General features: G+C 71.0%; 53 protein-coding genes, 1 tRNA gene, 2 pseudogenes and 1 riboswitch. Of the genes and pseudogenes, 31 read left to right on the top strand and 25 right to left on the bottom strand.

Annotated elements, in window-relative coordinates; genetic code table 11:
- Positions 1-36 precede the first annotated feature (36 nt).
- Together ABZY11_RS00280 and ABZY11_RS00275 are read left to right on the top strand one after the other, a co-directional pair.
- Positions 37-879: a helix-turn-helix transcriptional regulator gene (locus tag ABZY11_RS00280; RefSeq protein ID WP_356476934.1), complete on the top strand. Its 843-nt coding sequence runs from the start codon at positions 37-39 to the stop codon at positions 877-879.
- Complete coding sequence (locus ABZY11_RS00275; RefSeq protein ID WP_356476933.1) at positions 860-1,126, top strand: DUF397 domain-containing protein; 267 nt, start codon at positions 860-862, stop codon at positions 1,124-1,126. The genes ABZY11_RS00280 and ABZY11_RS00275 overlap by 20 nt, the downstream gene beginning before the upstream one ends.
- Positions 1,127-1,336: 210 nt before the next feature.
- On the opposite strand, the gene ABZY11_RS00270 is transcribed toward ABZY11_RS00275, so the two are convergent.
- On the bottom strand, positions 1,337-1,873 hold the full coding sequence (locus ABZY11_RS00270) for a M23 family metallopeptidase (RefSeq protein WP_356476932.1): 537 nt from the start codon (positions 1,871-1,873) through the stop codon (positions 1,337-1,339).
- A gap of 244 nt (positions 1,874-2,117) precedes the next feature.
- On the opposite strand from ABZY11_RS00270, the gene ABZY11_RS00265 reads away from it, so the two are divergent.
- Positions 2,118-3,728: an adenosine deaminase gene (locus ABZY11_RS00265; RefSeq protein WP_356476931.1), complete on the top strand. Its 1,611-nt coding sequence runs from the start codon at positions 2,118-2,120 to the stop codon at positions 3,726-3,728.
- A gap of 110 nt (positions 3,729-3,838) precedes the next feature.
- On the opposite strand, the gene ABZY11_RS00260 is transcribed toward ABZY11_RS00265, so the two are convergent.
- The gene (locus ABZY11_RS00260) at positions 3,839-4,438 is read right to left on the bottom strand and encodes a TetR family transcriptional regulator (protein ID WP_356476930.1); all 600 of its coding nucleotides are present in this window, start codon (positions 4,436-4,438) and stop codon (positions 3,839-3,841) included.
- Between the two features lie 113 nt (positions 4,439-4,551).
- Between ABZY11_RS00260 and ABZY11_RS00255 the strand changes: the two genes are divergently transcribed.
- A complete protein-coding gene (locus ABZY11_RS00255) occupies positions 4,552-5,742 on the top strand; it encodes a cytochrome P450 (protein ID WP_356476929.1) in 1,191 nt (396 codons plus the stop codon).
- Positions 5,743-5,747: 5 nt separating this feature from the next.
- The gene (locus tag ABZY11_RS00250; protein ID WP_356477071.1) at positions 5,748-5,966 is read left to right on the top strand and encodes a ferredoxin; all 219 of its coding nucleotides are present in this window, start codon (positions 5,748-5,750) and stop codon (positions 5,964-5,966) included.
- A gap of 164 nt (positions 5,967-6,130) precedes the next feature.
- Here the strand turns inward: ABZY11_RS00250 and ABZY11_RS00245 are convergent.
- Positions 6,131-6,478: pseudogene (locus ABZY11_RS00245) on the bottom strand (MerR family transcriptional regulator); the annotation flags it as partial.
- A 24-nt stretch (positions 6,479-6,502) separates the two neighbouring features.
- Between ABZY11_RS00245 and ABZY11_RS00240 the strand changes: the two are divergent.
- Positions 6,503-6,886: pseudogene (locus ABZY11_RS00240) on the top strand (MFS transporter); the annotation flags it as partial.
- Positions 6,887-7,189: 303 nt separating this feature from the next.
- On the opposite strand, the gene ABZY11_RS00235 reads toward ABZY11_RS00240, so the two are convergent.
- The 3 genes from ABZY11_RS00235 to ABZY11_RS00225 all read right to left on the bottom strand — a co-directional run bounded on the left by ABZY11_RS00235 (position 7,190) and on the right by ABZY11_RS00225 (position 9,180).
- Positions 7,190-7,912, bottom strand: coding sequence for a GNAT family N-acetyltransferase (locus ABZY11_RS00235; RefSeq protein ID WP_356476928.1), 723 nt, complete (start codon positions 7,910-7,912; stop codon positions 7,190-7,192).
- 42 nt (positions 7,913-7,954) lie between these two features.
- Entirely contained in the window at positions 7,955-8,344 is a 390-nt protein-coding gene (locus ABZY11_RS00230; protein ID WP_356477070.1) for an ATP-binding cassette domain-containing protein, read from the bottom strand.
- A gap of 374 nt (positions 8,345-8,718) precedes the next feature.
- Positions 8,719-9,180: a hypothetical protein gene (locus tag ABZY11_RS00225; RefSeq protein WP_356476927.1), complete on the bottom strand. Its 462-nt coding sequence runs from the start codon at positions 9,178-9,180 to the stop codon at positions 8,719-8,721.
- A gap of 528 nt (positions 9,181-9,708) precedes the next feature.
- Between ABZY11_RS00225 and ABZY11_RS00220 the strand changes: the two genes are divergently transcribed.
- The 3 genes from ABZY11_RS00220 to ABZY11_RS00210 all read left to right on the top strand — a co-directional run bounded on the left by ABZY11_RS00220 (position 9,709) and on the right by ABZY11_RS00210 (position 13,441).
- Positions 9,709-10,542 (top strand): hypothetical protein, encoded by an 834-nt coding sequence (locus tag ABZY11_RS00220; protein WP_356477069.1) that lies wholly within the window; start codon positions 9,709-9,711, stop codon positions 10,540-10,542.
- A gap of 185 nt (positions 10,543-10,727) precedes the next feature.
- Complete coding sequence (locus tag ABZY11_RS00215; RefSeq protein ID WP_356476926.1) at positions 10,728-11,969, top strand: hypothetical protein; 1,242 nt, start codon at positions 10,728-10,730, stop codon at positions 11,967-11,969.
- Between the two features lie 155 nt (positions 11,970-12,124).
- A complete protein-coding gene (locus ABZY11_RS00210) occupies positions 12,125-13,441 on the top strand; it encodes an esterase (RefSeq protein ID WP_356476925.1) in 1,317 nt (438 codons plus the stop codon).
- A 112-nt stretch (positions 13,442-13,553) separates the two neighbouring features.
- Here ABZY11_RS00210 and groL read toward each other — a convergent pair whose 3' ends face one another.
- The 4 genes from groL to thrC all read right to left on the bottom strand — a co-directional run bounded on the left by groL (position 13,554) and on the right by thrC (position 17,818).
- Positions 13,554-15,176, bottom strand: coding sequence for a chaperonin GroEL (gene groL / locus ABZY11_RS00205; protein WP_093540313.1), 1,623 nt, complete (start codon positions 15,174-15,176; stop codon positions 13,554-13,556).
- Between the two features lie 375 nt (positions 15,177-15,551).
- Entirely contained in the window at positions 15,552-15,758 is a 207-nt protein-coding gene (locus ABZY11_RS00200; protein ID WP_003967346.1) for a cold-shock protein, read from the bottom strand.
- A 422-nt stretch (positions 15,759-16,180) separates the two neighbouring features.
- Positions 16,181-16,459, bottom strand: a complete 279-nt coding sequence (locus ABZY11_RS00195; protein ID WP_072487929.1) for a MoaD/ThiS family protein — start codon at positions 16,457-16,459, stop codon at positions 16,181-16,183.
- A gap of 30 nt (positions 16,460-16,489) precedes the next feature.
- Positions 16,490-17,818 carry a threonine synthase gene (gene thrC / locus ABZY11_RS00190; RefSeq protein ID WP_356476924.1) on the bottom strand — a complete coding sequence of 443 codons (1,329 nt, stop codon included), beginning with the start codon at positions 17,816-17,818 and terminating at the stop codon, positions 16,490-16,492.
- A gap of 17 nt (positions 17,819-17,835) precedes the next feature.
- A riboswitch (SAM riboswitch) is annotated at positions 17,836-17,962 on the bottom strand.
- A gap of 153 nt (positions 17,963-18,115) precedes the next feature.
- Between thrC and ABZY11_RS00185 the strand changes: the two genes are divergently transcribed.
- Entirely contained in the window at positions 18,116-19,072 is a 957-nt protein-coding gene (locus ABZY11_RS00185) for a glucosyl-3-phosphoglycerate synthase (protein ID WP_356477068.1), read from the top strand.
- 44 nt (positions 19,073-19,116) lie between these two features.
- The gene (locus ABZY11_RS00180) at positions 19,117-20,520 is read left to right on the top strand and encodes a trehalose-6-phosphate synthase (RefSeq protein ID WP_356476923.1); all 1,404 of its coding nucleotides are present in this window, start codon (positions 19,117-19,119) and stop codon (positions 20,518-20,520) included.
- A 12-nt stretch (positions 20,521-20,532) separates the two neighbouring features.
- Here the strand turns inward: ABZY11_RS00180 and otsB are convergent, their stop codons facing one another.
- From otsB to ABZY11_RS00165, 3 genes are all read right to left on the bottom strand, one after another.
- Entirely contained in the window at positions 20,533-21,453 is a 921-nt protein-coding gene (gene otsB / locus ABZY11_RS00175; protein WP_356476922.1) for a trehalose-phosphatase, read from the bottom strand.
- Positions 21,454-21,557: 104 nt separating this feature from the next.
- Positions 21,558-21,815 carry a DUF3263 domain-containing protein gene (locus ABZY11_RS00170; RefSeq protein ID WP_356476921.1) on the bottom strand — a complete coding sequence of 86 codons (258 nt, stop codon included), beginning with the start codon at positions 21,813-21,815 and terminating at the stop codon, positions 21,558-21,560.
- 56 nt (positions 21,816-21,871) lie between these two features.
- The gene (locus tag ABZY11_RS00165; protein WP_356476920.1) at positions 21,872-23,155 is read right to left on the bottom strand and encodes an extracellular solute-binding protein; all 1,284 of its coding nucleotides are present in this window, start codon (positions 23,153-23,155) and stop codon (positions 21,872-21,874) included.
- Between the two features lie 278 nt (positions 23,156-23,433).
- Here ABZY11_RS00165 and ABZY11_RS00160 point away from each other — a divergent pair, with 278 nt between their 5' ends.
- The 5 genes from ABZY11_RS00160 (at position 23,434) to ABZY11_RS00140 (ending at position 28,611) form a co-directional block, all read left to right on the top strand.
- Positions 23,434-24,342 carry a sugar isomerase gene (locus ABZY11_RS00160; protein ID WP_356476919.1) on the top strand — a complete coding sequence of 303 codons (909 nt, stop codon included), beginning with the start codon at positions 23,434-23,436 and terminating at the stop codon, positions 24,340-24,342.
- A gap of 120 nt (positions 24,343-24,462) precedes the next feature.
- Positions 24,463-25,395, top strand: a complete 933-nt coding sequence (locus ABZY11_RS00155) for an ROK family protein (RefSeq protein ID WP_356476918.1) — start codon at positions 24,463-24,465, stop codon at positions 25,393-25,395.
- On the top strand, positions 25,395-26,549 hold the full coding sequence (nagA, locus tag ABZY11_RS00150; RefSeq protein WP_356476917.1) for an N-acetylglucosamine-6-phosphate deacetylase: 1,155 nt from the start codon (positions 25,395-25,397) through the stop codon (positions 26,547-26,549). Before ABZY11_RS00155 ends, nagA begins: the two co-directional genes overlap by 1 nt.
- Before the next feature lie 170 nt (positions 26,550-26,719).
- Complete coding sequence (locus tag ABZY11_RS00145) at positions 26,720-27,697, top strand: 1-phosphofructokinase family hexose kinase (protein ID WP_356476916.1); 978 nt, start codon at positions 26,720-26,722, stop codon at positions 27,695-27,697.
- A 62-nt stretch (positions 27,698-27,759) separates the two neighbouring features.
- The gene (locus ABZY11_RS00140; protein WP_356476915.1) at positions 27,760-28,611 is read left to right on the top strand and encodes a class II fructose-bisphosphate aldolase; all 852 of its coding nucleotides are present in this window, start codon (positions 27,760-27,762) and stop codon (positions 28,609-28,611) included.
- 77 nt (positions 28,612-28,688) lie between these two features.
- Here ABZY11_RS00140 and ABZY11_RS00135 read toward each other — a convergent pair whose 3' ends face one another.
- Together ABZY11_RS00135 and cdgB are read right to left on the bottom strand one after the other, a co-directional pair.
- Positions 28,689-29,642 (bottom strand): carbohydrate-binding protein, encoded by a 954-nt coding sequence (locus tag ABZY11_RS00135; RefSeq protein ID WP_356476914.1) that lies wholly within the window; start codon positions 29,640-29,642, stop codon positions 28,689-28,691.
- Between the two features lie 152 nt (positions 29,643-29,794).
- The gene (gene cdgB / locus ABZY11_RS00130; protein ID WP_356476913.1) at positions 29,795-31,438 is read right to left on the bottom strand and encodes a diguanylate cyclase CdgB; all 1,644 of its coding nucleotides are present in this window, start codon (positions 31,436-31,438) and stop codon (positions 29,795-29,797) included.
- Positions 31,439-31,805: 367 nt separating this feature from the next.
- On the opposite strand from cdgB, the gene ABZY11_RS00125 reads away from it, so the two are divergent.
- Positions 31,806-32,312 (top strand): flavin reductase family protein, encoded by a 507-nt coding sequence (locus ABZY11_RS00125; RefSeq protein WP_356476912.1) that lies wholly within the window; start codon positions 31,806-31,808, stop codon positions 32,310-32,312.
- Between the two features lie 48 nt (positions 32,313-32,360).
- Here the strand turns inward: ABZY11_RS00125 and arfB are convergent, their stop codons facing one another.
- Complete coding sequence (gene arfB / locus ABZY11_RS00120) at positions 32,361-32,795, bottom strand: alternative ribosome rescue aminoacyl-tRNA hydrolase ArfB (RefSeq protein ID WP_356476911.1); 435 nt, start codon at positions 32,793-32,795, stop codon at positions 32,361-32,363.
- 184 nt (positions 32,796-32,979) lie between these two features.
- Here arfB and ABZY11_RS00115 point away from each other — a divergent pair, with 184 nt between their 5' ends.
- Together ABZY11_RS00115 and ABZY11_RS00110 are read left to right on the top strand one after the other, a co-directional pair.
- Positions 32,980-33,555: a TerD family protein gene (locus ABZY11_RS00115; protein ID WP_072487943.1), complete on the top strand. Its 576-nt coding sequence runs from the start codon at positions 32,980-32,982 to the stop codon at positions 33,553-33,555.
- Between the two features lie 265 nt (positions 33,556-33,820).
- The gene (locus ABZY11_RS00110) at positions 33,821-35,401 is read left to right on the top strand and encodes a M4 family metallopeptidase (RefSeq protein WP_356476910.1); all 1,581 of its coding nucleotides are present in this window, start codon (positions 33,821-33,823) and stop codon (positions 35,399-35,401) included.
- A 27-nt stretch (positions 35,402-35,428) separates the two neighbouring features.
- On the opposite strand, the gene ABZY11_RS00105 is transcribed toward ABZY11_RS00110, so the two are convergent.
- The 4 genes from ABZY11_RS00105 to ABZY11_RS00090 form a co-directional block, all read right to left on the bottom strand.
- Positions 35,429-36,811, bottom strand: a complete 1,383-nt coding sequence (locus ABZY11_RS00105; RefSeq protein WP_356477067.1) for a M1 family metallopeptidase — start codon at positions 36,809-36,811, stop codon at positions 35,429-35,431.
- 177 nt (positions 36,812-36,988) lie between these two features.
- Positions 36,989-38,107 (bottom strand): YncE family protein, encoded by a 1,119-nt coding sequence (locus ABZY11_RS00100; RefSeq protein WP_356477066.1) that lies wholly within the window; start codon positions 38,105-38,107, stop codon positions 36,989-36,991.
- 2 nt (positions 38,108-38,109) lie between these two features.
- Complete coding sequence (locus ABZY11_RS00095) at positions 38,110-38,706, bottom strand: ankyrin repeat domain-containing protein (protein WP_356476909.1); 597 nt, start codon at positions 38,704-38,706, stop codon at positions 38,110-38,112.
- 34 nt (positions 38,707-38,740) lie between these two features.
- Positions 38,741-39,298 (bottom strand): heme-binding protein, encoded by a 558-nt coding sequence (locus tag ABZY11_RS00090; protein ID WP_356476908.1) that lies wholly within the window; start codon positions 39,296-39,298, stop codon positions 38,741-38,743.
- 223 nt (positions 39,299-39,521) lie between these two features.
- Here ABZY11_RS00090 and ABZY11_RS00085 point away from each other — a divergent pair, with 223 nt between their 5' ends.
- The 3 genes from ABZY11_RS00085 to ABZY11_RS00075 are packed head-to-tail and all read left to right on the top strand — an operon-like array spanning position 39,522 to position 42,053.
- Positions 39,522-40,877, top strand: a complete 1,356-nt coding sequence (locus ABZY11_RS00085) for a sensor histidine kinase (RefSeq protein ID WP_356476907.1) — start codon at positions 39,522-39,524, stop codon at positions 40,875-40,877.
- Positions 40,874-41,503, top strand: a complete 630-nt coding sequence (locus tag ABZY11_RS00080) for a response regulator transcription factor (protein ID WP_093540292.1) — start codon at positions 40,874-40,876, stop codon at positions 41,501-41,503. Before ABZY11_RS00085 ends, ABZY11_RS00080 begins: the two co-directional genes overlap by 4 nt.
- A 52-nt stretch (positions 41,504-41,555) precedes the next feature.
- The gene (locus tag ABZY11_RS00075; protein ID WP_329818334.1) at positions 41,556-42,053 is read left to right on the top strand and encodes a hypothetical protein; all 498 of its coding nucleotides are present in this window, start codon (positions 41,556-41,558) and stop codon (positions 42,051-42,053) included.
- 49 nt (positions 42,054-42,102) lie between these two features.
- On the opposite strand, the gene ABZY11_RS00070 is transcribed toward ABZY11_RS00075, so the two are convergent.
- Positions 42,103-42,792 (bottom strand): pentapeptide repeat-containing protein, encoded by a 690-nt coding sequence (locus ABZY11_RS00070; RefSeq protein ID WP_356477065.1) that lies wholly within the window; start codon positions 42,790-42,792, stop codon positions 42,103-42,105.
- Between the two features lie 103 nt (positions 42,793-42,895).
- Between ABZY11_RS00070 and ABZY11_RS00065 the strand changes: the two genes are divergently transcribed.
- Complete coding sequence (locus ABZY11_RS00065; RefSeq protein ID WP_356476906.1) at positions 42,896-44,101, top strand: NAD(P)-binding protein; 1,206 nt, start codon at positions 42,896-42,898, stop codon at positions 44,099-44,101.
- A 125-nt stretch (positions 44,102-44,226) separates the two neighbouring features.
- Here the strand turns inward: ABZY11_RS00065 and ABZY11_RS00060 are convergent, their stop codons facing one another.
- Entirely contained in the window at positions 44,227-44,703 is a 477-nt protein-coding gene (locus ABZY11_RS00060; RefSeq protein WP_356476905.1) for a GNAT family N-acetyltransferase, read from the bottom strand.
- Between the two features lie 133 nt (positions 44,704-44,836).
- Positions 44,837-45,739, bottom strand: a complete 903-nt coding sequence (locus ABZY11_RS00055; protein ID WP_356476904.1) for an aminoglycoside phosphotransferase family protein — start codon at positions 45,737-45,739, stop codon at positions 44,837-44,839.
- A 33-nt stretch (positions 45,740-45,772) separates the two neighbouring features.
- Between ABZY11_RS00055 and ABZY11_RS00050 the strand changes: the two genes are divergently transcribed.
- The 4 genes from ABZY11_RS00050 to ABZY11_RS00035 all read left to right on the top strand — a co-directional run bounded on the left by ABZY11_RS00050 (position 45,773) and on the right by ABZY11_RS00035 (position 51,059).
- A complete protein-coding gene (locus tag ABZY11_RS00050; protein ID WP_356477064.1) occupies positions 45,773-46,447 on the top strand; it encodes a rhomboid-like protein in 675 nt (224 codons plus the stop codon).
- A gap of 51 nt (positions 46,448-46,498) precedes the next feature.
- Entirely contained in the window at positions 46,499-47,899 is a 1,401-nt protein-coding gene (locus ABZY11_RS00045) for an FAD-dependent oxidoreductase (RefSeq protein WP_356476903.1), read from the top strand.
- A 323-nt stretch (positions 47,900-48,222) separates the two neighbouring features.
- Entirely contained in the window at positions 48,223-49,860 is a 1,638-nt protein-coding gene (locus ABZY11_RS00040; protein WP_356476902.1) for a 5-guanidino-2-oxopentanoate decarboxylase, read from the top strand.
- The gene (locus ABZY11_RS00035; RefSeq protein WP_356476901.1) at positions 49,857-51,059 is read left to right on the top strand and encodes a Glu/Leu/Phe/Val dehydrogenase dimerization domain-containing protein; all 1,203 of its coding nucleotides are present in this window, start codon (positions 49,857-49,859) and stop codon (positions 51,057-51,059) included. Before ABZY11_RS00040 ends, ABZY11_RS00035 begins: the two co-directional genes overlap by 4 nt.
- A gap of 166 nt (positions 51,060-51,225) precedes the next feature.
- On the opposite strand, the gene ABZY11_RS00030 is transcribed toward ABZY11_RS00035, so the two are convergent.
- Positions 51,226-51,606, bottom strand: coding sequence for a hypothetical protein (locus tag ABZY11_RS00030; protein ID WP_356476900.1), 381 nt, complete (start codon positions 51,604-51,606; stop codon positions 51,226-51,228).
- 165 nt (positions 51,607-51,771) lie between these two features.
- On the opposite strand from ABZY11_RS00030, the gene ABZY11_RS00025 reads away from it, so the two are divergent.
- Positions 51,772-52,740 carry a winged helix-turn-helix domain-containing protein gene (locus ABZY11_RS00025; protein ID WP_356476899.1) on the top strand — a complete coding sequence of 323 codons (969 nt, stop codon included), beginning with the start codon at positions 51,772-51,774 and terminating at the stop codon, positions 52,738-52,740.
- A 57-nt stretch (positions 52,741-52,797) separates the two neighbouring features.
- Here the strand turns inward: ABZY11_RS00025 and ABZY11_RS00020 are convergent.
- Positions 52,798-52,871 (bottom strand) — tRNA-Thr (locus ABZY11_RS00020).
- 179 nt (positions 52,872-53,050) lie between these two features.
- Here ABZY11_RS00020 and ugpC point away from each other — a divergent pair.
- The 3 genes from ugpC to ABZY11_RS00005 form a co-directional block, all read left to right on the top strand.
- Positions 53,051-54,187, top strand: a complete 1,137-nt coding sequence (gene ugpC, locus ABZY11_RS00015; protein ID WP_356476898.1) for a sn-glycerol-3-phosphate ABC transporter ATP-binding protein UgpC — start codon at positions 53,051-53,053, stop codon at positions 54,185-54,187.
- A gap of 224 nt (positions 54,188-54,411) precedes the next feature.
- Positions 54,412-54,825: a hypothetical protein gene (locus ABZY11_RS00010; protein ID WP_356476897.1), complete on the top strand. Its 414-nt coding sequence runs from the start codon at positions 54,412-54,414 to the stop codon at positions 54,823-54,825.
- A gap of 34 nt (positions 54,826-54,859) precedes the next feature.
- A partial coding sequence (locus ABZY11_RS00005; protein WP_356476896.1) for a nucleotidyltransferase family protein occupies positions 54,860-55,483 on the top strand: 624 nt, incomplete at its 3' end.

The raw sequence follows: 55,483 nt of genomic DNA, 5'->3' as shown, positions 1-55,483 counted from the left end.
GAACCAACAACCGCACATGTGTCACAGGGAGTTGTCATGCCGGGTCCCAAGAAGCTCGATCCCTCCGCCTCTCCTCGCGCCCTGCTCGGCGCGGAACTCCGCCACCGCAGGGAGAGGGCGGGCCTCTCCCAGGAGGAGTTGGGGCTCCCACTGTTCGTGAGCGGCTCATTCATCGGACAGCTGGAATCCGGTACGCGCCGGATGCAGTTGGACCAGGCCCGGAAGCTGGACGAGGTCCTGGGATCGGACGGGTTCTTCGAACGGAACTGCGCCGCGCTGAAGAAGTCGAAGTACCCGGACCACTTCGCGGAAGCTGCCGACGCGGAGGCCCTGGCGAAGGCGATCAGGGAGTACGCGCCGCTGCTGATTCCGGGGTTGTTGCAGACGGAGGCGTATGCGCGGGCGGTGTTCCGCGCGTATCAGCCGACCGCCCCGGAGGAGGAGATCGACGACCTGGTCGCGGCGCGGCTGGAGCGTGGCCAGCTCCTCGTCCATCCAACAACGCCGCAGTTGTGGACGGTTCTGGACGAGGCGGTACTTCGACGAAGCGTAGGCGGCCCGGCGGTGATGGCGGAGGCGCTGCGGCACTTGGCATCGCTGGCGCGCCGACACCGGATCATCGTGCAAGTACTGCCGTTCAGCCAGGGCGCACACGCCGCCATGGACGGTGGTCTGAAGCTGATGACGTTCCCCGACGCACCTCCGCTCGCCTACCTGGACGGCCTCGGGTCGGGCCAGTTGCTGGACGATCCGGCACCCGTCGCCCGCCACGAACTGACCTACGATCTGCTTGTGGCCAGCGCATTGTCACCGGAAGCGTCCCTGGCCCTTATCGAGTCGGTGGCGGAGGATTACGCCCATGAAGCTCAGCAGTTCTGACTACAACCTGTCCACCGCGACTTGGCACAAGTCCTCGCACAGCGGCGGTGAGGGCGGCAACTGCCTCGAAGTCGCCACCTGGCGGAAGTCCACGTACAGCGGTGGTGACGGCGGCAACTGTCTCGAAGTCGCCGACGGTCACCCCGGCATCGTCCCCGTGCGCGACTCCAAGGTGACCGAGGGGCCGACACTCGTGTTCCGGGCCGCTGCCTGGACGTCGTTCGTCGCGGACCTCAAGAACGCCTAGCCTCCGCCTCGGCCTCCGCGCCCGCCTTCCGGGCCGTGGCGGCGACGCCGTGTTCCGCACGACGACCACCGCCCGGGCGCCGAGCCCCAGGACAATGAACATCGCGACCCTGCCGACCGCCTGATCGGCCCCGAACTGCCGGGACAGTCCGTACATCGCGTCGGCCGCGGCGAGAAGGACCAGGAGGAGCGCCGCGGCCGGCCGCCGGGATCAGGCCCGTGTGTTGACGCTCACCGGCCAGGAGCCCTGAGGAGGCACCCAGCCCTGGATGGCGGCGGGGATGCCCACGCGCGTGCTGCAGTTGATGACCTGGAAGTGCAGATGCGCCCCGGCCGCCGCACCCGTGGCGCCCGACCAGCCGATGATCCGGCCCTGCGGGACCCAGTCACCCGTGTTGTAGATCGCCTTGTTGAGGTGCGCGTAGTGGGTGCACTGGCCGTTCGGGTGGCGGATGATCACCTCGATGCCGTTCTGCCAGTACGGCGACCAGTTGGAGACGAGGACCGTGCCGCCCTGCGCGGCGGAGACCTCGTAGTTCGCCGGGAGCCCGAAGTCCCAGGCGTACCGGTTGTACGCGTCGGTGTGCGAGTACCCGCCCCCGTTCCCCTGGGTGACCATGTACGCCTCGCCCGCCGGATAGGGAAGTTCGTAGTAGTAGTCGACGGCCGCGGCGGGCGAGGCCCCCACCAGTCCGACCCCTGCCACCATCAGCACCGCGCCCGCCATTGCGGCGATACGGCCAAGCACTCTCCTGGTGTTGCGCACTGCACGCCTCCCATTGGGTGTCCGATCCAGACCCGGAACACAGTTGCCCCAACTACCGCCCCGAACAAGCCAGTTGGCACACAGCTGCCAGCCGTGCGCATCCGTGGGCGATGTCCACCCACAGAACATGGAAAAGAAGGGCGGGAATCGCTCGATTGGGTGGAGGTTTCAGGCCATACATGCGGTTTGGGTGAGGAATGGCCCCTCCGAACGCGATCATTCGGCGGTGATCTCAACATTCCGGACGGCTCACCGTCCCAAGTCACTGCGCACGGCAGGGTTCGGCGCGCTCGCCGTACTGACTCTGCTTCCCGCGATCCCGGCCGCCGCCACCCCCGCGAAGGACCCGTCGCCGCGTCCCGCCGCGCATGCCCTGCCCCGCCCCGTCACCCCGGCCGAGGCCCGGACCTCCGCGCACCTCGCCTCGTTGCAGGACAGGCCGGACAGGCTGAAGTCCTTCTTCAAGGCACTGCCCAAGGGCGGTGACCTCCACAACCACCTGTCGGGCGCCGTCACAACGGAGTACCTGATCCAGCTCGCGGGCGAGAAGGGGCTGTGCATCGACGCGACGACGACGGCCGTGGCGCCGCCGTGCGGGGCGGGCACCAGGCCCGCGATCGACGCGCAGAACGACGCCGCGTTCCGGCAGCGGATCATCCGGGCCTGGTCCATGCAGGACTTCCCGGCCGACCAGTCCGGGCACGACCACTTCTTCGACACGTTCGGCAAGTTCGGCCTGGCCACCGCGTACACCCGCGGCAAGATGCTCGCCAATGTGGCCAACACCGTGGTCGAACAGAACCAGTTCTATCTGGAGACCCTGGTCACCCCCGCGTCGGACAGCGGCAGGAAGCTTGCCGACAAGGTGGGTTACGACGCCGACCTGGCCGCCCTCCACCGCAAGCTCGTGGCCGACGGTCAGCTCGACCGGGTGGTGGACGAGGCGGTCCAGGAGGCCGACGACACCGATGTGCAGTTCCGGGAGGCCGCACACTGCGACACGGCCCGCCCCGACCCGGGCTGCCGGCTCCCCGTCAGGTGGATCTCCCAGGTGTCCCGGGGCAGCTCCCCGGCACGGGTGTTCACGCAGATGGCGGTCGGCATGCGACTGGCCGAGCGCGACCCGAGGTTCCTCGCGGTCAACCTCGTACAGCCGGAGGACGGCGAGAGCGCGCTGACCAACTACAGCCTCCAGATGCGGATGCTGAAGTACCTGCGCGGCCAGTACCCGGACTCCCACCTCACCCTGCACGCCGGTGAGCTGGCCCCCGGCCTGGTCAAGCCCGAGGACCTGACCTTCCACATCCGCGAGGCCGTGCTCGTCGCCGGAGCCGAACGCATCGGCCACGGCGTGGACCTGGTCCACGAGGACGACTGGCGGCAGCTGGCCCGGACGATGGCGCAGCGCAAGGTGGCCGTCGAGGTGCCGTTCTCCAGCAACAAGCAGATCCTCGGCATCGCGGGCGACGACCACCCGTTCAACGCCTACCGCCGCTACGGCGTCCCGATCGTGCTGGCCACCGACGACCCGGGCGTCTCCCGGATCGACATCAGCCACGAGTACCAGTACGCGGCCAGGACCTACGGCCTCGGCTACGTCGAACTGAAGGACCTGGCCCGCGCCTCGCTGGAGTACGCGTTCCGGGAGGGCCGCAGCCTGTGGGCCACCGGTTCCGCCCCGTCCGGCTACCGTCCGGTCTCCGCCTGCCGGGGCAACCGGCCAGGCACCGACCACCCGAGCGCGCGCTGCGCCCGCTATCTCGCCGACAACCCGAAGGCGGCGACCGAGTGGCGCCAGGAGGCGGCCTTCGCCACCTTCGAACGCAACAACCGCTGAGGTCGCGACACCCGCTGAGCGCGACAGCTACTGCCCACGGCTGCCGCTGAGCGCGCGACAAGCACTGAGCCGGGCCCGGCGCTTGAGCCCCGGGCCCGGTCGTATCTCTGCTACTCGTCGCCGTCGCCCGGCTCCGCCGCCCACAGATGGCTGAGCGTGCCGAGCACCAGTCGGCAGACATCGTCCGGGTCGGCGCCGGCCAGGGGTTCCCAGGCAACGACCGTCCGCATCAGGCCGATTCCCAGCAGCCAGGCCATGGCGAGATCCGCCCGCAGCGCGCCGTCCGGAGCCCCGGAGAGCCCGGCCAGCACGCTCCGGTACTCCTCCCCCAGCTCCCGCAAGGTTCCGGCCGCCTCGTCGCCCCGCCCGACCGACCGCAGATAGACCTCCAGGGAACGGTCCTCCGCCCCCTCCGCGCTACGGGTCAGCATCGAACGCAGGGCAGTCTCGAAAAGCTCCTCGGGCGGCGTCGCCCGCAACTGCTCCAGCCCGCCCAGCGCGACAACCTCCGTCAGCAAACCCCTCTTCGAGCCGAAATACCGGAACAGCAGGGCCTGATTGGCCCCGGCTCGCGCCGCGATGTCCCGGACCGTCGCCCCCTCGTAGCCCCGCTCCGCGAACAGGTCGCGGGCCGCCTCCAGCAACCGGCGGCGGGTGGCAGCAGCGTCCCTGCGGCGCTCTTCGGACGGCGGGACGGCAGCGGGCTCCATGGCGGGCATTCCTCTCGGACGGCCCGTCAGGATAACGGCCGTAAAGCGTCGTTGACTGCCCGCGAGGGCCGCTCCTACCGTTGTAAGCAGCTGCTTACATCCGGGAGGCCGCAGTGACGACCGCAGACATCGCACCCCTTGCCTACCCCTTCAACACCCCCGACGGACTCCAGCTCGCCGAGGCCTACGAGCGCGTCCGCGAACGGCCGGGCCTCTTACGGGTCCAGATGCCGTACGGCGAACCGGCCTGGCTCGTCACCCGCTACACCGACGCCCGGCTCGTCCTCGGCGATCAGCGCTTCAGCCGGGCCGCGGCCGCCGCGCACGACGAGCCCCGGCAGTCCGAGGGACAGCGTGACGGCGGCATCCTCGGCATGGACCCGCCCGACCACACCCGGCTGCGCTCCTTGGTCGCCAAGGCGTTCACCGTCCGCCAGGTCGAGAAGCTGCGCCCCCAGGTCCGGGAACTGACCGCCGGTCTCCTCGACGAGATGGAAACGGCCGGACCGCCCGCCGACCTGGTCGACCTGTTCGCGCTGCCACTGCCGGTCGCCGTGATCTGCCGCATGCTCGGCGTACCCACCGAGGACCGGCCGCGCTTCCGCGTATGGAGCGACGACGCGCTGTCGACCAGCTCCCTCACCGCCGAGGAGTTCGAGGCGAGCCGCGAGGAACTGCGTGCCTACATGGCCGGGTTGATCGACCAGCACCGTCGCTCACCGCAGGACGACCTGATGACGGCGCTGATCGAGGCCCGCGACGGCGGCGACCGGCTCTCGGAGCTCGAACTCATCGATCTGTGCGTGGGCATCCTGGTCGCGGGCCACGAGACCACCGCGTCGCAGATCCCCAACTTCGTCCTCACCCTGCTGGACCACCCGGACCAGCTCGCCCGGCTCAGGGCCCAGCCCGAACTCGTCCCGAACGCGGTGGAGGAGCTTCTCCGCTTCGTTCCCCTGGGCAGCGGCGCCGGTCAGCCCCGGTACGCCACCGAGGACATCGAGGTCGGCGGGACCCTCGTCCGCGCCGGCAGCCCGGTCCTGGTCGCAGTCGGCGCCGCCAACCGCGACGCGCTGCGGTTCGCCGCGCCGGGCGTGCTCGACATCGCTCGCGAGGGCAACCAGCACCTCGGATTCGGCCACGGGGTCCACCACTGCCTGGGCGCCCCGCTGGCCCGGCTGGAACTCCAGGAGGCGCTGGCCGCCCTCATCGCCCGTTTCCCGGACCTGCGCCTGGCAGGCGACGTGACCTGGAAGTCCGAGATGCTGGTGCGCGGCCCGCGCGTCATGCCGGTGGAGTGGTGACCGCCATGACCTGGAACGTACGTGTCGACCCCCAGCTCTGCCAGGGCTCGGGCATGTGTGCCGGGACCGTCCCCGAGGTGTTCGCCCTGGACGGTGAGCACGCCCGCGCCCGGACCGACGCGGTCGAGCCGGACGAACTGGTCCTGGACGCCGCCGACATCTGCCCCGCCCTGGCGATCACCGTGCACGACGGGAACACCGTCATCGGACCCCGCCGCGACTGACGCCGCGACGACTGATGGCCGATGGCCGATGGCCGATTCCTTCGGGCCCGGAGGGGTTGCTCAGCGGTCGGCCGGTGTGCGGGTACCCACAGCTGGTCGGCGTCGCCGGCGGCGAGTCTGCCCCGGTAGACGTCGACCTTGTGGGCGATGAGCTTCAGGTTCTCCTGGAGTTCGGCGATCTTGTCGAGCACCTGGTCATGGTGCGATTCGAGCAGGTCCAATCGCTGGTCCTCGTTGCCTCGGCCCGCCGCGACGAGTTCGGCGTAGCGGCGGATTCCCTTGATCGGCATGCCGGTCGCCCGGAGCCTGGTGCAGATGTTGATCCACTCCAGGTCGAACGCGCGGTGGCGGCGCCGGCCGCCGTGGGTTCGGTCTACGGGGGTGACGACCAGGCCGGCGCGTTCGTAGTAGCGCAGGGTGTGTGCGCTCACCCCGGTACGGCGAGCGGCCTCGGCGATACTCAGCCCCGACTCGGGTACGGGCTCGGGAAGTTGTTGGTTGACTTCGACCACGCTCTAAAACCTGGCGTCCCGGACATGCCCGAATCCGAGCCCGTACTCAGTCCTCGCCGTCGGCTCCTGGTGCTCGCGATCTGCTGCGCGAGCGTGATCGTCGTGGTGATGGACATCTCTGTCGTCAACGTCGCCCTGCCGTCGATCCGTCACGACCTGCGGGCCTCGGTGTCCGGCTTGCAGTGGACGATCGACGCGTACACCCTGGTGCTGGCCGGCTTCCTGGTGCTGGCCGGGTCCACCGCGGACCGGGTCGGCCGTCGGCGCGTCTTCCAGATCGGCCTCGCCGCCTTCGGGCTCGGCTCGCTGCTGTGCGGCCTGGCGCCGAGCATCGGCTGGCTGGTCGCGGCGCGTGTGCTGCAGGCTGTCGGCGGCACGATGCTCAATCCGGTGGCGATGGCGATAGTCGCCACCGCGTTCCCCGAACCGGCCGCGCGGTGCTCGGGCTGGGCCTCGGCATTGCGGCCCTGGGGCTGCTCAGCACCGGGCGCTGGGCCATGGGCACCGCCGCGCGAACAGCGGCGCTGTTCGCGGAGGTGGACCGTGGCACGGGTCTTCGAACCACCCCTGACGGCCGCCGGTAATCGGCAGAGCGGCACAGCACCTACAAGACCGTCCCGGCCGACGCGCCGATACCGATGCCGCCGACGCCAGTGGCGTCCGAGCACCAGGAGATGCCGTGGGCCCCTTTCCTCGCCGTACATCCGGCGATCAGACCAACCGGATGCTGAGCTGGGAGCCGAGCTCGCTGAACCCCAGCGCGATCGCCGCCTTCCTCGACGCAGGGACACGGGCCCGCCACTGCGGCAGAAGGTCCTGTGCGAGCGCATGCCGAACCGAGGCGGATCCGGTCACCCGGGCAAAGCCCTTCCCGCGCCAGGCGGGCGAGGTCAGCACGCTCACGTGAGCCGTCGAGCCCGGCCATTCGCGATATCCGGAGGCAGCGACAACCTCACCGTCGACCCGGAGCACGAACGCGGGTGAGGTGATCTCGGCGAGGGATGCCTCGCCGGCGTCCTCCACCCCGGCAACCTGTTCAAGGGCCTCCAGGTCCGCATGGCCGGCCGGCAGTTCCTCCACACGTAGCTCTGCGGATGCCGCCGGCCGGAAGCCATCGGCCACTGCATAGGCGAGTGCGGCGGGCCCGAGAACCTCGCCGATCGGGAGGACCTTCCCCACCGCCTCCGGGTCCGTCAGCTTCGCGGCAGGCAGCTCAGCCACGGCCTGACGGATCCGGGCAGCGGACTTCTCGCTCGGAGCGGTCACGATGACCGCTCCACCCAGGAGCACGATGCCCACCCACCCGGGTGGGCAGATCCTCGAACCGGGAGAGGCGACGACGCCGACCTCGCCCGCCGCCCCGAACGAAGCCGCCGACGACGCCAGCTCCTGCCACAAGCCTTGGACCCTGATCAGCAACGAATCGTTGGACATGAACCGATCCTTCCAGGGCCGCGGGCTCGCACGCACTCGGAATCAATGCGGTCGGACCGGCATCGAAGACCCCGAGCCGACCGAAACATCCCGGCCCAGCAACCCGGGCCCCTCACCCCGGATCAGTCCCGCCGAATCAGCTCGGGGTTCACCCGCCGCCCCACCAACGGCAATGCCCCGAGCGCCGCGACCACCACACCCAACGCCGAGAACAGCAACAACGGAATGCCCTCCCCGTCCCAGAGACTGCCCCTCGAAGCGGACCTCTCCACGGCTGACCGGTAGAACTCCCGCGAGGCAATACAGCAGGGACGACTTCCCCGAACCGCTCTGCCCGGTGATCGCTACGACCTCGCCCCGACTGAAGGAGATCTGCGCACCTCTGACCGCGAGCGTGCTGCCGCAGGAGAGGTCCACTTCTCGGGCAGACATAACTTCTGCATCACTTGCCTGCTTCATCCGAACCCCCTTGAGAGAGCGGGCCCGCGCGCCGCCGCACGCGGCCCCCAACGACAGCGAGTGATTACAGACCGTAGTCGACCCGAACCTACGGAAACCATTACTCTCCGTGATGTTCACCGCATCGAGTGGTCCCGGGGCACAGGCGGAGCACACATCCGCGTCGCCGTGCGCCGCCGTGCTCCGCCGTGCTCCGCCACAACAGATCGGGCCCGGAGCTTGAGCTCCGGGCCCGATTCCGTTTCAGGTGGGTCGGTGTCGACGTCGGCGCCAGCCAATCGTCACCCATCGGGGCACCCGTTCCCCGCGCCCGGGACAGCGAGCCCGGCGCGAGGCGGTTGCGTGTACTAGCCGACGCGCTCCAGGACCCACTGGGGGCCGCCGTCGTGGGTGACGACCACGCGGCTACCCTGCGTGGCCAGGGAGCCGAACTCGCCCCGGTCGAGAGCAATGGCGACCCGCCCTTCGTATTCCCGGCCCTGGATCGACCACAGGTCGGGGCTGTTGCCGCACTCGTCCACCCACACCACCGGCGGATAGATCCGGAGCGGCGAGAGCGCCAGGCAGCGGCCCTCGGCCTGCGGCTCGACGATCCGGACCAGGCCGTCGCCCTGATTGCGGATGCCCCACACGGTGTCGGGGCTGCACAGCTCGATGTGGCCCCCGAGCAGGCCTTCGCCCGCGAGACACGCGCCGGTGCGCGCGTCACGGATGAGGTACGAGCCGTCGTCGGCGGCCTGGGCCGGGGTGGCCAGTGCCACTGCCGCGACGGCGGACACGGCGAGAGAAAGGATCGAACGGATACGCACGGGACTCCTCGTACGAGAGAGAGGAACTGGGAATCGGGCCGACACGACAGCCCGCAGGGGCAAGATCACAAACATTTGTGTCCGACCGCGCGTTCCCCGGCCCTCCAACCCCTTTTCTCCACTCCAACAGCGGCAGCGCTCGCGCAGTACGCACGGCGCACTCCCACCACCGACGCGCCCCTGCCGACATGCCGCTTTCTCCCGGAGCTCAAGCCGCGAAGTCCGAGCGCTCTTTCCGAGGAAGGGGAGGAGGGCCACTTCCCACCCACCCACCCCGAGCGGTGAGTTGACTTTTCGTGACCGACTTGCCACGGATGGTGGCGACGCTCTAGCGTGCCGAATGCAGAACGACGAACGCAGAACAACACAAGACGCAGAACGGCCCCTGCGGTGCGGGAACACCAAAACAGGGGCCTGACCACTTCGATCGTCAGGAGCGATCTCATGGCTGACAACCAGCTTAGTGCCGCCCCGTGTGCGCCGCACGTATCTCTGCCCACGCCCCCGCCCCCGCCTCCCCCGCACCCGATGGCCAATCCGGGGTACGGCAAGCGGTCCGCGCCCGATCAACGTCCGCGTGACAAACACGACTTCGCCCACCTCCCGGCCCGCGAAGCATCCATCGCCGCGTACATCGACCGGCTGCCCGAGGGCGCCGACATCTCCGTGAAGACGCTGGCCAAGGTGCTCCCGTACGGGCAGTGCGCGCTGCGTACCGCCCTCAACCGACTCCAGGACGCCGGGCATCTGCGGCGCGGCAGCGAGTGCGTCGCAAACGACGAGGTCCTGCTCTGGGTGACCCGGACGTTCTTCTCCCGGACCGCGCGGGACGACGAGTGGTGGGCGGCGTTCACCCGGGGCGACGCACCCCCAGAGCGACCCCAACATCCCACCCGCTCACGTGCGTTCATGCTCCTCGCGGCGCTCGGGCGCACCACGCCCTCGCTCACCCTGTCGGCGGCGGACTGCACTGCGCTCGAACCGCAGGTCGGCGAATGGTTCGAGCGCGGCGCCACCGAGACGGAACTGCTGCACGCCCTCACCGACGGGCTCCCCACGCCCGTCCACCACGCGGCGGCCCTGGTCCGCAGGCGGCTCACCGACAAGATGCCACCCGAACGAGTCGCTCCGGCACAACAGCGAACGGTGTTGCGCACCCTCGAATGCAGCGAATGCCGTTCACCGGGCAGCGCGGAGGCCCTGATCGGCGGCCGGTGCAGGCCGTGCCGGGGCGAACCGGTCGCCGCGCCCACCGGACCCAACGGAGCCGTACCGGCAAACGGCGTACGCGACCGGATGAACGACGTACGGGCCGGGCTGGCCCGACGGTCCGTGAGGCCAGGCCGGTCCAACGGCCGGTGAGGCCGGGTCGGGCCGACGGTCCGTGATGCCGCGCCGCCACCGACGGTCCGTGACGCCGGGTCGCCCCGCGCCCGAAACCGGCTCCCACCTTGGGGTGGTTTGATCCATTTCCTCTACCCCGACCACTACGTTGCGTGCTCCTCTTGGCGCGCATCGTAATCAACCGGCCCAAAGGGGAACGAACCGTGTCCGAACCGTCCCACGAGCAGATCGTCTCCGAACTCCGCGACAAGCCCCCCATCGCCCTGGCGCCCGGCCCCCGTCTGGACGCCCAGAGGCCCGCTTCCCTCCCACTGCCGACCAGCGAAGAGTGGGACCTGCCGGGCGGTACCGCCTGGGTCTACTACGGCGAGGGGAACTCCGGTCTCGTACGGCCGGTCATCTTCGCCGACGGCTTCAACACGGGGCCGAGCGAGCTGGAATTCTCCTGGGAGATCATGGAGTTCGGCGACTACGCGCTCATCAGTGAGCTGCGCCGCCGTGGCCGCGACGTCATCCTTCTCGGCTTCCATGAGCGCAGTGCGTCGATTCTGGACAACTCCCGCACCGCACAGGCCGCGATCACCCGGGCCGTCGCGGAGCGACAGGGCAACGCACCGCTGGCCGTCGGCGGGTTCAGCATGGGCGGGCTCGTCACCCGGCACGCGCTGGCCAGGATGGAGCACGAGAGCATCGACCACCAGACCGCTCTGTACTTCTCGTACGACAGCCCGCACCGGGGCGCCTCGATCCCGATCGCGCTCCAGGCGTTCGCGCACTACATCAAGGACCTCGACAGCCGGTTCTCCGACCAGATCAACAGTCCGGCCGCCCGTCAGCTGCTGTGGCGGCACATCGAGAAGTGGGACAGCGCACCGGACCAGAGCGACGAGCGCGCCGCGTTCCTGGCCGAGATGGCGGCCGTCGGCGAATGGCCGCGCCGGCCCCGGCTGATCGGTGTCGCCAACGGCGTGGCCGACGGCACCGGCACCGATGTGCGGGCGGGCGAACTGGCCCTGGAGGGCAAGGGCCTGTCGGTCGTGGGAACCAAGCTCTACACCCAGGCGTCGGGCCCCGACGAACTCGTTGCGAAACTGCGGGTGGTGACGCTGAAGACCAACGAGGTGCGTACGAACGGACTGCCGTCGATCGACGGCGCACCCGGCGGCTCGCTGGAAGGCTTCGGCATCCTCGCCGACGCCTTCAACGCTCTGAACCCGTTCCTCGGCTTCAAGACCGACGTGCGTATCCGGTCGCACTGCTTCGTACCGGCGGTCAGCGCGGTCGACATCCGCGATCTGGACACGGACGAGGAGCTGTACACGGACATCTCCTCGCTCCCGGCGGAGGACAGCGGCCTGGACGAGTTCAAGCTCGCCTCCCGGAACGAGGCACACACCCTCGTGACGGAGGAACTCTGCACCTGGCTGCTCGACCGCCTGCCGTAGGGCGGCTCACGGGGCGGAGCCTCGCGGCGTCCGACACCCCGTCATACCGGGGAGCCAGGCGCCCATGACGAAATGGGGACCGCGGTATCACGCGCTCACGATGCTCCGGCGGGCATCGTGGGCACGTCCGCCGCAGACCCACGGGGAGCCTCGAAGTGACAGCCGTCCCGCACCACCACAGCCACAGCCGTAGCCACAGCCGTCGTCAGGTGCTCGTCACCGGGCTGGCGGCTTCGGCGTTGCTGGCCACGGGTGCCATTCCGTCCCCCGCCCTCGCGGCCGGACGGGCCCGTCGGACCTCGCTGCCGAAGGCCGGGCTGCCGCGCCCCACCGGTCCGTTCGCCGTCGGGACCGTCGCGCTCCACCTCGTCGACCACTCACGGACCGAGCCCTGGGTGCCGGGCACCGCCGCCCACCGGGAACTGATGGTGAGCCTCTGGTACCCGGCCCGGCCGGGCGGGGCGGCGCGGGCCGTGCCGCAGATGACGGCGGGAGCCGCGGCCCACTTCGGGAGTGGGGAGGGGGCCGCGGCCCTGAACCTGAGGATGGCGCCCGGCAGCGTCGACTGGGGCGCGACGCTCACCCACGCGCACGAGGACGCGCCCCTCGACCGCCGGGCCGGACAGCTTCCCGTGGTGCTGTACTCCCCCGGGCTCGGCGATCCACGCACCTGGAACACCGCGCTCGTGGAGGACCTGGCGAGCCGGGGGTACGCCGTCGTCACGATCGACCACACCCACGAGGCGACCGAGGTCGACTTCCCCGACGGCCGGCTGGCCACCATGCGGATCTTCGACGGGGCGCCGCCGACCGACCCGGAGGCGATCAGCGCCCTGCTGGAGAAGGTCGTGGCGGTACGGGTCGCCGACAGCCGGTTCGTGCTCGACGAGCTGGCGCGGCTGAACCGGACGCGGTTCGGCGGCGCGATCGATCTGCGTCGGGTCGGCATGTTCGGCCAGTCCGCGGGCGGGTTCACCGCGGCGCAGACGATGCATGACGACCGGCGCGTCCGGGCGGGCATCAACATGGACGGCGAGATGGACTACGCCGGTGGGCGGGAACCGGACGGCACCCATCTGAGCAGCGTGGCGCTGGACGGGCTCGACCGGCCGTTGCTGCTGATGGGGAGCGAGGGCTCGGGCGACTACCGGCAACAGCCGTCGTGGGCGGCTTTCTGGGCGAACACCCGCGGCTGGAAGGCCGATGTGACGCTGACCGGTTCACGGCATGCCTCGTACACCGATGCCGAGGTACTGCTGCCTCAACTGGCCCGGCAGGGCGCGGTGCCGGAGGGCGGGCCGGCCGGAGCGGTCGGGACGGTGCCGCCGCACCGCGCACTGACCGCGAACCGGGCGTACGTGACGTCGTTCTTCGACCGGTGGCTGCGCGGGCGCGACGACCATCTGCTGGACGGACCCTCGGAACGCTTCCCGGAGATGGTGTTCGCGCCGGAGACGGCGTTCGCGCGGTAGCACTGCCCCGCCCCGCAAACGACATCGGCCCCCGGGACCAGTTGGTCCCGGGGGCCGATGCGGCAAAGCTGCGAGGCAGCGAGGCTGCGCAGGAACTACCGATCCGTCAGGATCAGAAGTCCATGTCACCGCCCGGCATGCCGCCCGGAGCGGCCGCGGAGGCCTTCTCCGGCTTGTCGGCGATGACGGCCTCGGTGGTGAGGAACAGCGCGGCGATGGACGCGGCGTTCTGCAGGGCGGAACGCGTGACCTTCGCCGGGTCGAGGATGCCCTCGGCGATCATGTCGACGTACTCGCCGGTCGCGGCGTTCAGACCGTGGCCGACGGCCAGGTTGCGCACCTTCTCGACGACGACGCCGCCCTCAAGACCACCGTTGACGGCGATCTGCTTGAGCGGGGCCTCCAGCGCCAGCTTGACGGCGTTGGCGCCGGTCGCCTCGTCACCCGAGAGCTCCAGCTTCTCGAAGACGGCCGAGGCCTGGAGCAGAGCCACGCCACCACCGGCGACGATGCCCTCCTCGACGGCGGCCTTGGCGTTGCGCACCGCGTCCTCGATGCGGTGCTTGCGCTCCTTGAGCTCGACCTCGGTCGCGGCACCGGCCTTGATGACGGCCACGCCGCCGGCCAGCTTCGCGAGGCGCTCCTGGAGCTTCTCGCGGTCGTAGTCCGAGTCGGAGTTCTCGATCTCGGCGCGGATCTGGTTGACGCGGCCCTGGACCTGGTCGCTGTCACCGGCACCGTCGACGATCGTCGTCTCGTCCTTGGTGATGACGACCTTGCGGGCGCGGCCGAGCAGGTCGAGACCGGCGTTCTCCAGCTTGAGGCCGACCTCCTCGGAGATGACGGTGCCACCGGTGAGGATGGCGATGTCGCCGAGCATGGCCTTGCGGCGGTCACCGAAGCCCGGGGCCTTGACGGCGACGGACTTGAAGGTGCCACGGATCTTGTTGACGACCAGGGTCGACAGGGCCTCGCCCTCGACGTCCTCGGCGATGATCAGCAGCGGCTTGCCGGACTGCATGACCTTCTCCAGCAGCGGAAGGAGGTCCTTCACGTTGCTGACCTTGGAGTTGACGATCAGGATGTACGGGTCGTCGAGGGACGACTCCATGCGCTCCATGTCGGTGGCGAAGTACGCCGAGATGTAGCCCTTGTCGAAGCGCATACCCTCGGTGAGCTCCAGCTCCAGACCGAAGGTCTGGGACTCCTCGACGGTGATGACGCCTTCCTTGCCGACCTTGTCCATGGCCTCGGCGATGAGCTCGCCGATCTGGGTGTCGGCGGCGGAGATGGAGGCCGTCGAAGCGATCTGCTCCTTGGTCTCCACGTCCTTGGCCTGCTCCAGGAGGGCGGCGGAGACGGCCTCGACGGCCTTCTCGATACCCCGCTTGAGGGCCATCGGGTTGGCACCCGCGGCGACGTTGCGCAGGCCCTCGCGGACGAGAGCCTGGGCGAGAACGGTGGCGGTGGTCGTACCGTCGCCGGCGACGTCGTCCGTCTTCTTGGCGACCTCCTTGACCAGCTCCGCACCGATCTTCTCGTACGGGTCCTCCAGCTCGATCTCCTTGGCGATGGAAACACCATCGTTGGTGATCGTGGGGGCGCCCCACTTCTTCTCAAGGACGACGTTGCGACCCTTGGGGCCAAGGGTGACCTTGACGGCGTCGGCGAGCTGGTTCATGCCGCGCTCGAGACCGCGCCGGGCCTCCTCGTCGAACGCGATGATCTTGGCCATGTGAAGTGGTCCTCCCGGACAGGGGTGGATTTCTCCGGACCGAGTGGCGCCCGCGACGGACGGCCTGCGTGACCGGTGGTTCCTTGCCCCACCGACCTGCGGGCCTCACCGGCCCGGTCCAAGTTCTGTCACTCTCACCTGGAGAGTGCTAACGCCAATGATTAGCACTCGACCCCCGGGAGTGCAAGCGTCCCCCTCCGGATGTGGGCAACGACGGACGGCTGTGGACAACGGCGCGCGGCACGCCGAGACGCACACCGAGACGAACGCCGGAACGCACACCGGGCCCCGCACGCCAGGACGCGCTGAGGGCCCGTACCCCCGGGGTACGGGCCCTCAGTGCGTGAGTGGTGTCGTTGGCCGACCGCGCCGAACTCAGCCGACGGCGAGCTTGACCATGTCTGCCTGCGGCCCCTTCTGGCCCTGCGAGATCTCGAATTCAACTCGCTGACCCTCTTCGAGGGTGCGGTACCCGTCCATCTGGATCGCGCTGTAGTGGACGAAAACATCCGCACCACCGTCGACCGCGATGAAGCCGTACCCCTTCTCCGCGTTGAACCACTTGACGGTGCCCTGAGCCATGCCTAACTCCCCTATTACTGGCCCTTGCGCAGGACCGCACTTCGCGGACCCGGGTCAGAACTCACCCTCCGACAGGAGAGGGTGTGTGCGCCGGAACGCGTCGACCGCGGCTGAATGTATCTGCCCAACTGCCCTCTGCAACAGGTCAATCGGACGAGAATTCTCGGCAGCACCGAACGCCCGGATATGCGGAATTCATGAGATTCCTGGGCAAGTCGGGCCAGGCAAAGGCGACTTATGCCGCAAGCACAACGCACACTTTGGCTGCTTCTTGTCGTGGCCGGGCGCATTCTCATATGCGGGGGGCACGGGGCAGCTGGGGGGACTTCCCACACTGTACCGCGCTCAACCATGCAGAATTGCCCCCTCCGCTTCAATCGCGGAGAGGGCAATTCGATAACGCGGTGCGGTCGGACGGGGCGTCAGCAGCCGCCCGCCACCGCCGGAATGATCGAGATGCCGGCGCCGTCCGGCGTCGCCGTCTCCAGGCCGCCCTCGAAGCGCACGTCGTCGTCGTTGACGTACACGTTCACGAAGCGGCGCAGCTTGCCCTGGTCGTCCAGGACGCGGGCGGCGATGCCCGGGTGGTTCTGCTCCAGGGACTCGATGACCTGGGAGAGGGTCGAGCCCTCGGCCGGGACCTCTGCCTGGCCGCCCGTGTAGGTGCGGAGGATGGTGGGGATGCGGACCTTGACGCTCATGGTGGGTGCCCTTCCTGGAGTCTCGGGTGGTCAGCTGGTGGCGAGGCCCGCGGCGCGGAACGCGTCCAGGCTGGGGCGGATCGTCGCGGTCGCCTGCGAGGTGTCGGCCACCGCGTCCAGGGTCTTCAGGCCGTCACCCGTGTTGAGTACGACGGTGGTCAGCGCCGGGTCGATCAGACCGGCCTCGATGAGCTTCTTCGTCACGCCGACCGTCACACCGCCCGCCGTCTCCGCGAAGATGCCCTCGGTGCGCGCCAGCAGCTTGATCGCGTCGACGACCTGCTCGTCGTCGACGTCCTCGACCGCGCCGCCGGTGCGGCGGGCGATGTCCAGGACGTACGGGCCGTCGGCCGGGTTGCCGATGGCGAGGGACTTGGCGATCGTGTTCGGCTTCTGCGGCCGGACGACGTCGTGGCCGCCCTTGTACGCGACCGAGACCGGCGAGCAGCCCTCGGCCTGGGCGCCGAAGAGCTTGTACGGCTTGTCCTCGACGAGGCCGAGCTTGATCAGCTCCTGGAGACCCTTGTCGATCTTCGTGAACTGCGAGCCGGACGCGATCGGAATGACCAGCTGGTCCGGGAGCTGCCAGCCGAGCTGCTCGCAGATCTCGTACGCCAGGGTCTTGGATCCCTCGCCGTAGTACGGACGCAGGTTGACGTTGACGAAGCCCCAGCCCTCGCCGAGCGGGTCGCCGATGAGTTCGGAGCAGAAGCGGTTGACGTCGTCGTAGTTGCCCTCGATGCCGACCAGTTCGCCGCCGTAGACCGCGGCCATGACGACCTTGCCCTGCTCCAGGTCGTGCGGGATGAACACGCAGGAGCGGAAGCCGGCGCGGGCCGCGGCGGCGCCCACGGCGCCGGCGAGATTGCCGGTGGAGGAGCAGGAGAGGGTGGTGAAGCCGAAGGCGCGGGCGGCCTCGATGGCCTGGGCGACGACGCGGTCCTTGAAGGAGTGCGTGGGGTTGCCGGAGTCGTCCTTGACGAACAGCTTGCCCTGCTCGACGCCGAGCTCACGGGCGAGGTTGTCGGCCTGGACGAGCTTGGTCCAGCCGGGGTTCAGGTTCGGCTTCTCCGCGACATCGGCGGGGACCGGCAGCAGCGGCGCGTAGCGCCAGATGTTGTCCGGTCCGGCCTCGATGCGCTTCTTCAGCTCTTCGGGGGAGCCGCTCGGCAGGTCGTACGCGACTTCGAGCGGCCCGAAACAGGACGCGCAGGCGAAAATGGGACCGAGGTCGAAACGCTCGCCGCACTCGCGGCAGGAAAGCCCCGCGGCAGGACCGAGGTCGACGGCTTTGACGTCTGTGACGGCGTCGGCGTCGGCGGAAGAATTGGTGCTTACTGCAACGGTCTGCGCAGCCATGGAGGCGAGGCCCTTTCTCCTCATCTTCCTCGCGGCGCGTTTCGCCACGAGACGGAATTGGCACCTTCCCCACCTGACCTCGCGGTCGGCGGGAGGGTTGCCGGGACTTCAACGGGCCGTTCCCTCAGTCCCTCTGGATGAGCGCTGTGGCACCGGATCTTCGATCCGGGCATTTATCGGCGGACGGACCCCGGCATGCGATGGTCGTCCGCGTTGTTCAAGACTGTAACCGAAGCATCGGACTGTTGAGATAGTCGTCCGAACCGCGAGATGGATCACATACAGGGAGTATCGACCGTGCTGGAAGAGGTCGAATGCTGGCTGACCAGGCGCTCCTGGTCAGCCGCCGACCGCCCGCTGGACAGTCTGCTGGCCGCCAGGGCCAGGGCCGGTGAAGCGGGCCGCGGGAGCGTCAGTGTCGTGCTGCCCGCGTTGAACGAGGAGGCGACGGTCGGCGAGATCGTCGCCACGGTCCGGCGCGAGCTGATGGAGAAGGTCCGGCTGGTCGACGAACTCGTGGTGATCGATTCCGGTTCCACGGACGCCACCGCGAAGGTGGCCCGGGAGGCCGGCGCCCGGGTGGTGCACCGCGACGCGATACTCCCCCGGATACCGGCCGTGCCCGGCAAGGGCGAGGTGCTGTGGCGGTCGCTCCTGGTGACCGGCGGCGACATCGTGTGCTTCATCGACGCCGATCTGAAGGAGTTCTCGGCGGATTTCGTCTCGGGCATCGTCGGACCGCTGCTGACCGATCCGGATGTGCAGTTCGTGAAGGCGATGTACGACCGCCCCTTCGGTGACACCGCCGGTCAGGGCGGTCGCGTGACCGAGCTGGTGGCCCGTCCGCTGCTCAATCTGCACTGGCCGCAGCTGGCCGGTTTCGTCCAGCCGCTGGGCGGCGAGTACGCCGTACGCCGCTCCCTGCTCGAACGGCTGCCCTTCCCCGTCGGCTACGGCGTCGAGCTGGGCCTCCTGGTCGACGCGCTGCACACGGTGGGGCTGGACGCGCTGGCCCAGGTCGACGTGGGGGTGCGCAAGCACCGGCACCAGGACGGGCAGGCGCTCGGCCGGATGGCGGCGGCGATCTACCGGACCGCACAACTGCGGCTGTCCCGCGGCCACCTGGTGCGTCCGGCGCTCACCCAGTTCGAGCGCGGCACGAACGGCTTCGTACCGCGCACCCATGCCGTGGACACCGAGGAGCGGCCCCCGATGTGCGAGATCGAGGAGTACATTTCGCGCCGCGCGGCCTGACTTCGCACGTTTGGGCGGTTCGTGATCGGGCTAGATTCCGCAACATGGTCTCCGCGCACGATGCCCAGCCCGCTGCCCGGTCCGATGCCCAGGTCCTCGTCGCGTCCAACCGCGGCCCGGTCTCGTACACCCTGGAGACGGACGGATCGCTCGACGCGAAACGGGGCGGCGGCGGTCTCGTCTCCGGGCTGAGCGCCATCGACGACAAGCTGTGGGTGTGCGCCGCGCTCGGTGACGGCGACCGGGAGGCGGTCCGGCGCGGGGTCGCCGAGCCGGGCGTACGGATGCTCGACATCGACGCGGGGGTCCACGCCGACGCGTACAACGGCATCGCGAACTCGGTGCTCTGGTTCGTCCACCACATGCTGTACCAGACGCCGCTGGAGCCGGTCTTCGACGCGGAGTTCCGGCGGCAGTGGGCGTCGTTCGAGACGTACAACCGGGCCTTCGCCGAGGCGCTCGCCGAGGAGGCGGGGCAGGGCGCCGCGGTACTGGTGCAGGACTACCACCTGGCCCTGGTGCCGGGCATGCTCCGCGAGCTCCGCCCCGACCTGCGGATCGGCCACTTCTCGCACACCCCGTGGGCGCCCGTCGACTACTTCCGGCTGCTCCCCGACGACATCGCCGAGCAGCTGCTGCACGGCATCCTGGGCGCGGACCGGGCGGCGTTCCTGACCCGGCGCTGGGCGGACGCGTTCATCGGCTGCTGCACCCAGATCCTCGGCGGTACCGGGCGGACCAGGATCGGGGTGCACGGGCTCGGCGCGGACGCCGACTTCCTGCGCCGCCGCGCGCACGAGGCGGATGTGGACGAGCGGATGGCGACGCTGCGCGAGCAGGCCGGCCCCGGCCGGAGAACGATCGTACGGGTGGACCGAACGGAACTGTCCAAGAACATCGTGCGCGGCCTGCTCGCGTACCGCACGCTCCTGGACGAGCGGCCCGAATGGCGCGAACGCGTCGTCCATGTCGCCTTCGCGTACCCCTCGCGGCAGGACCTCGCGGTGTACCGGGACTACACGGCCGAGGTGCAGCGGGTCGCCGACGACATCAACGCCGCGTACGGCACGTCCGGCTGGACGCCGGTCGTGCTGCACGTCAAGGACGACTTCGCCCGCTCGCTGGCCGCGTACCGGCTGGCCGACGTGGCGCTCGTCAACCCGATCCGCGACGGCATGAACCTGGTCGCCAAGGAGATCCCGGTCGTCTCCGACCACGGCTGCGCGCTGGTGCTGTCGCGGGAGGCGGGGGCGTACGAGGAGCTGGGCAGCGACGCGGTCGTGGTGAACCCGTACGACGTCTCCGAGACGGCGGCGGCGCTGCACGAGGCGCTGACGATGGCGGAGGACGAGCGGGCCGAGCGCACGGCACGACTGGCCGCGGCGGCGGTCGCGCTGCCGCCGCAGCAGTGGTTCCTGGACCAGTTGGACGCACTGCGGCAGGACTGAGCCGCCGGGCCGTCAGATCCGCCGGGCCAGCGCGGCCAGGAAGGCGGCGACGTCGCCCGGTCCGCCGAGGAGCAGGTCGGCCCGCTCGGCCAGCTCGGGCACCTCCGCGCTGCCGCTGCAGACCAGCAGGCCGGGGATGCCGTCGGGGCCCTCGGAGCGGAGCTTCTCCACTGCGGCGTACGCGGCGAGGTCGCCGAGGTCGTCGCCCGCGTACAGCACGGATTCGGCGTCCGTCTCCCGTACGTACTGGGCGAGCGCGACGCCCTTGTCCATGCCCGGCGGGCGCAGCTCCAGGACCAGCCGGCCCGGTTCGACGATCAGTCCGTGCCGGGCGGCGAGTTCGCCGAGCGGTCCGCTCAGCGCCTCGAACGCGGCCTGGGGGTCGGTGGCCCGGCGGGTGTGGACGGCGATCGCCCGGCCCTTCTCCTCGATCCAGGTGCCGTGCCACGAGCCGGCCCGGTCCAGCACGCCGGGGAGTTCGGCGCGGACCGCGGCGATGCCGGGGTGCGGGGCGGGGGCGTGGACGGTGCCGGACACGGAGTCCCAGCGTTCGGCTCCGTAGTGGCCGAGGACGACGAGGTGGTCGAGGCCCGGCACTCCGGCGAAGCCGCCGTGCCGGACCGCGACGCCGGCCGGGCGGCCGGTGATCACGGCGATGGAGGCCACTTTCGGGGCGAGCGCGACGAGGGCGTCGACGGCGCCGGGGTGGGCGCGGGCCTGTTCCGGGTCCGGGACGATGTCGGCGAGGGTGCCGTCGAAATCGAGCGCGATGACGGCGCGGTCGGGGCGCGCGAGGATCGCGGCGAGGGCCTCTCGGCCGGGTGGGGTGGTGGGGGTCGGGAACTCGGGCGGGGTTTCGCTCGGCGCGGGTGCGGAGGCAGGTGCCGATGCGGGTGCGGATGCGGGTCTGGGTGCTTCCGGGTTGCTGCCCATGGGGCGAGCCTATAGCGGGGGCGGGAGGTTGGGGCGGGTGCGGGCATTCCCGGGGGCGCTGCCCCCGGACCCCCGCTCCTCAATCGCCGGAGGGGCTCGATCGCTCAGCGTCGTCCGCGTCTCGCGTCTCTCACCCGGCGCAGGCGGTTCACCGTCACCGGGTCCTCCGCCAGTGCGCGGCGGTCGTCGAGGAGGGCGTTCAGGAGCTGGTAGTAGCGCGTGGGCGAGATGCCCAGCTGTTCGCGGATCGCCCGTTCCTTCGTCCCGGGACCGGGCCACGACTGCCGTTCGACGGCGAGCACGGCGCGGTCCCTGTCGGAGAGGCCGTCCGGGTCGTCGGGGCCATTCGTGGGGGCGGTCATATCAGCCAACATATCGCCCGCCCGGAGGGCCGCCACCCGCTGCTCCGCGTCCGCCACTACTTCGTGTGTTCCGCCGCCGACGCATCGCGCGCGATCCGCCCCAGCACCCTCTCGGGGCTGCCGTTCGGCTCGACCGCCTTGCCGATGTTCTCCTTGATCGACTCGCTGGACCGGGCCCAGGACGTCTTGCCGTACGGATAGAACTGCGAGTCCGGCAGCGCGGCCAGGAACTTCCACAGCGGCTTGTACCTGGCGTCGGACTCCATGGCCGCGGAGGCGCTGTCGGTGACCGGCAGCAGGTCGTACTCGTCGGCGAAGTCGATGACGTTCTTGTCGGTGAACAGGTAGTCGAAGAACTTGCCCAGCTGTACGCGGTGGCCCTGCTGCTTGAAGCCCATGATCCAGTCGGCCACGCCCAGCGAGCCCTTGCTGGGGCCGTCGGTGCCGGGCAGCGGCACCATGCCGACGGAGACGCCCTTCCGCTCGGCCTCCTGCATCAGCGTCGGGTGGCCGTTCAGCATGCCGACCTGTCCGTCGGTGAACGCGTCGAACGCCTTCTGGCGGTCGAGCTTCCCAGGGGCGACGGGGCCGACGAGGCCCTTGTCGACCAGGTTCGCCTTCAGCCAGTCGAACGTCCTGATGTTCTCGGCCGAGTCGATGTCGTACGAGCCGCTGTCGTCGATGTAGCCGCCGCCCCCGCCGAGCAGCCACATCATGGTCTCGGCCTGGGGCTCCTCCGGACCGAGCGGCAGCGCGAACGGGTAGGCGACGCCGCGCTGCCTGAGCACCAAGGCGTCGTCGCGGATGTCGTCCCAGGTCTGCGGGGCGTCGAGACCCGCCTGCGCGAAGAACTTCTTGTTGTAGAAGAGCAGCCGGGTGCTGGCGACGAACGGCAGTCCGTACTGGGTGCGGTCCAGGCTGCCCGCGTCGGCGAGGGACGGCAGGAAGTTGGCCTGGGTTCGGATGGACAGCATCTGGTCGGCCCGGTAGAGCTTGCCGGCCTTGGCGTAGTCGGCGTACGCGCCGATCTGGGCGATGTCGGGGGCCTGCCCCTTCTTCACCATCGCGGCGACCTCGCGGTCGATGTCCTTCCACGAATGGACGCTGACGTCGACCTTGATGCCGGGGTGGGAGGCCTCGAAGCCCTTGGCCAGCCGGTCCCAGTACTTCTCGGAGCTGTTGGCCGGGCCGTTGCCGTAGTCGGCCGCCACGAGCTTGAGGGTGACCTCCCCCGAGCCGCTCCGGCCGCCGCAACCCGACAGTGTCGCCGTCATGCCCAGTGCGGTCACTGCCGCGGCCAGTACCCGGTAGCGCAGCTGCACAGCCCAGACCGTCCTCATCCATTGCGTCGTCCGTGCCGGCCACGCCGTCGTGGGGCTCTGCGAACGAGGTGCGATCCTCCCCCAGGCCATTGTCGTTGGTCTACACCACAGCGGGTCTCGCTTTCGCAACGCACCCGGGACGGCACCCGGCACCGCCGCAGCTGAGAGCATTGCCCTCGCCCTGCGCCTACTGATAAGTAGGTTTCGGTGCAGGACCCTTCGGGGTCCGGACCCGCCCCACCGCTGTGCCGTACCGCCCGCATCGTTACGTTCCACGCCGCAAGGAGCCGCCCAGCATGTCGCGTACCGCAACGGAAATTGCCACCCAGCCCGGCTGCTGGCGGCGTGCCGCGGAGGCGGCGACGGCGTTCGACGGGCTGCCGCGGCCGGGCGAGCGGGTCGCCGTCACCGGGTGCGGCACCTCCTGGTTCATGGCCATCGCGTACGCGGCGCTGCGCGAGGCGGCCGGGCAGGGCGAGACGGACGCGTACCCCTCCTCGGAGTTCCCGGCCGGGCGCCCGTACGACCGGGTGGTGGCGATCACCCGGTCCGGCACGACGACCGAGGTGCTGGAGCTGCTCGGCGAGCTGCGCGGCAAGGTCGCCACGGTCGCGCTGACCGCCGACCCGAGGACCCCGGTCATGGACGCCGCCGACGCGGTGGCCGTACTGGACTGGGCGGACGAGGAGTCGGTCGTCCAGACCCGGTTCGCCACCACCGCGCTGGCCTTCCTGCGGGCCGGCCTGGAGGCGTCGGGTCCGCTGCCGGCCGGGGTGAAGACGGTGGCCGCCGCCGCGGTGGACGCGGAGCTCGCGGTGACGGAGCCGCTGGACGAGGCGGTGGTCTCGGCCGAGCAGTGGACGTTCCTGGGGCGCGGCTGGACGTACGGGCTGGCGCAGGAGGCCGGGCTGAAGATGCGCGAGGCGGCGGGCGCCTGGACCGAGTCGTACCCGGCGATGGAGTACCGCCACGGCCCGATCTCGATCACCGGGCCGCACCGGGTGGCGTGGGTGTTCGGCCGGCTGCCGGAGGGGCTCGCGGGCGATGTGGCGCGGGTGGGCGGCACACTGGTCGTGCATGCCACGGCGGACCCGATGGCGGATCTGATCAGGGCGCAGCGCCTCGCGGTCGAGCTGGCGGAGTCGAAGGGGTACGACCCGGACCATCCGCGCAACCTCTCGCGCAGCGTGATCCTTTCGCCCTGAGCTGTCCCGGGACGGCCCGGTTCCCGTACCGCGGATTCCTGGTCGCGATTTTGTATGCATCCGCAACAAACCGGGATAGTGGACTAGACCTTTTTGCCCACTCGGGCGAAACTGTTTCCCGTGAAACACGTCATCGCCCTCGATGTGGGCGGCACCGGAATGAAGGCCGCACTGGTCGGGGCCGACGGCGCCCTGCTGTACGAGGCGCGGCGGGCGACCGGCAGAGAGCGCGGCCCCGAAGCCGTCGTCGAGTCGGTCCTCGGCTTCGCCGCCGATCTGCGGGCATACGGCGAGGAGCACCTGGGCGAGGGCGCCGTCGCGGCCGGCGTCGCCGTGCCCGGCATCGTCGACGCCGAGAACGGGATCGCGGTCTACGCCGCGAACCTGGGCTGGCGCGACGTGCCCATGCGGCAACTGCTCGGCAAGCGGCTCGGCGGTGTCCCCGTCGCGCTCGGCCACGACGTACGCACCGGCGGGCTCGCCGAGGGCCGGATCGGCGCGGGCAAGGGCGCCGACCGCTTCTTCTTCGTACCGCTGGGCACCGGCATCGCCGGGGCCATCGGGATCGCGGGCACGATAGAGGCGGGCGCGCACGGGTACGCGGGCGAGATCGGCCACATCGTGGTCCGGCCGGACGGCCCGGACTGCGCCTGCGGGCAGCGCGGCTGTCTGGAGACCCTGGCGTCCGCGTCCGCGGTGACCCGGGCCTGGGCCGCCGCGTCCGGCGACCCGGAGGCGGACGCGGCGGACTGCGCGAAGGCCGTCGAGTCCGGCGACCCCGCGGCCGTGCGGGTCTGGCAGAACGCGGTGGACGCGCTCGCCGCCGGGCTGGTCACCGCGCTGACGCTGCTCGACCCGCGCACGATCATCATCGGTGGCGGGCTCGCCGAGGCCGGGGAAACCTTGTTCACACCACTCCGTGCGGCCGTCGAGGAACGCGTCACGTTCCAGATGCCGCCCCACATCGTCCCGGCGGCCCTCGGGGACACCGCCGGATGCCTGGGCGCAGGGCTGCTCGCCTGGGATCTTCTCTCCACGGAGGTATCCGCCTGATGGCCGGACGCGCAGACAGCACAGTTCTCGCAGGCGCCCGGGTGGTGCTTCCCACCGGGACGGTCGAGAACGGCCGGGTGATCGTCGAGGGCACCCGGATCGCCGGTTCCGCGGCGGAGGGCGCACCGACCATCGACCTGAGCGGCCACTGGGTGGTCCCGGGCTTCGTCGACATGCACAACCACGGCGGCGGCGGCGCGTCCTTCACCTCCGGCACCGTGGACGAGGTCCTGACCGGCATCCGCACCCACCGCGAGCACGGCACCACGACGCTGGTCGCCTCCACGGTCACCGGCGAGATGGACTTCCTCGCCCACCGGGCCGGTGTCCTGTCCGAGCTGGTGGAGCAGGGCGACCTGGCCGGTATCCACTTCGAGGGGCCGTTCATCTCGCCGTGCCGCAAGGGCGCGCACAGCGAGGACCTGCTGCGCCATCCGGACCCGGCCGAGGTCCGCAAGCTGATGGACGCGGCGCGCGGCACCGCGAAGATGTTCACCCTCGCCACCGAACTGCCGGGCGGCATCGACTCGGTGCGGCTGCTCGCCGAGCACGGCGTCATCGCCGCGATCGGGCACACCGACGCCACGTACGAGCAGACCGTCGAGGCGATCGACGCGGGCGCCACCGTCGCCACCCACCTCTTCAACGCGATGCCGCCGCTCGCCCACCGCGAGCCCGGCCCGATCGCCGCGCTGCTGGAGGACGAGCGGATCACCGTCGAACTGATCAACGACGGCACGCATCTGCACCCCGCGGCCCTGGAGCTGGCCTACCACCACGCGGGCGCCCACCGCGTCGCGCTGATCACCGACGCCATGGACGCGGCCGGCTTCGGCGACGGGCTGTACCAGCTCGGCCCGCTCGCGGTCGAGGTCAAGGACGGCGTCGCGCGGCTGGTCGAGGGCAACTCGATCGCGGGCTCCACGCTCACCCTGGACACCGCGTTCCACCGGGCCGTGACGATCGACCGGATCCCGGTCGGCGACGTCGTGCAGTCCATCTCCGCCAATCCGGCACGGCTGCTCGGGGTGTACGACCGGGTCGGCTCGCTGGAGCCGGGCAAGGACGCGGACCTGGTGGTCCTGGACGCGGACTTCGGGCTCAAGGGCGTCATGCGCAAGGGTGAATGGATCAAAGAGCCGCAAATCGGCTGATCTGCCCCGGCATTGACGGCGGGTCGAATACGTAACGAAGAGACGGCGGTTGGTCCGGGGGTCTGGGCCGACCGCCACCTCTTTGGCATGATCGCCTGGAAAACAGCCAGAGAAAGCGCATTCCGTCCACGGTCTCGCGCTTCCGAGCAGGGATCGAGGGAGCGGCCGCGGTGATCCTCACGGTCACACTGAATACGGCACTCGACCTGACGTACGGCGTCCCGGAACTCGTCCCGCACGCCAGCCACCGCGTCAGCGACATGTCCGAGCGCCCCGGCGGCAAGGGACTCAACGTGGCCCGGGTGCTCTCCGCGCTCGGCCACGAAACGGTGGTCACCGGCTTCGCCGGAGGCTCCACCGGAACCGTGCTCCGTGAGCTGCTGGCCGACCTGCCGCCGCACGGGACCGGCACGGACGCCGCCGCTCCGGGAACGGCCCCCGCACCGATCACCGACGCCCTCGTCACCGTGGCCGGGAACACCCGCCGCACCATCGCGGTCGTCGACCGGGCCACCGGCGACACCACCCAGCTCAACGAACCCGGCCCGCTCGTCACCGCCGCCGAGTGGACCGCCCTCCTCGGCCGGTACGAGGAGCTACTCGCCGGGGCCGACGCCGTCGCGCTCTGCGGCAGCCTGCCGCCGGGCATACACGTCGGCGCCTACGCCGAACTGGTCCGGTCGGCCCGCGCCGCCGGTGTCCCCGTGCTCCTGGACACCAGCGGCGAACCGTTGCGCCGCGGCATCGCCGCCCGCCCCGACCTGATCAAGCCGAACGCCGACGAGCTCGCCCAGCTCACCGGCTCCCGCGAACCCATGCGCGCCGCCCGCGACGCCCGCCGCCGCGGCGCCCACGGAGTCGTCGCCTCGCTGGGACCCGACGGCATGCTGGCGGTCACTCCCGACGGAATCTGGCAGGCAGCGCCGCCCGCCAAGGTCCTGGGCAATCCGACCGGCGCGGGCGACTCCGCGGTGGCCGGGCTGCTGTCCGGCCTCGTCGAGGGGCTGCGCTGGCCGGACCGGCTGCGGCGGGCGGTGGCACTGTCGACGGCGACCGTGCTCTCCCCGACGGCCGGTGACTTCGACCGCGCGGCGTACGAAGAGCTGCTGCCGCGCGTCGGCATCGAGGAACACGCACCGGCGGCCTGAGAGGCCGCGTCCGTCCCGAACCCGCCCGATCGCTGGTTCGAAAGAAGTAGCAAGAGGTCAGCATGCCGCTCGTCAGCACCGGTGAACTCGTCTCCGCCGCCCAGGCCCGGGGACGCGGGATCGCCGCCTTCAATGTCATCACGCTGGAGCATGCGGAGGCCATCGCGGCCGGCGCGGAGCGCGCCGGAGCGCCCGCCATCCTGCAGATCTCCGAGAACGCCGTGAAGTTCCACGGCGGACGGCTCTCCGCGATCGCCGCCGCGGCCGCCGCCGTCGCCCGCGCCTCCGGCGCCCCGCTCGCCCTCCACCTCGACCACGTCGAGTCCGTGGAGCTGCTGCACCAGGCGCACACGGAGGGCTTCGGCTCCGTCATGTTCGACGCGTCCAAGCTGCCGTACGAGGAGAACGTGCGGGCCACGGCCGAGGCGGTGGCCTGGGGTCATGAGCGCGGCATCTGGATCGAGGCCGAACTCGGCAAGGTCGGTGGCAAGGAGGGCGAGGCCCCGCTCGACGCCCATGCCCCCGGCGTCCGTACGGACCCGGCCGAGGCCGCCGCGTACGTCCGCGACACCGGGGTGGACGCACTGGCCGTCGCGGTCGGTTCCTCGCACGCGATGACCGAGCGCACCGCCGCCCTGGACCACGAGCTGATCGGCCGGCTCCGCGACGCCGTCCCGGTCCCGCTGGTGCTGCACGGCTCCAGCGGCGTCCCGGACGAGGAGATCCGCCGGGCCGTCGCCTCCTCCGGCATGGTCAAGATCAACGTGGGCACGGCCCTGAACACAGCGTTCACCGGCGCGGTGCGGGCGTACCTGGCGGAGAACACCACGGGCGTGGACCCGCGCAAGTACATCGCCCCTGGGCGCGAGGCAATGGCCGCGACGGTGGCCGGCTTCCTGGCCCTGATGGGCTGACCAGGCGCGCAACAAAAAACGGTCCGGCCCCCTCGCCTCGCTCGGGCGATGGGGGCCGGACCGTTTTCGTCACACACTCAGCGCTTCACGTGACCGGCCTTCAGCGACAGCTGGTCCAGATTGGCATCGCACTGGTCGCCCTCGTTGCAGGAGATCATCAGGGTGTTCGCACCCTTGTTGAGATTGACGTAGGCGAACGTCGTCGTCCAGCCCTTCTCCAGATCGCCCTCGGGCGCCTCCGCGAAGTTCTTCATCCTGATCTCGCGGGGAGCCTCGGAGTTGACCGTGAGCGAGGTCCTGGCGTCCTTGCCCGGCACTCCGTACGTCACGAACAGCGTGTACGGACCGGCCTTCGGCACCTCGACCGACCAGGTCGCGGACCTGCCGACCTCGTTGAGGTTGATGTACTGGCCGTTGGAACTCTTGGCGCCCTTGGTCGTGTTGTCCAGCTGGGCCGTACCGCCGAGCTTCAGCGTCGCCGCGTCCTGCTTGGGCAGCTCGGCCGGGGCCTCGGAGCTCGCGGACTGCTGGGGCTTCGGGGACTCCTCGACCTGGCTGCCGGGACCGGCGGACGAGGTGACCTCGTCCTTCTTCTTGTCCTTGTCGTCGTCACCGGTGATCAGCGCGGCGCCGATACCGATGAGCACGACCAGGACCACCGCGACCGCGGCGATCAGCAGGCCCTTGGTGTTCGGGCCGCCGCTGCCGGAGGAGCCGCCGGACCGGCCGCGGCCGCCCTGCTGCGGGACCTGCGCGGTGGGGGCACCGGGGTACGTCTCCGGGGCGGCGTACTGCGCGTTCGGCTGGTGGTACGCCTGCTGCTGCGGCACCTGCTGGCCGTACTGGCGCTCGCCTACGGCGCGTACCTGGTTGTACGAGGTCCGGGGCACGCCGGGCTGCGGTGCCGCCGGCGGGTAGCCGTAGCCGCCCTGCCGCGGCGACTGGGCGCCCGCTGCCTGTCCGTCCTCGTACAGGTAGCCGAACGGATCGTCGTCCTCGGGCGTGTTTGCGCCGTTGTTCCCGGCCGTCATCCCTGGGTCACTCCTCACCATGTCGCCAGCCGTCGCCGAATAGTGCCAGCCGTGGCCGACCGGCCGAGCCTACCCCGAACGGACCGCACCAAGAATTGCCGTCGCAGGTAGCGGAACCGCGGCGGAGCACAGCGGCGGGGGCGCCGTGAACGTCAGCCGGCCCTGCGGTGAACCTTCGACCGGGACCGCTTCTCCACGTACATCCGCTGGTCGGCGGAGCGCAGCACCTCTTCGGCAGTCATCCCGCAGGCGGCCCAGCCGATGCCGAAGCTCGCCCCCACCCGCACCGCCCTGCCGTCGACCCGGATGGGCGGAATGATGGCGTTACGGAGGCGTACGGCCAGGTCCGCGGCGTCCGCGTCGCCGAGTCCGTCGGCGAGGACGACGAACTCGTCACCCCCGAGCCGGGCCACGGTGTCGCCGTCACGGACACAGGTGGTGAGCCGGCGGGCGACCTCGATCAGCACGGCGTCACCGGTGTGGTGGCCGAAGCGGTCGTTGATCGACTTGAAGCCGTCGAGGTCGCAGAAGAGGACCGCGAGCCCCTTCGCCCCGTCGTCGTGCTCGGTGTCGGGTGCGACGGCGTGCACATGGTGGTCGTACGGGCCGCCGGGTGCCGAGTCCACCTCGTAGCCGTGTGTCCGCGCGTCCGGATCGTCGAGGTCGCCGTAGGCCGCGTCCAGCGCCTCCACCGCGGTGGAGGCCGTCTCGTGCGGGCGCTCGCAGAGCCGGGCGCTCAGCCGGGAGCGCAGTTCGGCGCTGTTGGGCAGGCCGGTGAGCGCGTCGTGCGAGGCACGGTGCGCGAGATGCAGCTCGTGGCGCTTGCGCTCCTCGATGTCCTCGACGTGGGTGAGCAGGAAGCGGGGGCCGTCCGCGGTGTCGGCGACGACGGAGTTGCGCAGCGAGACCCAGAGGTAGGTGCCGTCCCGCCGCCCGAGCCGCAGCTCGGCGCGACCGCCCTCGGCGGAGGTGCGCAGCAGGGTGCCGATGTCCTCGGGGTGGACGAGGTCGGCGAAGGAGTAGCGGCGCAGCACGGACGCGGGGCGGCCGAGCAGCCGGCACAGGGCGTCGTTGGTGCGCAGCAGCCGGCCGTGCTGGTCGCCGCCCATCTCGGCGATGGCCATGCCGCTGGGGGCGTACTCGAAGGCCTGGCGGAAGGACTCCTCGCTGGCGCGCAGCGCCTGCTGTTCCCGTTCGAGGCGGACCAGTGCCCGCTGCATGTTTGCTCTCAGCCGGGCGTTGCTGATCGCAATGGCCGCCTGCGACGCGTACATCTGGAGGGCTTCACGGCCCCAGGCGCCGGGGCGGCGGCCGTTGCGCGGGCGGTCCACGGAAATGACGCCCAGCAGATCGAGACCGCCGCCGGACGCGTACATCGGGGCGTAGAGGCGGTCCTGGGGGTGCCACTCGTCCTCGAAACGGGGGTCCGGCCCGTCGGTGTGCCACTGCGGTACGTCGTCGTCGAGGAGGACCCAGCCGTCGGTGTGCGGTATGAAACGGAGCTCGTCCCAGGCCTGCCCCATCGTCAGCCGGCGCTCCCAGGAGGCGCGCGAGCCGACCCGGCCGGTGATCAGGGCTTCCGCGGCGCTGTTGCCCGCGAAGGCGGCGACGACGAGATCACCGTCGGGGCGGACCAGGTTCACACAGGCCAGCTCGTAGCCGAGACCGGTGACGATTCCGTCGGCCACGGTCTGCAGTGTGTCGGCCAGGCTCCGCGCCGTATTGAGATCGGCCACGGCCTGGTGCAGCTGCCGCATCGTCGCAAGACGGACGTACGGCTCCGACTCGGCCTCCATTGCTCGCACTCCCCGAGACCTCGACAGCACTCCAGGTTCATATCGACGTACTTACTTCAGTGTCACGGCAACTGAATCACAGTGAGCTGTGCAGCCGGTACACAGGGTCAACAAATATTGCACTCTGTGACTCAAGTCACAACAGATGGTAAAGGGGCGCGAGTGCCTGACGGAATCGTTGCGTCCTTTTCTTGAACGCAAATCCGTACGTTGCAGCGCCGCCGCGCCCGTCATGGGCCACGGGTCCTAGGACCTGGCTGGTCCCCTGGCCCGATGCGGGAGCACGCGCTCCGCGGCTAGCGTGCCCGATGTGTTGCAGACGAAGACCCCCGCCCCCCGCTCCCGGCCCATCCCCCATGCTGAGGGGGTGAGCAACGATGAGTTCCGAGGCGCCCTCGCCAGGCTGGCCGCCGGCGTCGTGCTGATCACCGCCCAGGAGCCGCCGCTGGACGAGAACGGACGCGGCGAGGACGTCGGCATGACGGCGACCGCCTTCATGTCGGTGTCGCTGGACCCGCCGCTGGTGATGGTCAGCCTGCGCAACGACTCCCGGATGGACGACCTGCTGTCGGAGCAGCCGCTGTGGGCGGTGTCCGTGCTCGCCGAGAGCCAGCGGCACATCGCCGGACGGTTCGCGATGAAGGGCCGGATCAGCGACCGGCTGCTGTTCGAGGACATCCCCTACATCCGGGGCGAGGTCACCGCCGCGCCGCTGGTCGGCGGTGCGCTGGCCACGCTGGAGTGCCGTACCGAGCAGCGGGTCGTGGCGGGCGACCACACGCTGGTGATCGGCCGGGTGCTGAGCGCCGCCCTGCCCAGCGAGGACGGGTCGCCGCTGACCTACTTCCGGGGACGGTACCGGCAGCTGAGGTGAGAACGGCGGCGGATCCGACCCGGGGGCTCTTTCGAGAGCCCCGGTCCGTCACCAGTCGCGGCCGGAGCGGCCCCGCTTGGTCTCGCCCCGCTGCTTCTTCTCGCGCAGCCGGCGTTCGTTGATGCCCCGCGGAATCCTGGTCCTGCGGCGCGGCCTCGGGGGCGGCGCCGTCGCCTCGGCGAGCAGGGAGGCGAGCCGTACGAGAGCCGTCTCGCGGTTGCGCCACTGGGAGCGGTGCTCGGAGGCCCGGACCGCGATCACCCCGCCCACGAGCCTGCCCTCCAGACGCTGGAGCGCCCGCTCCTTCCACACCTCGGGGAGCGATTCGGTCGCCGCGAGGTCGAAGCGCAGCTCCACCTGGGAGTCGCTGGTGTTGACGTGCTGCCCGCCGGGCCCCGAGGACCGCGAGAAACGCCACATGAGCTCGGCCTCCGGCAGGGAGACCGAACCGCGGATGACATAGGGCCCGGACATGACACCCATGTTCCCCGTACCGCAGGGGGTTCGTCACCTTCTTTTGCCGTACCGGCCGTCGGGGCCGACCGGGGGACTTCGGTAAAGAAAGTAAAGGGAGCAGGAACCTCCCGGTCCCTTGCTCGCGTTATGACCTGTGACGGTAGCTTCGTGATGGCATGAAGCCCGCAATCGACGATGAAAGGGACTTCCCATGGCTGTAAGCCTGTCCAAGGGCGGCAACGTCTCCCTCACCAAGGAGGCCCCGGGCCTGACCGCCGTCACGGTCGGCCTCGGCTGGGACGTCCGCACCACCACCGGCACCGACTTCGACCTCGACGCCTCGGCGATCGCGGTCAACCCGGCCGGGAAGGTCGTCTCCGACGGCCACTTCGTCTTCTTCAACAACAAGTCGACGCCCGACCAGACCATCGTCCACACCGGTGACAACGTCACGGGCCAGGGCGAGGGCGACGACGAGCAGATCAACGTCAACCTGGCGGGTCTGCCGGCCGACGTCGACAAGATCGTCTTCCCGGTCTCGATCTACGACGCCGAGACCCGCAGCCAGAACTTCGGCCAGGTGCGCAACGCGTTCATCCGCATCATCAACCAGGCCGGCGGCACCGAGATCGCCCGCTACGACCTGAGCGAGGACGCCGCCACCGAGACCGCCATGGTCTTCGGCGAGCTGTACCGCAACGGCGCGGAGTGGAAGTTCCGCGCCGTCGGCCAGGGTTACGCCTCCGGCCTGCGCGGCATCGCCCAGGACTTCGGCGTCAACCTCTGACGCACCAGCACGCCCCCGAAAGCCCCCGGCCGTTGGCCCGGGGGCTTTCTCGTGCCCGCCGCCGGAACATGCGCGCGGCGTCCGGTATGCGGTGCCATCGGGCATCCATGCCCAACTCCCGCCGATTAACGGACACATGTGTATTCCATTCGGACAAGAAGTGGTCAAAAAAATGTGAGGTATTTGTTAGTGCTCAGTCAATGTCGTTCATTTGGTGGCACGCTCTCGGCTCGTAACCCCCCACGGAACGAGCAACGGAGAACGCATGACCCCCCACATGAACACCCGTCGCGCCGCAGCCCTGGCCGCCGTGGCCGCGATGGTCGTCGTCGGCATGCAGACCGGTGCGGCAAACGCCGTGCCGGACAACGGAAATGACGGTCCCTCCGCCACTCGCAGCGTCGTCCCCTTCGGCGCGAACAAGGCCTCGCAGCGCACCGCCGCCATCAAGTCGGCGCAGAGCGACGCCTCCTCGACCGCCGACTCGCTCGGGCTCGGCGGCAAGGAGAAGCTGATCGTCCGTGATGTGATCAAGGACGCCGACGGCACCGTCCACACCCGCTACGAGCGCACCTACGACGGGCTGCCCGTGCTCGGCGGCGACCTCGTCACCCACACCGCCCGCAACGGAAAGCTCAAGGGCGTCACCAAGGCGACCAAGGCCCGGATATCCGTGCCGTCCACGACGCCGAAGATCAAGACCGCGGCCGCCGCCCGCAAGGTGATCTGGGCGGGCTCCGGCAAGCCCGTCCTCGCCCTGGAGACGGTGAAGACCGGGGTGCAGAAGGACGGCACGCCGAGCAGGGTGCACACCATCACCGACGCGATCACCGGCAAGAAGCTCCAGAGCTACGAGGCGGTCGAGACCGGTGTCGGCAACAGCCAGTACAGCGGCGAGGTCGAGCTGACCACCACCGCGGCCGGTTCCGGCTTCGAGCTGACCGACGGCGACCGCGGCGGCCACAAGACGTACGACCTCAACCAGGGCGAGAGCGGCACCGGTGACCTCGTCACGGACGACGACGACACCTGGGGCGACGGCACCGGCAACGACCGCCAGACCGCGGCCGTCGACGCCGCCTACGGCGCCGCGCAGACCTGGGACTTCTACAAGTCGGCGTTCGGCCGCGACGGCATCGCCGGTGACGGCAAGGCCGCGTACTCGCGGGTCCACTACGGCGACGCGTACGTCAACGCCTTCTGGGACGACAGCTGCTTCTGCATGACGTACGGCGACGGCGCCGACAACAAGAGCGCGCTGACCGCCCTCGACGTCGCGGGCCACGAGATGAGCCACGGCCTGACCGCGTCCACCGCCAACCTCGACTACGTCGGTGAGTCCGGCGGGCTGAACGAGGCGACCAGCGACATCCTCGGCACCTCGGTCGAGTTCGCCGCCGACAACAGCACGGACGTCGGCGACTACCTCATCGGCGAGAAGATCGACATCAACGGCGACGGCAGCCCGCTGCGCTACATGGACAAGCCGAGCAAGGACGGCAGCTCGGCCGACTACTGGGACAGCAACGTCGGCGACCTCGACGTGCACTACTCCTCCGGCGTCGCCAACCACTTCTTCTACCTGCTGTCGGAGGGCAGCGGCGCGAAGACCATCAACGGGGTCGACTACGACTCCCCGACCATCGACGGCTCCACGGTCACCGGCATCGGCCGGGACAAGGCCGTCCAGATCTGGTACAAGGCCCTCGCCGAGTACATGACGTCGACCACCGACTACGCGGGCGCCCGCGCGGCGACCGAGAAGGCGGCGACCGACCTGTACGGGGCGGACAGCGCCGAGCTCGCGGCCGTCGACGCCGCCTGGAGCGGCGTCAACGTGAAGTAGTCCGGACAGCGGTACTCCGGGAGCCGGTCAGTCCTTCGAGGCGGGCCGGCTCCTGCCGTACAGCCAGGTGTCCCACAGCTCCGTCAGGTCCTGACCGGTCGTCTTCTCCACATAGGCGGTGAAGTCGGCGGTCGACGCGTTGCCGTGCCGGTGGGCCTTCGTCCAGCCCCTGACGAGTGCGAAGAATCGCCTGTCGTCGTCCACAGCCTGCCGGATCCTGTGGACGACCATCGCCCCGCGCCCGTACACCGGTGCCTGCGAGATGTCCGCGGCGGTCGGTGGATCGGCCGGCGGGAAGGCCCAGTTGGCGTCGTCCTCGAAAGCGGCGTCGAACCGGTCCTGGACCGGGCTGCCGTCCTTGTCGGCCTCCCACAGCCACTCCGCGTAGGTCGCGAAGCCCTCGTTGAGCCACATGTCGCGCCAGCTCTCGGGCGTGACGGAGTCCCCGAACCACTGGTGGGCCATCTCGTGGACGAGCAGCCCGGCGTCCGGCGGCCCGGCGAAGAAGGGCCGGTTCTGGGTCTCCAGGGCGTAGCCGGCGTCCCTGGGGCGCTCGATGATCGCGCCCGTGGCGGAGAAGGGGTACGGGCCGAACCGCTGCGCCTCCCACTTCACGACCTCGGGGATCCGGGCGAGAATCCGCGCGCTGTCCGCCGTCACCGTCGGGTCCGTGGCGGTGAACACCTTGATGCCGTCCGGGGTCGTCGACGCCTTCGTGTCGAAGCGTCCGACGGCGACGGTCGCGAGATAGCTCGCCATCGGTTCGGCGGTGTGCCAGCGGTACGTGGTGGTACCCCCCGAGGTGCTGCGGGAGGTCAGCTCGCCGTTGGACACCGCCGTCAGCCCCTCGGGGACGGTGACGGCGATGTCGTACGACGCCTTGTCGCTCGGGTAGTTGTTGCCGGGGAACCAGGCCATCGAGCCGGTCGGTTCGCCCAGCGCCACCGATCCGTCCGCCGTCCTCAGCCAGCCCTCCTTCGACCCGTCGGGATCGGTGAGGGTCTGCGGGGAGCCCGAGTAGCGGACGACCGTGCGGAAGGTCCGGCCCTTGCGCAGGTGGCTCCTCACCCCGGCGTCGGGACGCAGCGTCAGCTCGTGGCCCGCCCGGTTGACGGCGGCGGGGCGGCCCTCGACGGTCGCGGAGCGCACGGTGAGCCCGGCGAGGTCCAGGTTGAAGGCGCTGAGGTCCTGGGTGGCGCGCGCGGTGATCGTGGCGGTGCCGCGCAGCCGGTGGGCGGCCGGGTCGACGTCGAGCGCGAGGTCGTAGTGCGTGACGTCGTAGCCGCCGTTGCCGAGCTTCGGGAAGTACGGGTCGCGCAGGCCGGCGGCACCGGGCCTGCCCTCGACGCCGCCGGTGCAGCCGGTGGACGTCGTCAGCACCAGCAGGACGAGAGCGGCGGCGCGGGCCATGCGGCGTACGGGGGTTCGCTGATCGACACCGCCTGTCAGCTGATCCACACCAGGTGTCCGCTGATCCGCGTCGGCTGTTCGCTGATCCGCACCAGGTGTCCGCTGATCCGCAACGGCTGTTCGCTGATCCACATCGGCGATCCTAGGCGCGGAATGTCTGATTGGCGGGATATCGACTCACAGGACCGCGATCCCCAGGGGACGGGCGCCCGCGGCCACCTCGAACGGCCGCTTCCCGCCCGTCAGATCGACGACGGTGATGCCGTTGCCGTACCCGTCGCGGGTGAAGCCCTCGGTGACGTACGCCGTACGGCCGTCGCCGGACACCGCCACGTCCTCGTGCGGCCCGTCCAGCGGCACGACGCGCTCGGCGCCCGTGGGGGTGCGGATGGTCAGCGACGGGCCCTCGTCGTCGGAGAGGATCGGGCCGGTGCCGACGACGAGCAGGGTGCCGTCGGGGGCGAGCGTCGCGCCGTGCTGGTGGGTGTTTGCGGTCATCGGCTCGATGGTGGTCCGCCCGGTGCGCGGATCGAGGACGACGAGCCGTTCGCCCTCGAACGGCAGCAGCAGCTTGCCGTCGGCGGGGCGTACGACGGCGTAGTGCGGCTTCAGCCAGGAGCCGAGGCTGCCCTCGGTGCCGTACGGGGCGACTTCGAACCGCCGTGTCGTGCGGCTGGACGGGTCCACCGCCGTGACGTCGAAGGAGTCGTGGCCGGTGGCGTACACCTCGGTGCCGTCCGGTGAGACGTCCACGTCGAAGGGGCGGCGGCCCACCGGAACCGTGCCGGTCACCTCGCGGGCCGCGGTGTCGACGATCTCCAGCACACCGTCGCGGCCGGGCACATTGACGCCGACGTAGACGTGCCGGCCGTCGGGGGCCAGCGCGATCCCCATGCCGCCGCCCCGGTACTCGCCGGTCGTGACGGGGCCGGTCCGCGTCCGGTACGGGATCCGGCCGAGGCGGGTGCGGGTCGCCGTGTCGACGACCGCGACCCCTTCGGCGGTCGCCACCCAGGCCAGCCCCTCGTCGTCGACGACGAGGCCGTAGGGGGCGGTGCCGACCTCGACGGAGCCGAGGGTGTGCCGGTCGTGGCCGGGGTCCGGGTCGACGAACGTCACGGTGTCGCCGCCGAAGTCGGCGACGAGGAGCGTGCCGTGCGGGGTGGCCGCGGCGGAGGACTGCGACGGGGCCGGGGCAGTCGGTGCGCCGCCCGGCGTACGGGGAGTGGCCGGGGCACCGCTCGTACAACCCGCGAGGACCGTCGCCGCGGCGAGTACCACCACCGCGTGACGCACCTTCACCGGGCGTCCCGCAGCCGTGCGGCGATCTCCGCGAAGCCGCGGCGCTCCGCGTGCTCCAGCGCGGTCGTGCCGTCGCCGTCCGGGAGGTCCGCGTTCGCGCCGGCCGCCAGCAGGAGCTCGATGACCTCCTGGTGCGCCCGGCCGCCGTCGCCGAGGATCACGGCCTCCAGCAGGGCCGTCCAGCCGAGCCGGTTGACGTGGTCGACGTCGATGTCGGTGACCCGGAGCAGCTCCCGTACGTAGGCGGCGTGGCCGCGCTCGCTCGCCGGGATGAGCGCGATGCCGCCGAAGCGGTTGCGGAGCGTCAGATCGGGGCCGGCCGGCAGGAGGACGTGCAGCATCGGGACACTGCCGGTGACCCCGGTCGCCAGCCAGGGGCTCTCCTCGCGCCGGTCCTGTGCGTCGGGATCAGCGCCGGCCGCGACCAGAAGCCGGGCGGCCTCGACGTGGTCGCCGTGGACGGCGAGGAGGAGCGGGGTGCGCAGCTCCTCGTCGCGGCAGTCCACCCGGGCGCCGCCCTCGATCGCGGTCCGCACCCGGTAGGTGTCGCCGGTGCGTGCGGCGTCGAGCAGTTGTCGATCGAGGGCGTTCATGTCGTACTCCTGATTGCCGGCCGGACGGGGCTGCCTACTTGGCGAGGGAGGCGACGCCCGCCTGGGCGAACTTCTCGTCGAGGTCGCCGCTCGGGGCGCCGGCCACGCCGATGCCCGCCACCGGGGCACCCTTGACCTGCACCGGGGCGCCGCCCGCGAGGAACAGGGTGCCGGGGATGTCCTTCAGGGTGGGGGCGTTCGTCAGGCGCTTGACGAGCTCGGAGGTGGGCGCGTTCCAGGAGACGGCGGTGTACGCCTTCTTCACGGCGGACTCGTACGCCTGCGGGCCGGCGCCGTCGCCGCGCAGGGTGACGACGGTGTTGCCGTTGCGGTCGACGACGGCGACGGAGACGCGCTGGTTCTCCTTCTTCGCGGCGTCGAGGGCCGCCTGGGCGGCCTTGGTGGCGGCGGCCACGGTCAGGTGGGTGGTCTGCTGAAGGTTGTCGTTCGCGGCGTCGGCCCTGATGGCGGCGGCGGGGGCGGCGGCCGGGGTGGAGGCGCTGGCGGACATGGCGCCGAAGGTCCCGGCGCCGAGGGCGGCGACGGCAACGGCACCGGTCAGGACGCGGGTGCGCAGCGACAGCTTCTTCATGGTGGACTCCTCAGCAGCGGTGGATGAGCGTGTTCGGCTCTGTCATCGATCCTCCGGCCGCCCGGGGCACCGCACGGTCGACGGACCGGCTCGACGCCGCACGCGGGACGGTCGACGGCCCCATCGGCCGATCGGTTGATGCGGGGGTGGCCGTCCGGGGTGACCATGAGGGTGTCCGTGCAGCTCGGCGGGGCCGCTGACGGTGAGGAGCGAGAGGTACGAGGTGAAGCACCGAACCCGATCGGTACCCGGCACCGGCACGGGGAGGACGGCCGACGGCTCCCGCACGGGAAGCACGGCGAGCGCCTCCGCCGCGGGACGGCCGGCCGGCGCCGCGGCCCCGGACCGGACCGGTGACCCGGACGCCGGGTGGCTCACGTTCCTGATGCACGCCGCGTTCTTCCTGCTGCTCGGTGCTTCGCTCACCCGCTTCCTGCTGCGCCACCCCGGCGAGGCCCGCACCCCGTGGATCATCGCGCTCTCCGTCGCCCTCGCCGTGCTGTACGTGCTCGGGCCGGTGCTCGGCTCGCGGCCGACGCCGCGCTCCCTGGTGTGGCTGGGGGCGCTGGTCGCCGTGTGGATGGTGCTGGTCGTCCTCGCACCGAGCTTCGCGTGGTGCGCGGTGCCGCTCTTCTTCACCGGGCTGCGCATCCTCCCGCCGCGCGCCGCGCTCGCGCTCGTCGCCCTGCTCACGCTGTTCGTCGTCGCCGCGCAACTGCGGCTGGCCGAGGGCTTCGACCCGAATCTGGTGCTCGCCCCGCCCGCCGTGGCGGCGGTCGCCACGGCGGTCTTCGTCCATATGCGGCGTCAGGCCGAGCGGCAGCGCGAACTGTCCGAGCGGCAGGGCGAACTCATCGACGACCTGCTGCGCACCCGCCGCGAACTGGCCGCCACCGAACGCCGCGAGGGAACCCTCGCCGAACGCCAGCGGCTCTCCATGGAGATCCACGACACCCTCGCGCAGGGCCTCTCCAGCCAGCAGATGCTGTTGCAGGCCGCCGACCGCACCTGGGACGCCGACCCGGCGACCGCCCGCCGCCACGTCCGTACGGCCACCGGCATCGCGGAACGCAACCTCGCCGAGGCCCGCCGCTTCGTCCAAGACCTGGCGCCGGCCGATCTCGCGGAGGGCGGCGGCCTGGAGGCGGCCCTGCGCGCACTGGCCACCCGCGAGACGGCACAGGGGCAGGGGCGGCTCACCGTCCGCTGCCATGTGGAGGGCGAGCGGCACACCGCACTGCCCGACCGGGTGCAGTCCGCGCTGCTGCGCATCGCGCAGGGCGCGCTGGCCAATGTGAAGGAGCACGCGAACGCGACGGAGGCGGCACTGACGCTGACCCACCTCGACGACCGGGTCGTCCTGGACATCGCCGACAACGGGCAGGGCTTCACACCCTCCGAACACACCAGGGCCACCGGCAGCGTGCGCGGTCACGGGCTGCCCGCGATCCGGGCCCGGCTGCACCAGCTCGGCGGCACGCTGACGATCGAGTCGGTGCCGGGCGAGGGTACGGTGCTGTCCGCCGCCGTCCCCCTCACCCCCGCCGCCCCGCCGACCAGCCCGGAGGATCTCGCATGACCGCGACGCCGCCCGTACGCATCCTGCTCTGCGACGACCACGTCGTCGTGCGCGCCGGTCTGCTCGCGCTCCTCGGCAGCGAACCGGACATCGAGGTCGTCGGCGAGGCCGGCAGCGGCGAGGAGGCGGTCGCCCTGGCCGCCAAGCTCACCCCGGACGTCGTCCTGATGGACCTCCAGCTCGGCGAGGGCATCGACGGCGTCGAGGCCACCCGTCGCATCGCCGCCACCGGTGTCCATGTGCTGGTCCTCACCACGTACGACACGGACGCCGACATCACCCGGGCCATCGAGGCGGGCGCCACCGGCTATCTGCTGAAGGCCGAACGCCCGGAGGAACTCTTCGCCGCGATCCGCTCGGCCGCCCAGGGCCGTACGACGCTCTCCCCGCCGGTGGCCAGCCGTGTCATGGCCCGGATGCGCAAGCCGCTGCCCACCCTCACCGACCGGGAGCTCGACATCCTGGCCCAGCTCTCCCAGGGCCTGGGCAACCGCGACATCGCCCGCGCCCTGTTCATCAGCGAGGCCACGGTCAAGACCCACCTCGGCCGGATCTACGACAAGCTCGGCGTCGACACCCGCGCGGGCGCCGTCGCCGTCGCGAAGGAGCAGCGGCTGCTGCCGTAGGCCCCGAAGCCTCCCGGCGCCGGCGCGCCTTCGGGCATGACACCATCGAAGCGTGCTCGACATCGGCTACTCCCTCTCCCGACGCTTCCCCGATCCCCCGCAGACCGACTACCGCCGCGCGGACGTCCACGCCCTGCGGCACGATCTGTTCTCCGGGGACGTCTACCTCGCGGACACCAAGGAGGACCGCGAGGTATCCACGGCCTGGGGATGGGTGCCGGTGCTCGACTTCGCGTGGGCGCTGTGCGACATCGTCGAGCAGATCGACCAGGACCCGCGCGGCAACCGCTCGCACCGGCGGCAGTTCGCCGAGCTGGACTTCACCGAATCGTCCGACCGGATGCTCTTCGAGCGCCGCTTCGGCTGGGTCGACGTCGAGGCCGACTGGATGCCCGGCGAGGAGCCCCCGCTCACCTTCAGCCACTCGCTGCTGCGCCGCGAAGCCCGCGACTTCCTGCACGACCTGATCGCCGACCTCGCCGACATGCACGAGGGCCTCGCCGACAACCCCGTCATCTGGGACCTCCAGGCCCGCTTCCCCCGGGTCTGAACCCGGCCCGGACCAGGGACCGCCAGCCCCCTGATCCGCCGGACACGGCCTACGCCTCCACCCGCACCCCGATCTGCGCCGCGAACGCCGGGGCCAGCTCCATCAGCTGCGCCGGGCTGATCACCGCACCCGCCAGCCGCTCCACCCCACGCGCGATGTCCAGCTCCGCGACCGTGCGCAGGTCCACCGACTCCATCCGTACGGAGCTGAAGTCGGCCCGCTTCAGCACACAGTCGCGGAACTCCACCCGCACCAGCTGCGCGTCCCCGAAATCCGGCTCGGAGAGCACACAGCCCTCGAACACCACGTCCTTGAGCCGGGCCTTGCGCAGATTCAGGTAGTCGATCTTCCCGCCGCGCACCAGCACCCGCTCCAGCACCGCGCCGTGCAGCTGCACCCCGCCCAGCCGGGCGTCCACCACCTCCACATCACGCAGCGACGCCCCGGCGAGATCGGTGCCCACGCCCCGTACGCCCGTCAGCACCGAGTCGATGAAGCGGGCCCTGACCAGCTCCGTGCGGTCCAGCGCGCAGCCGTCCAGCGCGCAGTCCATGAACCGGGCTCCCGGACCCGACTCGTCCGCGAGATCCGCCCCTTCGAACCGCACTCCGTCGTAGTCCCCGTCCGGCTCCAGCCCCTCGCCGTCGTACGGAACGAGCCGTGGGAGCCGCACCTCCGGCCGCCGGGCCGTCGCGATGGTCTCCGTCTTCCTGCCGTTGCCGCGTGCCATGCCCCCCATCGTGACCCATGCCACTGACAACGCCCCCTCGCCGATGTCACGGACGCGGCCCCGCGAACCGTCCCGTACACAACAGCGCCCGTCAGCGAAGGAGACCGGGACCATGCAGCGCATCCACATCATCGGCGGCGGCCTCGCCGGGTTCACCGCGGCGATCACCGCCGCCGAGTCCGGCGCCCTGGTGACCCTCCACGAGGCCCACCACACCCTCGGCGGTCGGGCCAGGACCGCCGAGGGCCCGTACCGCACCAACGAAGGACCGCACGCCCTCTACCGCCGCGGCCCGCACCGGGCCTGGCTCGCCCGGCGCAATCTGCTGGGCCCGGTCGCGGCCGTGCCGCCGCTCGAAGGCACCCGGCTCCGCTTCCGCCTCCACGGCACCCTGCACCGCACCCCGCCCCTCAGCCTCCTCCGGCTCAGCCGTCGCCGCGCCGAACACGCCCCCGTCGGCACCGACTTCCGCACCTGGGCCACCGGACGGGCCGGCGAGGCGGGCGCCCGCGCGGCCGCGTACTACGCCGCCGTGGCGCTCTACCACCACGACCCCGGCGCGCTCTCCGCCGCGTTCGTCCAGGAACGGCTGCGCCGCGCCGCCGCACTGCCGCCCGAGGCCCGCTACCCCGTCGGCGGCTGGGCCCAGGTCATCGACCGGATGGCGGCCCGCGCCTGGAATCTCGGCGTCCGGATCGAGACGGCGGCTCGCGTGGACGCCGACACCCTCGGCACCCTGACCCGGCAGGGCCCGGTGGTCGTCGCCACCTCTCTCGACGCGGCCCGCACCCTGCTCCGCGACCCCTCGCTGACCTGGGACAGCGGCCGGACCGCCCTGATCGACCTGGCCCTGCGCACCCGGCGCGGGGACGCGTTCGCCGTGTCCGACCTCGACGCCCCCGGCTGGATCGAGCGCTTCAGCGCCCAGGACCGCACCCTCGCACCCGCCGGGCAGCAGCTCATCCAGGGGCAGTTCCCGCTCGCCCCCGGCGAGCCCAGGGCCGCAGGCATCGCCCGCGCCGAGGAACTGCTCGACCTCGGATACCCGGGCTGGCGCGAGCGCACCGAATGGCGGCGGGAGGCAGTCTCCTCCGGCCGCACCGGCGCGGTCGACCTGCCGGGCACCACCTGGCGCGACCGGCCCGCGATCGACCGGGGCAACGGCGTCTACCTCGCGGGCGACCAGGTCGCGGCGCCCGGACTGCTCAGCGAGGTGTCGTTCAACAGCGGTCTGGAGGCGGCCGTGCTCGCCCTCAGGGCGTCGGAGCCCCGGACCGGCCGCACGACGACGAAGGGGCTCGACCTCAAGCGGGCTTGAGCCCGGCGGCCGGCAGCCGGACCACCGGGCCGCGGGCGGGCGCCCCGACTGCGGGTGGACCACCCGGCCGCGGGTGACCCCCTGCCGGCCACCCGCCGACGCCCCGCCCGCCCACCGCTGCCCGCCTACCGCCCTCCGCCGAGCTCCGCCAGCGCCCCGTCCGTCAGCCGGTACACCGTCCACTCGTCCTGCGGCCGCGCGCCCAGCGACTCGTAGAACGCGATGGACGGGGCGTTCCAGTTGAGCACCGACCACTCCAGCCGCTCGTAGCCGCGCTCCACACAGATCCGCGCCAGCTCCGCCAGCAGCGCCTTCCCGTGCCCGCCGCCGCGCCGCTCCGGGCGTACGTACAGGTCCTCCAGGTAGATGCCGTGCACCCCGCGCCAGGTGGAGAAGTTCAGGAACCACAGCGCGAAGCCGACCGCCTCGCCGTCGTCCGACTCGGCGATGTGCGCGTACGCGGCGGGCCGCTCACCGAACAGCGCCTCGTGCAGCTGCTCCTCGGTGGCGTTCGCCTCGTGCAGGGCCTTCTCGTATTCGGCCAGCTCACGGACCATGGCGTGGATGACGGGGACATCGGCGGGGACAGCGGTACGAATCATGGGGGCAGGGTAAGCAGAGGCATTCCTTCCGCTTGTTCCACCCCCCACCTCGACGGCATTCCTTCCGCCTGTTCCGCCCCCTCGACCGGCGCCGCCCGCCGCGCTCCAGTCAGCTCCGCCCGCCGCGCTGCGGTCAGCTCCGCCCCAGCAACTGCCGTGCGATCTCCGCCTGGTTCGGGTCCAGCCGCCGCCGGCCGTCCGACACGTCCCACACCGCGTTCTGCAGCAGCCGCCCCAGCGTCCAGGCCAGCGCCCGTTCCCGGTCCAGGCCCAGCACCCGGGTCATCAGATCGAACCGCCACCGGACCACCGCCGGGTCGAACCGGTTGACCAGGGCGGGCAGCAACTCGAAGCCCGGGTCGCCGACCAGCGGCTTCGGGTCGATTGCCACCCACCGGCCCGCCTCGTCGGCCAGCACATTTCCGTAGTGCAGATCCCAGTGCAGCAACCGGTCCCCCGGCTCCCCCGCGACCTCCCGCACCGCCGCCGCGCAGTCCGCGAGCAGCCGGGCCTCCGCCGCGTCCGCCAGCTCCGCCACCGCCCCCGGCGCCGCCGCCAGCATCCGCTCCGCCAGGTCCCCCAGCCTCCGCAGCCCGCTGCCCGCCGGGGCGGGTACGGAGGTCAGCCGGGCCAGCAGCTCCGCGAGAATCCCCGACGCCGCGCGCCCGTCCGCCATCCCGGCCAGTGAGCGGTGTCCCTCCAGCCGCTCCAGCAGCAGCGTCCCCGTCGCGGCATCGTGGTCCAGCAGGCCCACGGCCCCCGCGCCCGCCTCGCCCCACACCCGCAGCGCGACCGGCTCGCCCACCGTCTCGTCGTCCACCGGCTGAAGCTTCAGCGCCGCCCGGCGGCCGTCCGCCACCCGCACCACCGGAAGCACCAGCGCGCACACCCCGTGGAACGCCTCGCCGTCCCGCCGGAGCCCCCACCGCCCCAGGAACTCGGCGGCCCGCCCCGGCAGCGCCGCCAGGAATGCCCGCCCGGCGGCGCCGTTGTACTTGGACTGGGTGGCGATCAGCCCGTCCGGAATGTCGATCACGCCGACGATCGTAGGGACGTGCGTCAATCGGTTATGACTCCGAGCAGCCCCGCACCGCCCGCCCGGCACCGCACCACCGCCGACTCGTGGCTCCGCAGCGCCGGCTCGTGGCTCCGCAGCGCACCCGGCACCTACATCTGGCTGGCCGCGCTCTTCGTCACCACGGTCATCGTCCACCAGATGTCACCGGACTTCGAAGAGGACTTCCTGCGCCAGCGCTCGACCAACATCCACGAACTCACCCAGGACCCCGTACGCGTCCTGTTCGCCAGCGCCTTCTGGATCGACGGCGGCCACTGGGTCCCCTACGCCTTCCTGTACACCGTCTTCCACGCCCCCGCCGAACGCTGGCTCGGCACCCTGCGCTGGCTCACCGTCGCCCTCCTGGCACACGTCCTCGCCTCCCTCGCCGGCGAAGGCGTCCTGGCCTGGGCGATCCGGCACGGACACGTACCCCCGTCGGCCGCGAACACCCTCGATGTCGGCGTCAGTTACGCGCTCGCGGGGGTCGTCGCCGTCCTCACGTACCGCGTCCCGTCGCCCTGGCGGTACGTGTACCTCTTCGCCGTCCTCGTCGTCTACGGCATCCCCCTCATCACCGGCCGCAGCTTCACCGACCTCGGCCACTTCACCGCTGTACTCATCGGCCTCGCCTGCTACCCATTGACCCGGTCCCGGCAGAGGACGAAAACGCCTGTTGCGCAGTAACGTCCCGCCCCAGAGACACCAGGGCTTCCCACCGGACAAAGCAGGGGCAACATGAGCACCGTCAGCACCGTAAACGGCGGCATATCGTTCTGGTACGCGGACCAAGGCACACCTCTCGCCCGGGAGCCCCTGCCCGGCGACGCCACCGCCGACATCTGCATCGTCGGCGGCGGATACACCGGACTGTGGACCGCCTACTACCTCAAGAAGGCCGTCCCCTTCCTCAACATCACCGTCCTCGAAGCCAAGTTCTGCGGCTACGGCGCCTCCGGGCGCAACGGCGGCTGGCTCTACAACGGCATCGCGGGCCGCGACCGCTATGCCAAGCTCCACGGCCACGAAGCCGCCGTCCGGCTCCAGCAGGCGATGAACGAGACGGTCGACGAAGTCGTACGGGTGGCCGCCGAGGAGAACATCGACGCCGACATCCATCAGGGCGGCGTCCTCGAAGTCGCCTACACACCCGCACAGCTGGCCAGGCTCAAGGACTTCCACTCCGTGGAGATCGCCTTCGGCGAGACGGACCGCGTCCTGCGCGGCGCCCGGGAGACCTGCGAACGCGTCAACGTCACCGGAGCCGTCGGCTCCACCTGGACCCCGCACGGCGCCCGGCTGCACCCGGTCAAACTCGTCAAGGGGCTCGCCGCGACCGTCGAGGCGCTCGGCGTCACCATCCACGAGTCGACGCCCGTCACCGAGATCCGGCCCAAGCACGCGCACACCCCGTACGGCACCGTCCGCGCCCCGTACATCCTGCGCTGCACCGAGGGCTTCACCGCGAACCTCAAGGGCCAGCGGCGCACCTGGCTCCCCATGAACTCCTCGATGATCGCCACCGAGCCGCTCCCCGAGCCGGTCTGGGACACCATCGGCTGGGACGGCCGCGAAACCCTCGGCGACATGGCCCACGCCTACATGTACGCCCAGCGCACCGCCGACGACCGCATCGCGCTCGGCGGCCGCGGCGTCCCGTACCGCTTCGGCTCGGGCACCGACAATGACGGCCGCACCCAGCCCGCCACCATCGAGGCCCTCCGCGACATCCTCGTACGCCTCTTCCCCACCACCGCGGGCGCCCGCATCGACCACGCCTGGTCCGGCGTCCTCGGCGTCCCCCGCGACTGGTGCGCCACGGTCACCCTCGACCGCTCCACCGGGCTCGGCTGGGCGGGCGGTTACGTCGGCTCCGGCGTCGCCACCACCAACCTCGCCGCCCGCACCCTGCGCGACCTGATCCAGCAGGACTCCGGCCAGTCGGGTCCCACCGATCTGACCACCCTCCCCTGGGTGGGCCACAAGGTCCGCCGCTGGGAGCCGGAACCCTTCCGCTGGATCGGCGTCCACGGCATGTACGCCGCCTACCGCGCCGCCGACCGCCGCGAACTCACCTCGCCGCGGGCCGGCACGGACCCGGTGGCGAAGGCCGCGGACCGGCTGGCGGGGCGGCACTGAGGGACCGCCGTCGGAGACGTGGACGAGGCCGATACCGCCTCCTCAAAGACCGCCCCGAGGAGATCCGCGACTCCGAGTTCGCGTACGGCCCAAAGGTCGCCCTCGACGGACTGGCGATGCGGCTGCCGCCCGGTGCGCACTGACCACGAGCCCCGTCACGGGCGGCCGGGCCCCGGGCACGGGCACCGGCCGCCGACCTGGCCGGACCCCACCCCGACAACTGAACAGATGTTCAGTATCCACACACGTTGACATGGGTGATCCACGCTCCAGATACTGACTAACCATTCAGTAAAGAGCCCTCGCAGTACCTGGAGACGCCCATGCCGGAACCGCCCGCGACCATCCACGCCCGGCCCCCGCAGGGCGGGCTCACCGGCGGGGAAGCCCTGGTCCGGGCGCTCGCCGCGCACGGTGTGACCCAGGCGTTCGGCATCCCCGGCACCCACAACCTGGAGATCTACCGGCACCTGGCCGCCTACCGGATCAACCACCTCAACCCCCGCCACGAACAGGGCGCGGGCTACGCCGCCGACGCCTACGCCCGGGTCAGCGGGCGGCCCGGCGTGGCGATCACCACCACCGGCCCCGCCCTGCTGAACATCGCGGCCGCCGTCGGCCAGGCGTACTCCGACAGCGTCCCGCTGCTCGTCGTCTCACCCGGCATGCCGCTGCGCCATCCCCGGCAGTCGACCGGCCTGCTGCACGAGACGCGCAGCCAGACCGACGCGCTACAAAACATCGCGGCCGTCAGCCACCGGGTGTCCTCGGTCGAGGAGATCGGCGCGGCGGTCGCCCGCGCCTTCACCCTCTTCCGTACGCGGCGCCCCCGGCCCGTACACATCGAGATACCGCTGGACCTGCTCACCGCCGTGGAACCGGCCGGACCGGTACGGACCGCCCCGCCCCTCTCCCCCGCGACGGCGGACCCGGCCGCGCTCTCGGCGGCCGCCGAGGCACTGCGCTCGGCCGCCCGGCCCGCGATGGTGCTCGGCGGCGGAGCGCGCGGAGCCGCCGCCGAGTGCCTGCGCCTGGCCGTGGAGCTGGGCGCCCCCGTGGTGACCTCCGCCAACGGCAAGGGGATCGTCGCGGAGACCCACCCGCTGTCGCTCGGCGTCTCCCTGCACAGCCGGGCCGTCCGGCGCTGGCTGGCGGAGCGCGACGTGGTGCTCGCCGTCGGCACGGAACTCGCCGAGTCCGACCTGTGGGAACCCCTGCCGGAGCTCGACGGCACCCTGATCCGGGCCGACATCGACCCGGCGCAGATGTACGCGGGACCGCCCGTCGGCATCCCCCTGGTCGGCGATGCCCGCCACACCCTGCGCTCACTGCTCGCCGCCCGCCCCGGCGCCGCTGAAGCGCACCCCGAAGCGCACCGGGCCGTCGTCGCACTGCGCAACGAGCGGAACGCCGAGACACGGAGCGGGGACGCGCACCTGCTGCCGTACCTGGCGGCCATCAGGTCGGTGCTCCCCGCGAACGCGGTGCTCACCTCCGACAGCGCCCAGTGCTGCTACTACGGCGCGATCCCGCACCTGCCCGTCGCCCCGGAGGGCCGCTATCTGCACCCGACGGGCTTCGGCACACTCGGCTACGCGCTGCCCGCCGCCATCGGCGCCAAGTCCGCGGACCCCGCCCGGCCGGTCGTCGCGCTGAGCGGCGACGGCGGCCTCCAGTTCTCCGTACAGGAACTGGCCACCGCCGTACAACTGCGACTCCCCCTGCCCGTCGTGGTCTTCGACAACGGCGGCTACGGCGAGATCCGCGACGAGATGGTCTCCCGCGGCGACCGCCCCACCGCGGTCGACCTGCCGGCGGTCGACCTGCCCGCCCTGGCCCGCGCGTACGGCGGCCACGGCGTACGCGCCGACTCGCCCGAGGCGCTCGCCGAGGCCCTGCGCCGGGCCCTGGACACCGCGGGCCCCACCCTCATCACCGTCCCCGAGGAGCTCCCCCGATGACCACACCCCCGTCCCCCACGCCCACCACCCCGCTGATCTCCCTCACCTGGACCGACCAGGAGACCGGACACCGGGGCCACCTGGTCATCGACCGCCTGGTGCGCGGCGTCTCCAGCGGCGGCCTGCGGATGCGCTCCGGCTGCACGCTGGAGGAAGTCACCGGCCTGGCCCGCGGCATGACGATGAAGGAGGCGCTGCACTACAACCCGCAGGGCCGCTACATCCCGCTGGGCGGCGCCAAGGGCGGCATCGACTGCGACCCTCGCGACCCCGCCGCGTACGGCGTCCTCGTCCGCTACCTGCGAGCCGTCCGCCCCTACATCGAGCACTTCTGGACCACCGGCGAGGACCTCGGCCTCACCCAGAACCTCGTCGACCGGGCCGCCGCCGAGGCGGGCCTGATCTCCTCCATCCAGGCGGTCTACCCGCTCCTCGACGACGAGAAGGCCGCCCGCCGACGCCTCGCCGACGCGTTCGCCATCGACGTGGACGGCATCGGCCTGGACGAGCTGGTGGGCGGCTGCGGCGTCGCGGAATCGGTGCTCACCGCCCTGGACCGGGCCGGCGTCGCCCACCGGGGCACCCGCGTCGCGGTGCAGGGCTTCGGCACCATGGGCGGCGCCACCGCCCGCTTCCTGGCCCGCGCCGGGCTGCGCGTCGTCGCGGTCGCCGACATCAAGGGCACCGTCGCCAACCCCGCCGGCCTGGACGTCGAGACGCTGCTCGCCGCCCGCGACGGCCACGGCGCCGTGGACCGCGCCGCACTCCGCGCCGAGGACCGTGAACTTCCGGCCGACGCCTGGCTGACCGCCGACGCCGAGGTACTGGTGCCGGCCGCCGTCTCGTACGCCGTGGACGCCGCCAACCAGGCGGGCATCACCGCCCGTTGGATCGTCGAGGCCGCCAACATGCCGGTGGTGCCCGAGGCGGAGGCACTGCTCGCCACCCGCGGCATCACCGTACTGCCGGACGTGGTCGTCAACTCCGGTACGAATGCCTGGTGGTGGTGGACCCTGTTCGGCGACATCGGCGCCGACGCCGACGAGGCGTTCGCGTACACCCGCCGTTCGATGCGCACCCTGGTCGACCAGGTACTGGCCCGCGCCGAGGCCGGGAACAGCACCCCGCGAGCCGCCGCCCACGCCCTGGCCGCGGACCGGCTGCCGGTGATCGCGGAACGCTACGGATGGTTCCACTGAACCCGGAATTCACCCTGAGCCCGACAGGTGAACATTCATGGAAAGCCATCCCGAAACATCAAAAGGACTTGCGGGGAATCAAGGCGATCAAGACCCCAATTCCCCGCAAGCTCTTTTTCAGAGACCCCAAAGACCCCAGAGGCTCCAGAGACTCAGAACGCGTCCGTCACTTGACGAGCCGGATGGAGTTGTACGGGGTGTAGTCGTAGTCGGCGTACGTGTCGGCCTTCTGGTACCCACCGCAGTTCGTCCCGGCGGCGTCGTAGCAGTTGCGGGCGGTGGCGCCGCCGGTCTGGTGGTTGTAGATCCTCTTGGTGCCGTACTGGTTGTAGATCTTGTGGACACCGTAGCTGTAGAAGATGTAGGTGGGCTTGTCGTTGGCCCAGCTGCCGTTGGGGTAGAGGCAGACAGCCCCGGACGGACAGCCGTGGATCGTGGCCGCCGCCTCCGCCGCGGCCGCGTTCCCGCCGAGCGTCAGCACCGAGCCGGCGGCGACCACGGCGGCCGCCGCGACGGTCCTGGTGATCGCGTTCCGAACCTTGCGCATATGAGGTTCCCCCTTTTATTCGACACCGCGGCCTTGGTCAGGACCGCGGATCTTCTTCGTTTACCGCTCGTTTACGAGCTCCTCAGATAATGGGGTCGGGCCGGGTCGACGGACCAACAGTTTTCAGCACAAGGAAAACACCCAGTTCATCAATCGGGGGGACCGATGAGACTGCGCATCCACTTCACCGCGGACGATTTAGCCAGGACCACGGTGGCCGCCCGCCCTGATGACATGTGGGAACTGGTCAACAGCCTCCACATCCTCCAGTCCCCCCGCCCGCCGTCCGAGTACACCCCCTGGCTGCACCATGTCCGGACCCGGTTCGCCGGACGGGACCTCAGGGCCCTCATCCGCTACGTGACCACCCTCGTCCCGCACACCGGCGACTTCCCCGACTTCCTCACCCCGTCGGGCGCGGACAGTTTCAGCACATCGCTCGAACTCATCCATGCCACCCCGGCCGCCCGGCTGGGCAGCGAACTCGCCACACAGTTCCGGCGCCACACCCCACCGCCATGGGTCCGCCGGCTCGCCGACGGCGACCGCTCCGCCCGACGGGAGCTCCGGGACGCCCTCACCACGTACTTCAACGAGCTGCTCGCACCCCAACTCCCGCTGATCGGCGAGACGTTCCACCTCGAACGCGCCCAGCAGAGCCGGGACATCCTGGAAGGCGGCGTCGAGCAGCTCCTGCACACCTTGCCGCCGTCGATCCGCTGGACGTCCCCGACGCTGACCGCCGACTACCCGAGCGACCGCGACCTGCATCTGCGCGGCCGGGGCATCACCCTGGTTCCGTCGTTCTTCTGCACGAAGTCCCCGGTGACCCTCATCAACCCGGGCCTCCCGCCTGTGCTGGTCTACCCCGTCGCCCGCCGCCGCCCCCCGCCGGCCCCGGAACCCGAGGGCCTGACCGACCTGCTGGGGCGGACCCGCGCCATGGTCCTCCGGGCACTGACCCCACCCTGCTCGACAGGAGAGCTGGCACTCCGTACCGGCGTATCCATCGGCACCGCGAGCAAGCACGCCACGGTCCTGCGCAGGGCGGGGCTCATCACCAGCACGCGAAGGGGCTGCCTGATGCTCCACGCCCTGACCCCACTCGGCCGCGAACTGACCCGCCGCCGCTGAGGCCCCCTCCCGCACAAAAACCCCGGCTCGGACACCGCCCGAGCCGGGGTTTCGCTGAGCCCCCTGTCGGATTCGAACCGACGACCTACGCATTACAAGTGCGTTGCTCTGGCCAGCTGAGCTAAGGAGGCGTGCCGGAGCAGTGTAACCAACACCGCGCCCTGTGCGGTCCCAAAATTTCGCGCCCTTCGAACTACTGACAGATTCCAAATGGCCAGGTAGCGTCGCTGAAGGTTCACTCAGGTGGACCAGACCACTCCCGCACTCGGATCGTCCGGCACGTTCCTGCCGGTGGAGGAGAAGATCCAGCATGGCCAGTGTCACGTTCGACAAGGCGTCCCGCGTCTACCCCGGCTCCACGAAGCCGGCCGTGGACCAGCTTGAGATCGACATCGCGGACGGTGAGTTCCTCGTCCTCGTCGGTCCTTCCGGTTGTGGCAAGTCGACCTCCCTGCGCATGCTCGCGGGTCTTGAGGACGTCAACGGCGGCGCGATCCGCATCGGTGACCGCGATGTCACGCACCTGCCCCCGAAGGACCGGGACATCGCCATGGTGTTCCAGAACTACGCCCTGTACCCCCACATGACCGTGGCGGACAACATGGGCTTCGCGCTCAAGATCGCCGGGGTCAACAAGACCGAGATCCGGGCGAAGGTCGAAGAGGCCGCCAAGATGCTGGACCTCACCGAGTACCTGGACCGCAAGCCGAAGGCGCTCTCCGGTGGTCAGCGGCAGCGTGTCGCGATGGGCCGGGCCATCGTGCGTGAGCCGCAGGTCTTCCTCATGGACGAGCCGCTGTCGAACCTCGACGCCAAGCTCCGTGTCTCCACCCGTACGCAGATCGCCTCGCTCCAGCGCCGCCTGGGCATCACGACCGTGTACGTCACGCACGACCAGGTCGAGGCCCTGACCATGGGTGACCGGGTCGCGGTCCTCAAGGACGGTCTGCTCCAGCAGGTCGACTCGCCGCGCAACATGTACGACAAGCCGGCGAACCTCTTCGTGGCCGGCTTCATCGGCTCCCCGGCCATGAACCTGGTCGAGGTCCCGATCACCGACGGCGGCGTGAAGTTCGGCAACAGTGTCGTCCCGGTCTCCCGCGAGGCGCTCTCCGCCGCCGCGGACAAGGGCGACACGACCGTCACGGTCGGCATCCGCCCGGAGCACTTCGACATCGTCGAGCACGGCGGCGCCGCCGCGAAGTCCCTCACGAAGGACAGCGCCGACGCCCCGGCCGGTCTGGCCGTCTCGGTCAACGTCGTCGAGGAGCTCGGCGCCGACGGCTTCGTCTACGGCTCCGCGCGGGTCGGCGGCGAGGACAAGGACCTGGTCGTCCGCGTCGGCGGCCGCGCCGTCCCGGAGAAGGGCACCAAGCTGCACGTCGTGCCGCGCCCGGACGAGCTGCACGTCTTCTCGACCTCGACGGGTGCCCGTCTCACCGACTGACGCCCCGCACACCCGCACCACAGCGGCCCCGCACGTACTGAGTGCGGGGCCGTTCGCGCGCCCCGGGACACGATCGGGTTTGGATCCGTCCAGTGCCGGATTCCCCGGCACACCGGTCATTTCGGCACTGTTCGTCAACACCCGATTCGAAAAGCATCCTCGAACCATCCCCCTCAAGGGTGACGAATTGTCGCCATATCATCACTGGCCGCTACGCTCGCTGCGTGACCCACACTGCGCGCCGCATCGGCCGATCCCTCGCCTTCGTACTGCCCGTCGTGATGGTCCTCTCCGGGACCCTCGCCGTCACCAGCGTGCCGTGGGCAGCGCACAACTCCGAGCCGCAGGTACTGACCGCGTCGGCCCACGACATCTCGAAGCGCGCCAAGACGCGCACCCCGCAGGACGCCCTCCGTGACCGGCTGCTCGTGGAGCTCCGGGAGAAGGACCCGGGGGTCGCGCTGACGGACCTCCAGCGTTCCGTCGAGGGCCGCCCCTCGCTCGCCCGGCACTGCATGTCGATCGCCAGGGCACTGGGCCGCGCCGCCGTCGAGAAGTACGGCCCCACGCACGCCCACCGGTTCTCGCGTCCCGTCTGCGACACGTCCTTCGCCTCGGGCGTCGCCCGGTTCAGCTGACCGGCCGATCCGGGCACCGCATATCGTGCCTGGCATGCATACGTATCCGACGCAGGCCGTGGTCCTTGCGGGTGGCCAGGGATCGCGGCTGCGCCCGTACACCGATGACCGCCCCAAGCCGATGGTCGAGATCCCGGGCACCGGGACTCCGATCATCGGCCATCAGCTTTCCTGGCTGGCCGCCGAAGGCGTGACCGACGCCGTGGTCTCGTGCGGTCATCTGGCCGAGGTGCTGCAGGAGTGGCTGGACTCGGCGGTGCTGCCGCTGCGCGTGACGACCGTCGTGGAGTCCGAGCCGCTGGGCCGCGGCGGCGGGCTGAAGTACGCCGCCGCCCGGCTTCCCGACCCCGAGCAGCCCTGGTACGCCACCAACGGCGACATCTGGACGCGCTTCTCCCTGCGCGAGATGGCCGCGTTCCACGCCGAACGCGATGCGACCGCCACGCTGGCCCTGGCCCGTCCCCGTATCCCGTGGGGTGCCGTGGAGACGGACGCGTTCGGGCACATCACCGACTTCATCGAGTCGCCGCCCTCGCCGTATCTGATCAACGCCGGTGTGTACGTCTTCTCCCCGGCGTTCACGACGCTGCTGCCGGACCGGGGCGACCACGAGCGGACGACGTTCCCCCGGCTGGCCCGCGAGCGCAGGCTGGCCGGG

This window comes from Streptomyces sp. NPDC006510, from assembly GCF_040611955.1.
Classification (GTDB): Bacteria; Actinomycetota; Actinomycetes; order Streptomycetales; family Streptomycetaceae; genus Streptomyces.
The sequence above is the reverse complement of the archived record's forward strand: the minus strand, read 5'-3'. Positions and strand labels throughout refer to the sequence as shown.

Coding starts and splice junctions, on each gene's coding strand:
- ABZY11_RS00280 (WP_356476934.1), top strand. CDS start 37: ATGCCGGGTCCCAAGAAGCTCGATCCCTCCGCCTCTCCTCGCGCCCTG.
- ABZY11_RS00275 (WP_356476933.1), top strand. CDS start 860: ATGAAGCTCAGCAGTTCTGACTACAACCTGTCCACCGCGACTTGGCAC.
- ABZY11_RS00260 (WP_356476930.1), bottom strand. CDS start 4,438: ATGGAGCCCGCTGCCGTCCCGCCGTCCGAAGAGCGCCGCAGGGACGCT.
- ABZY11_RS00250 (WP_356477071.1), top strand. CDS start 5,748: ATGACCTGGAACGTACGTGTCGACCCCCAGCTCTGCCAGGGCTCGGGC.
- ABZY11_RS00235 (WP_356476928.1), bottom strand. CDS start 7,912: ATGTCCAACGATTCGTTGCTGATCAGGGTCCAAGGCTTGTGGCAGGAG.
- ABZY11_RS00230 (WP_356477070.1), bottom strand. CDS start 8,344: ATGTCTGCCCGAGAAGTGGACCTCTCCTGCGGCAGCACGCTCGCGGTC.
- ABZY11_RS00220 (WP_356477069.1), top strand. CDS start 9,709: ATGGCCAATCCGGGGTACGGCAAGCGGTCCGCGCCCGATCAACGTCCG.
- groL (WP_093540313.1), bottom strand. CDS start 15,176: ATGGCCAAGATCATCGCGTTCGACGAGGAGGCCCGGCGCGGTCTCGAG.
- ABZY11_RS00200 (WP_003967346.1), bottom strand. CDS start 15,758: ATGGCTCAGGGCACCGTCAAGTGGTTCAACGCGGAGAAGGGGTACGGC.
- ABZY11_RS00195 (WP_072487929.1), bottom strand. CDS start 16,459: ATGAGCGTCAAGGTCCGCATCCCCACCATCCTCCGCACCTACACGGGC.
- thrC (WP_356476924.1), bottom strand. CDS start 17,818: ATGGCTGCGCAGACCGTTGCAGTAAGCACCAATTCTTCCGCCGACGCC.
- ABZY11_RS00180 (WP_356476923.1), top strand. CDS start 19,117: ATGGTCTCCGCGCACGATGCCCAGCCCGCTGCCCGGTCCGATGCCCAG.
- otsB (WP_356476922.1), bottom strand. CDS start 21,453: ATGGGCAGCAACCCGGAAGCACCCAGACCCGCATCCGCACCCGCATCG.
- ABZY11_RS00170 (WP_356476921.1), bottom strand. CDS start 21,815: ATGACCGCCCCCACGAATGGCCCCGACGACCCGGACGGCCTCTCCGAC.
- ABZY11_RS00165 (WP_356476920.1), bottom strand. CDS start 23,155: ATGAGGACGGTCTGGGCTGTGCAGCTGCGCTACCGGGTACTGGCCGCG.
- ABZY11_RS00160 (WP_356476919.1), top strand. CDS start 23,434: ATGTCGCGTACCGCAACGGAAATTGCCACCCAGCCCGGCTGCTGGCGG.
- nagA (WP_356476917.1), top strand. CDS start 25,395: ATGGCCGGACGCGCAGACAGCACAGTTCTCGCAGGCGCCCGGGTGGTG.
- ABZY11_RS00140 (WP_356476915.1), top strand. CDS start 27,760: ATGCCGCTCGTCAGCACCGGTGAACTCGTCTCCGCCGCCCAGGCCCGG.
- ABZY11_RS00135 (WP_356476914.1), bottom strand. CDS start 29,642: ATGACGGCCGGGAACAACGGCGCAAACACGCCCGAGGACGACGATCCG.
- cdgB (WP_356476913.1), bottom strand. CDS start 31,438: ATGGAGGCCGAGTCGGAGCCGTACGTCCGTCTTGCGACGATGCGGCAG.
- arfB (WP_356476911.1), bottom strand. CDS start 32,795: ATGGGTGTCATGTCCGGGCCCTATGTCATCCGCGGTTCGGTCTCCCTG.
- ABZY11_RS00115 (WP_072487943.1), top strand. CDS start 32,980: ATGGCTGTAAGCCTGTCCAAGGGCGGCAACGTCTCCCTCACCAAGGAG.
- ABZY11_RS00110 (WP_356476910.1), top strand. CDS start 33,821: ATGACCCCCCACATGAACACCCGTCGCGCCGCAGCCCTGGCCGCCGTG.
- ABZY11_RS00105 (WP_356477067.1), bottom strand. CDS start 36,811: ATGGCCCGCGCCGCCGCTCTCGTCCTGCTGGTGCTGACGACGTCCACC.
- ABZY11_RS00095 (WP_356476909.1), bottom strand. CDS start 38,706: ATGAACGCCCTCGATCGACAACTGCTCGACGCCGCACGCACCGGCGAC.
- ABZY11_RS00090 (WP_356476908.1), bottom strand. CDS start 39,298: ATGAAGAAGCTGTCGCTGCGCACCCGCGTCCTGACCGGTGCCGTTGCC.
- ABZY11_RS00080 (WP_093540292.1), top strand. CDS start 40,874: ATGACCGCGACGCCGCCCGTACGCATCCTGCTCTGCGACGACCACGTC.
- ABZY11_RS00070 (WP_356477065.1), bottom strand. CDS start 42,792: ATGGGGGGCATGGCACGCGGCAACGGCAGGAAGACGGAGACCATCGCG.
- ABZY11_RS00065 (WP_356476906.1), top strand. CDS start 42,896: ATGCAGCGCATCCACATCATCGGCGGCGGCCTCGCCGGGTTCACCGCG.
- ABZY11_RS00060 (WP_356476905.1), bottom strand. CDS start 44,703: ATGATTCGTACCGCTGTCCCCGCCGATGTCCCCGTCATCCACGCCATG.
- ABZY11_RS00050 (WP_356477064.1), top strand. CDS start 45,773: ATGACTCCGAGCAGCCCCGCACCGCCCGCCCGGCACCGCACCACCGCC.
- ABZY11_RS00045 (WP_356476903.1), top strand. CDS start 46,499: ATGAGCACCGTCAGCACCGTAAACGGCGGCATATCGTTCTGGTACGCG.
- ABZY11_RS00040 (WP_356476902.1), top strand. CDS start 48,223: ATGCCGGAACCGCCCGCGACCATCCACGCCCGGCCCCCGCAGGGCGGG.
- ABZY11_RS00035 (WP_356476901.1), top strand. CDS start 49,857: ATGACCACACCCCCGTCCCCCACGCCCACCACCCCGCTGATCTCCCTC.
- ABZY11_RS00030 (WP_356476900.1), bottom strand. CDS start 51,606: ATGCGCAAGGTTCGGAACGCGATCACCAGGACCGTCGCGGCGGCCGCC.
- ABZY11_RS00025 (WP_356476899.1), top strand. CDS start 51,772: ATGAGACTGCGCATCCACTTCACCGCGGACGATTTAGCCAGGACCACG.
- ugpC (WP_356476898.1), top strand. CDS start 53,051: ATGGCCAGTGTCACGTTCGACAAGGCGTCCCGCGTCTACCCCGGCTCC.